The following is a 57,490-nucleotide window of genomic DNA, read 5'->3' on the forward strand; positions in this document are numbered from 1 at the left end:
TTGCAGGGCATCGAAGGCACACTGAAGGAAATCGACCGCGCCATAGACCAGCTAGGCCTGGCCGGCATCGACCTGGAACCCGGCTTCGGCGACCCGGCGCGGCACCCGGACGATGCGCTGTACTGGCCGATCTACGAGCACCTGCAGAAGCGTGGAATCCCGCTGTTTCTGATGAGCGGCCCGACCACCCCCGATCCGGCCTACAACGACCCAGGCCGCCTGGCGGCCGTGGCGCGCGCCTTCCCGGACCTGCAGATCGTCGCCTACCACGGCTACTGGCCCAACGTGCAGCAGGCCATCGGCGTGGCCTTCCGCTACGGGAACATCCACCTGGTGCCAGACATGTACCTGTTCCTGCCCGGTAGCGAAGGCTATGTGCAGGCGGCCAACGGTTATCTCGCCGATCAGTTGCTGTTCGGCTCCTCCTACACCTTCCGCCCGATCCGCCAGAGCATCGAGGATGCCCAGCGCCTGGGATTGAGGGACGAGGTGCTGGAGAAGTTCTTCAGCGGTAATGCCGAGCGCCTGTTCAAGCTTGGCTAGGCGTTTTACGACAAGCTCTTGATGAAATGAACTGGCCGAGGCATCCGCCTCGACCAGCCCTGCCCCATCAGCTTTCCTTGCTGCAATCACGAGGGGTGATGCCTTTCTCCTTGGCATACTTCTGCGACGAGGCCTCGATGATCGGCCGCAACAGCGCGCGATCCGCCTGCACCCAGTCACTGATCAGGTTCCATTTCTGCCCGTCCCACTGCTGGAAGCGTACCGCGCCACCACCTTCGTGATCAGAGCAGGACAGTTTCAGCGGCTGCACCAAGCCCTTGGCACCGAGTGCCTGCAGGCGTACGTCGTCCAGGTTCAGATTCTCGAAGCCCCAGCGCACCTGCTCACCGCTAAGCGGCTGTTTGCCAAACTTCTCCTGGGCCAGGCGTAGCGCCTCGACGTTGAGGATGCCATTGACCACCCCCAGGTTGTAGTAAACGGTGCCGAAGCGCTTCGGATCGGCCAGGTCACCCTGCCCCTTGTCCACCACGTCCTGCTTGATGCCTTGCAGCACCGGGAAGTCGGTGCCGGACGGGTGCGTGGTGATGGAGATGAAACCCTTGGCGGCGGCGCCGGCAGGTGCGGCGTCTTCTTCGGAGTTGCTCCAGATGTTGCCGATGATGTGGTCAGTCGGGAAGCCAACCTTCTGCGCGGTTTTCAGGGCCACCGGATTCATTACCCCCCAGCCACGCAGGATCACCCAGTCCGGTTTCAGCCGGCGAATGTTCAACCACTGCGACTGCTGTTCGTTGCCTGGGTGTGGTACTTCCAGCAGGGTCAGCTCGAAGCCGTATTTGTCGGCCAGGGTTTGCAGCACCTCGTTGGTTTCCTTGCCGTAGGGCGAGCCGTGGTAAAGCGTGACGATCTTCTTGCCCTTGAGGCCCTGCTCGCCGCCGGCCTGCTGGCCGATCCAGTTGACGATGGCCGAGACCTCGGAATACGGATTGAGCTGCAGCGGGAAGGCATAGGGAAACACGCTGCCGTCGGTGGAGTCGGTACGCCCGTGGTTGATGGTGATCAGCGGCAGCTTGTCGGCCGTGGAGCGATCCAGCGTGGCGTAGGCGATGCCCACCGACAGCGGATTGGTGGCCGCAGCCGGCGCACCGTTGAGCCCACCCTTGAGGCGCTCGTAGCACTCCACACCCTTCTCCACCACGTATTCGGTTTCGCACTCGCTCCAGGTCAGCTTGACCCCATTCACACCGCCGTTGGCATTAACGTACTTGAGATAGTCGATGAAACCGCCGAAGAATCCGGTGCCGCCAGCGGCATAAGGCCCGACGCGGTAGCTTTGCAGCGGGAAGTACTGTTCGTTGGCCGCCTGCACGTGGAGTGCGCCAGCGGCGAGGGTTACGGCCAACGCAAGGCGGCCGAGGACGGATCGGGTCGACATCGTGGTTATCCTTTGCAAATCAGAGGGCAGTATTTTTCGCGGACGGGCGTCCGCTTCGAGGGTTCGCTCAGTAGCGCAACGGCCACCGCCGCGCGCGCTCGCGAAAACGGTGCCAGAGGCGCGCCAGGCCCTCCGGCTCTTTGATCAGGAAGACGATGATCAGCGTGCCGAAGACGATCTTCTGCAGGTTCTCCACCTGCCCGGCATCGATCAGCCCGGCCGGCAGTTGGGAGGCCAGGTTCGACAGCAGCACCGGGAACAGCACGATGAAGGCAGCGCCCAGGAAGTTGCCGAGGATGCTGCCCAGGCCGCCGATAATGATGATGAACAGGATCTGGAACGAGCGGTTCAGGTCGAAGCCGTGGGGCTCCACGGTACCCAGATAGGTGAAGGCCCAAAGCGAGCCGGCAACGCCGAGGAAGAAGCCGCTGATGGCGAAGGCCAGCAGTTTGGTCTTGAGCAAGGGAATGCCGATGACCGCGGCGGCGGTATCCATGTCGCGCACCGCCATCCAGTTGCGTCCAAGTTCGCTGCGTACCAAATTGGTTCCCAGCCAGAACAGCGCACTGACCACCGCCAGGGTCAGCAGGTAGCGCCCCGCCGGTGAAGAAAAGTCATGCCCGGCCACCACCAACGGCGGTGTGCTGATCACGCCAGAAGCACTGTCATTGCTGAACCAACTGAAGCGGGTTAACGCCCATTGCACGAAAAATTGCGCTGCCAGAGTCGATACCAGCAGATAGAAACCCTTGATACGCAGGCTCGGCAGGCCGAAGACGATGGCCACCAGCGCCGCCACCAGGCCACCCAGCAATAGACTGACGATCAGCGGCAGCCCGGCAATACGCAGCTCGACGTTGTAGGCAGCGAAGGCGCCAACTGCCATGAACGCCGCCGAACCCAGCGACAATTGCCCGGCGTAACCGGTCAGCAGATTGAGCCCGAGACCGGCCAGCGACAGCACCAGGAATGGAATCAGGATGGCGCTGAACCAGTAGTCATTGCCCAGCAGCGGCACACCGATGAAGACGAATGACAGCAACGCGGCCAGGCCCAGGCGATCCTGGCGCAGACGGAAGAATCGGCGGTCGTTGGCGTAGCGCACGCTGAACTGGCCAGCTTCTTGGTACAGCATGATCGACTCTCCTCAGACCCGCTCGATGGCGCGTTCGCCGAACAGCCCCGCCGGACGCACCAGCAGAAACAGCAGGGCCAGCACATAGGGGAACCAGTTTTCGATGCCGCCGCCGATGATCGGCCCGAGGTAAACCTCGGCGACTTTTTCCGAGGCGCCGATGATCAGCCCGCCGACGATCGCCCCGCTGATCGAGGTGAAGCCGCCGATGATCAGCACCGGCAGAGCCTTGAGCACCACCAGCGAAAGCGAAAACTGCACCCCCAGGCGTGCGCCCCAGAGCAACCCGGCGACCAGCCCGACGAAACCGGCGACGGCCCAGACCACCGCCCATACCCTCGGCAGGCGGATACCGATAGCCAGCGCCGCGCGCGGATCGTCGGCTACCGCCCGCAATGACAGGCCGATGCGCGTGCGGTTGAAAAGCAGCGACAGCAACAGCACCAGCGCCGCGGCAGTACCGGCGGCGAACAGGTCGAACTGCGACAGCAACAGACCGCCCAACTCCAGTGGCTCGTCGCTGATGCCCAGTTCCAGGCCATGCACCTGGGCGCCCCACAGCGCCTGCGCGGCGCCTTCGATGATGTAGGCCAGGCCCAGAGTGGCCATGAATAGGGTAATCGGCGAACGCCCTACCAGCGGTCGCAGCACCGCCCGTTCGATGGCCAATGCCAAGGCCACCATCACCGCCAAGGTGACGATGAACGCCAACCAGAACGGTACGCCGCGTTCCAGCAAACTGACGAAGGTCAGGGCGGCGAACAGCACCATCGCCCCCTGGGCGAAGTTGAATACGCCGCTGGCCTTGTAGATCAGCACGAAGCCGATGGCCACCAGGGAATACATCACCCCCGCCAGCAGGCCGCCGATCAATACCTCAAGAAAGAATTCCATGCAGCACTCCTGGGCGCGGCGCTAGGCTGCCGCCGGGCGGACACCTAAATAGGCAGCGATAACATCGGGGTCATGGCGAACCTGATCGGGCGTGCCATCGCCGATCTTGCGGCCGTAATCGAGCACTACCACATGATGGGAAATACCCATGACCACGCCGATGTCGTGCTCGATCAACACCACCGTGGTGCCGAACTCACGGTTGATCTCGACGATGAAGCGGCTCATCTCGCGCTTCTCCTCGGCATTCATCCCGGCCATCGGCTCGTCGAGCAGCAGCAGACGGGGCTCGGCAGCCAACGCGCGGGCCAACTCAACACGCTTTTGCAGGCCATAGGGCAAGGTGCCGACGACTTCATCACGCCAGGGCTGGATGCGCAGGAACTCGATCACCCGCTCCGCCGCCGCGCGCTGACGGTCGTCCTCACCTGGCGCGCGGCCGATGCGCAGCGCCTGCTCCAGCCAGGAGCTGCGGCGTTTGAGGTTGCGCCCGGTGAGCACGTTGTCGAGCACGCTCATGCCCTTGAACAGCGCGATGTTCTGAAAGGTGCGCGCGATGCCACCTAGCGCCGCCGCATGCGGGCGCATCACGCGGCGCTCCTTGCCGGCAAAGCGAATGCGCCCCTGCTGCGCCCGGTAGACGCCGTTGATGATGTTCAACAGCGAGCTCTTGCCCGCCCCATTGGGGCCGATCAGCGCACAGATCTCGCCTTCGGCAACGCGAAAACCGATGTCACTGATGGCCTTGACGCCCTTGAAAGACAGGCTGATGCCTTCCAGTTCCAACAAGGGAGAATTCGACATGACGACGCCTCAGGCTGGCTGCTCATGGCCTTGCGGCCAGGCAGCGATGGATGGACGCAGAGTGCGCGTAGCCTGCCAACGCGGCGTTTCCGGCCAGGCACGTGGCGCAACGCCGAGGGCGGCAAAGAACGCCTGCGCCTCACTCGGCAGCGCTTCGCCGACCAGCAACGGCACACGGGTACGGCTCAGGCCCAGGACATCGCGCAACGGCCTGAGCAGCAACCAGTAGCCAAAGCTGTAGCGCAGCACGCCTTCACGCGCCGTGAGCGCCCAATCCAGCCAGCGCCGCAGCAAGCTGCCAGGCAGCGGTAGGCGCTGCTGCGCCAAGGCATACAGACGGCCGTAGCTCTCATGGGTACCGAGCACCAGGGTCGGCCCCAGCTCCCGGCGATCGTTGTCGCGGGTCGCCAGGCTCTCCGGGAAATTCAGCCGAAAACCGGCCAGCAGCCAGGGCGCCAGCAAGTAGCGAGCCTGGCCGCTGGCAGCGAAGGTACGTGCAGCCAGGGCCTCCTCGGCCGCGGTCAGGCGCTCCTGCTCGATCAGCCCGTGTGCCTCACCAAGCAGTTCGATATGGCTGAGGCATTGCTGCTGAGCCTGCCCTTCACCATCCAGCCGATGGAAACTGAACGCCGGGCGTTCGCCTTGCGCAAGAATCGACAACGCCGAATCAGGCTGCTGCGCCGCCAGCCGGGCATAACTCTGCACGCCGGCATCGGCCAGGCCACGGCCATCGGCATAGAACAGCAGTCGCGGCAACGAATCAGCCTGGCGAACTCGCTCGACCTCCTCCTGGCCTTCGGCGAGTACGAAGCCGGCTTCGAGTTCGCGCAGCAGCGTCAGTTGTTCTTCGGCCGGCGCCAGCGGATCGAGCAGCGCCGCAGTACCGCCCAGCCACTGCGCCGCCAGGCTCGCCAGCAACGCCTCGGGACGCGGTCGGCTGAGGATCACCAGGCTGTCGCCGACAACGAAACCGGCCTCGCGCATGCCGCTGGCCAGCCCCTGCACCTCAGCCAGCAATTGCTCCCAGGTGCGTTCCTGCCACAACCCCAGGCGCTTGTGCCGCAGCGCTACATCACCTCCGCGCTGACGCGCGCGAGCAAGCAGGCTGGCCGGCAGGTTGCTGGCAGATTCCTCGTGCATGACGGCGCCCCTCAGGCCACGGCCAGTGACGCGAGCTTCTCCTGCTCCAGTTCGCGCACCAGCGGAAGTACATGCTTGCCGAAGTACTCGACCTCTTCCTGGAAATGCAGGAAGCCGGAGAGGATCAGGTCGACGCCGACGGCCTTGAGCGCGACGATGCGCTCGGCGATCTGCCGTGGCGTGCCGATCAGGTTGGTCTTGAAGCCATCGTTGTACTGCACCAGGTCTTCGAAGGTGGACTTGGCCCAGTTGCCCTCGCCCTCCGGGCTGGCCGCGCCGGCGTTCTTCACTTCACTACCGAAGCCGTTGACGGCCTCCGGGTCGGCCTTGGCGATGATCTCGGCCAGCACCGCACGGGCTTCTTCCTCAGTATCGCGGGCAATGATGAAGGCGTTCACACCGACCTTCACCGAATGACCGTTGGCTGCCGCCTTGGCGCGGATATCGTCGACCTGGGCCTTGATACCCTCGACGCTGTTGCCATTGGTGAAGTACCAGTCGGAAACCCGTGAGGCCATGTCGCGCGCGGCTCGCGAGCTGCCGCCCTGAAAGATTTCCGGATGCGGTTGCTGCAGCGGCTTGGGCTTGAGGGTGTAATCGTTGAAACGGTAGAAATCGCCGTGAAAGCTGAAGTTGTCCTGCGTCCAGATGCCCTTCAGGGCGCGGATGAACTCCTCGGAGCGGCGATAGCGCTCATCATGATCCAGCCACGGCTCGCCGATGGCGCGGAACTCGCCCTTGAACCAACCGGACACCACGTTGATGGCGACGCGACCAGCGGTGAACTGGTCGATGGTCGCCAGTTGCTTGGCCGCCAACGCCGGTGTCCACGGCCCGGGCAGGATCGCGGCGATCACCTTGAGCGTCTCGGTGGCGGCCAGCAGGGCGTGGCTGATGGTCACTGACTCGTGCTGATTATCAGCGCCGTAGCCAGCCGTGAAGCGGATCTGCGACAACGCGTACTCGAAGCCGGAACGTTCGGCGATTTGCGCCAGTTTGCGGTTGTAGTCGATATCCCAACTGGTGCGTTGCTCGATCTTGCTGACGACGAGGCCGCCGCTGACGTTGGGTACCCAGTAGGCGAATTTGATCGGTTGGCTCATGACGGTGTCTCCTGTAGCTCGGAAAGTCAGGCCGCGCTGGCGACCGGGATTTGAAAGAACGCCGCAACGGTGTCGAGCACACGCTCGATACGTTCGAACTGCGCAACTTCAGCAAGGCGGTAGTCATCGAAGGCCTCGACGCTGGCGTACAACCCATACGGCAGCGTGTGGGCCTGGAAGAAGGCGAACAGTGGGCGTAACTGGTGATCGATCATCAGCGCATGGCGCTCGCTGCCACCGGTAGCCGCCAGCACCACGGGGACGCCCTTGAGCGAATGGTGGTCGACCAGATCGAACAGGTGCTTGAACAACCCCGTGTAGGAGGCGCGATAGACCGGGCTGCCGACCAGCAGCAAGTCAGCCTGTTCGATGGCCTGCAAGTGAGGCAGCAGATCGGCAGAGGCCGTGTCGCGCTCGAGCGAACCGGACAAGGTGCTGGACAGCTCGGCGATACGCACCCAATGCACGTGCAGATTCGGCAACCTTGCCTGCAGCCTTTGCACCAGGGCCTCCAGCAGCCCGTGAGTGCGCGACGGCACACGCAAACTCCCCGACACCACCACAACCTTGATAACGCTTGCGCTCATACTCACCCCTCCTGCCCATAGGGCATTGTTCGAGAGAGGTTGAGCAGCAACCGTGCCAACGAATAAATTCTATTTAATTCAATGAGTTGAAATTACTCACCAACAACTTCCACTGCTCCACCGCACGCAAGCTGTTAAAGCACTGACCGTAGACCAACAGCAGCACCAGAAAGCAGAACTGCCCGCCTTCCAACAGCCATTCAACAAGCTGTTGGTTCAGCTACAGCTCGGCTCTCCGGATCAATCACAACCCATTGATTTATAATCAATTTAATACAGGGCACGGAGTTTGCGAGGGATACGCCGTCAGCAATCGCAACAATCGAGGAGAACTGCGATGACCGCTCAAGCCCACGTGCCACACCTGTCTACCGGCACCGACTACGACCCCCTTGCCGCTCGCTTCCGGCCCATCTTCGCGCGCATCGCCGAAGGTAGCGTGGAGCGCGAGCGCAACCGCAGCCTGCCGTTCGAGCCCATCCGCTGGCTGAAGGAGGCCGGCTTCGGCGCCGTGCGCGTCCCCGTCGAACACGGCGGCGCTGGCGCATCCTTGCCGCAACTGTTCCAACTGCTGATCGAGCTGGCCGAGGCCGACTCCAACGTGCCGCAAGCGCTGCGCGGGCACTTCGCGTTCGTCGAGGATCGCCTCAATGCCCACGCCAGCACGCCACAGGACGTCTGGTTCAAGCGCTTCGTCGAGGGTGATCTGGTCGGCTGTGCCTGGACGGAAATCGGCGCGGTGAAGATTGGCGACGTCATCACCCGCGTTTCCCGCAAGGGCGAGCAATGGGTGGTCAATGGCACCAAGTACTACAGCACCGGCAGCATCTTCTCCGACTGGATCGACCTGTTCGCCCGTCGCGATGACACTGGCGCCGACGTGATTGCGGCGATCCGCACCCAGCAGCCTGGCATCACCCAGAGCGATGACTGGGACGGCTTCGGCCAGCGCACCACCGGCAGCGGCACCTCGGTGTTCGTGAATGCCGTAGTCGAGGAAGAGAACATCATCGACTTCGCCACCCGCTTCAAATACCAGACGGCCTTTTACCAACTGGTTCTGCTGGCCGTCATCGTCGGTTCCGGCCGCGCCGCCGTGCGCGACTTCAGCCAGGAAACCAGCAAGCGCACGCGGATATTCAGCCATGGCAACGCCCCTGCCGTGAGCCAGGATCCGCAGGTGCTGCAGGTGATCGGCAAAGCCAGCGGCCTGGTCTACGCCGCAGAAGCGGGCACCCTGCGCGCCGCCGAGGCGGCTCAACAGGCCTATCTGGCGCGCTTTGACAATGAAGAAACGGCCGAACAGCAGGCCAACAGCGCCGCCGAACTGGAGTCGGCCCAGGCCCAGGTGGCCGCCGTGGAACTGGTACTGCGTGCCACCAGCGACCTGTTCAACACGCTCGGTGCTTCCGGCGCCAGCACCGCCAAACAGCTCGATCGCCACTGGCGCAACGCCCGTACCGCCGCCTCGCACAACCCGGTGATCTACAAGGAACGCATCATCGGCGACTGGTATGTGAACGGTACCGAGCCACCCTATGTCTGGCAGATCGGCGGCGGTGCCAAGCAGCCCTGACGGCATGCATAGGCCTGGAGAGCACTCTCCAGACCTTGGAACCTGATCACGATCCTTTAGTTAGCACAGATCAACGAATAGGCCGGAGCAGCCGGTCGCACGACTCGTGGCAGGGGCTTTAGCCGTCAGCTCTTGACGCCCAAGCAGCGCCAATGGCGGCTAAAGCCCCTCCCACAAATCACCACGCTTTGGCTTGCACCAAGCCACCAGCCAGCGCCAGCATCAGCCCGGCGAACAACGCCGGGACCCGATTCATGCCTGCCCTCCCAATTCATCGGCCAGGGCGGCGCCGTTTAAGTAATGGTCACCGAGCAGCCGCCGTTGCGTCGGCAATTCCGGCTCGGCACTGTCCGGCTGCGGTCGTGGCAGGCTGCTGCCGACCAGTTCGAAATGCGTCTGCGCTGCCAAACGCGCCGCCTCGGCTGCGGCAAGACGGAAGACAATGGCTGCCGATTGCGAGGCGCCAGCGTGCTCCAGCAACGCGTCGGCAGCATCGATGCGAATGCGCAGTTCGCCGACTGCGGCAATCACTGGCGCTTCGTGACGGGCACTCTGCCCCCGCAGGTAATCGAGCAGCGACGCCTCGGCATAACGGGCATGAGCCAGGTCGCCCTGGCCTTGGGAATGGGGAGTGGACATGGCGTAACCTCAGTTCCAGGAATGACGTTGCGGCTTGATGCCGTTGAGCAGTTGATTGCCGACCAGGTGGTACTTCCAGCGCACCGGGTCATGCAGGGTGTGAGTGCGCGCGTTGCGCCAGAATCGATCCAGCCCCTGGCTGGCCGAGACGCTGCGGGTGCCGCCCAGCTCCAGCAGGCGGCTGGACGCCTCGAGGGAAATCTCGGTGGACAGCACCTTGGCCTGGCCGACCACCACCGATGCTTCGGCAACGTGCTCTTCGCTGGGCTCGGCGACGGCGCGGTCGACCGCCTGGCCAGCACGCTGCAAGATCGCTTCGGCCGCTTGCAGGCGCCAGGCCAGCTCGCCAATCAGCGCCTGGCCAAGCGGGTCCTGCCAGCCGTGCTGCAACCCGCTGTCGACCCACGGCCGTGCCTGGCGCGCCACGCGCAGGATTTCGGCGAATGCGCCACGGGCGATGCCGGTGTCCACGGCGGCCTGAATGATCTGCGAGATCGGGCCATCGGCGGTTGGCTGGTCGTAAGCCTTCCAGGCGGGTATCACATCGCTCGCTGGCACGCGTACACCTTCGATACGCACCTGGCCGCTGGCAGTGATGCGCTGGCCGAAGCCGTCCCAACTGTCTATCACTGTCAGGCCGGCGGCATCGCGCGGAACGAAGGCGATGTACGGGCGGCCTTGCTCGTCGACACCAGCGACCGGGACGATATGGGCGAACAGCGCACCGGTGCAGTAGGCCTTCTCGCCGTCGAGCACCGCCGTATCGCCGTCGAAGCGGATCTGCGTCTGGAAGGTGGTGACGTACTGGCTGCGCGCTTCGGAGAAGGCGTTACCGAAACGGTAGCCTTGCAGCACCTTGGCGTAGTAGCGGCGCTTCTGCTCCTCACTGCCGGTCAGGCCGAGGTTGCTGAGCACGCCGAAGTGGTTCTGTGGCAACTGGCCAAGCGACGAATCGGCGGCGGAGATGGTTGCGATCACCTCGCTGAGGGTGACGTACGAGACCCCGGCGCCTCCGTATGCCTTCGGTACGCTGATCGCCCACAGACCGCTTTCGGAGAAGCGTTCCAGCTCCTCCCAGGGTAAGCGTCGCTCGCGGTCACGCAAGGCCGCCTCGCGGGCGAAATCCTCGGCCAGGCGCTGCGCCACTTCGATGGCTTCTGCGTCGTTACGGATGATATAGGCCGCACGCTGCGGTGCCGGGCGAACCTGCGCAGGCAGGTCGGCTGACTGTGTCTGGGTCATGTGCTACTCCATGTGTGACGGATTCCCCAGGGCTACAGCACAGCCCATACCAACCTGGGAAATCCTTTTGATTCAGCGAGTTGGTGAACCTTCCCGGGCATCGGGAAAGCGCCTGGCGGGGCAAACTGCGGATTGGCTGTTGCCGAGCGAACAGTGATTTCAAAGACTGATATCCAGCGGGTACTCGACGATCAGGCGCAGCTCGTCGACGTTGGATTCGGCGACGTGATCGCCACCGACGCGATGAGTGGCCTGCATCAGGTTGAACGAGAGATTCTTGGCCGGCCCGCTCTGCAGCACGTACCGCAGCCACAGGTTGCGCTCCCAGTGGCGGCCGTCCTCGGTGGCATTGAAATAGCCGTAGGCGCCACCGGCGCGTGTGCCGTCGATGTCGGTACCGCGCACGTAGCGCGCCGTCAGGCTCAGACCGGGCACGCCGAGCGAGGCGAAGTTATAGTCGTAACGGGCTTCCCAGGCGCGCTCGTTGGGGTTGTTGAAGTCGGAAACCTGCGAGGCGGCATCCAGTTGCAGGTCATAGGTGTTCCACACGTAGTCGAACGGCGTGTCGCCATCGATGCGCGTGTAGGACAGCTTGAAGCCGTGAGCGCCAGCAGCCAGACCGGCATGCACGCTCCAGGAGTCGTTGTCGATCTTGCCGGCCAGGGCCTGGCCGCTGTCACGGGTGCGGTAATAGTTGAGGCCGGTCTTCAAGCTCAAGTCGTCGCTCAGCGGCTGTACGTAGTCGACGCTGAAGAACGACTGGTTCCAGACGTCGTCAAGACGACTGCTGTGCAGACGGAAATCAAGCTGCTCGTTGAAACGGTAATCGCCGCCCAGGTACACCACATCGTTGGCACCCTTGATGCGCCCGGCATAGACGGTGCCGAGGTCGCCACGATGGTTGCTGGCGTTGCGGTCACTGCTCGACTCCAGCTTGCCGCCCTGCAGACTCAGGCCATGCAGCGAGTTGTTGTTGAAAATGAAGCCACGCAGGGTCTGCGGCAACAGGCGGATATCGCTGGCATGCAGTACCGGGCTGGTCGGGCTGACATCGCCATAGCGCAGCTCGGTATCGAAAGCGCGCACCTTGAGCGCTGCGCCAACCTTGCCGTAACTGTCCTTCGGCTCGCCGTCGAAGTTGCTCCCCGAACGAGACACGATGCCGGGCACGCCGACACCATTGCCAACCGCTCCATTGCCGCCATCGAGCTTGAGGCCGACCAGCCCCTGCACGTCCACGCCGAATCCGACAGTGCCATGGGTGAAACCGGATTGCAGGTTGGCGATGATGCCGTGGCCCCATTCACGATGAAGGCTTTGTCGCTCGCCATCATTGGGGTTGATGGTGAAGTCGCCGTTGCGATAATCCTGGCTGAAGAAGAAGTTGCGGTTGATCACTTGGATCTGCGCGCCGTCGATGAAACCTTCACCATCATCGTTGCCGGCAAAGGCAGGGCTGGCCGACAGGATGGCCAGGGAAAGAGCAGTTCTGCAGTAGGTTGTAGAGCGCATGGCAGTGATCCTTGGAATGATGAGGTCGGCGCCTTTCCAGGCGCTGCAAGTCCAGTTATTCCAACAACCATGCCAAACCATAAAATCATTTCTATTCAACAACTTGAATCAAAAACCCAACAGCCTGGCGCTAGGTCATAGGAGCAGTCTGCGCAACCGCTGTTGCCGGCGCCACAGCAGTTTCGTCAGGACGAAAAAAACGCGGCCTAGGCCGCGTCAGGTAGAACGTTACACAGTGAGCAAACATTGGGTTAACGCAGGTTTCTCAAGGTATCGCCGCCTACCCGCCGGCCTTGCCGCCCAGGTAAAAATGCTGGATATCTTCCCGCGCTGCCAACTCGGCAGCACAACCCTCTCCCACCACCCGACCGTTCTCCAGGATATAGGCGTAACTGGCATGGCGCAGGGCGACGTTGATGTTCTGCTCGGCGACCAGAAAGCTCACGCCCTCCTGCGCATTGAGCTGGGCGACGATGGCGAAGATCTCCTCGACGATGATCGGTGCCAGGCCCATCGAGGGCTCATCGAGTAGCACAAGACGCGGTTTGGTCATCAGCGCACGGCCGATGGCGAGCATCTGTTGCTCGCCACCTGAGGTCAGCCCGGCCTGGGTCTTGCGCTTGGTCTTCAAGCGCGGGAACCAGGCGTAGATCCGCTCCAGATCCTGCTCCAGCTCACGCCGTGTCGGGTTGCGCAGAAAGCCACCACTGCGCAGGTTTTCCTCGATGGTCAGGTGGGCGAATACATGCCGTCCCTCCAGCACATGGACGATGCCCTGGCGCGCCAGCACATTGGCCGCGACACCAGCGGTGTTCTGCCCCTGGAAACGAATCTGGCCTCGGCTGACCTGTGCACGGTCGGCCTGAACCAACCCGGAAATGGCTTTTAGCGTGGTGCTCTTGCCAGCGCCGTTGGCGCCGAGCAGCGCGACGATATCGCCCTGCCCGACCCGCAGGGAAACCCCGGCCACGGCGAGGATCGCGCCGTCGTAGATCACTTCGATGTCGTTTACCGCAAGCAGCTCCTGGCTCGCGGCGCTCGATTGGGGCGCACTGCTCATGTCGTCATCCTCCGTTGGGCACCTTCGCGCCCGATTGTCTTTCGCACCACGAGGCCCTGCGAGGCTCCTGGCAACGCTCATGGTCGCAGCGCACACCTCGCACCCTGCTCACGGCAAGCGGCTACTGCACGCTGCAATCGCGAGGCATCACACCCTTCTCTTTCGCGTACTCGGCCGACTTGGCGTCGATCAACGGACGCAGGGTGACGCGGTCGGCCTGAACCCAGTCGGTGATCAGCTTCCACTGCTGCCCATCCCACTGCTGCACCTTGGCGGCCCCGCCACCCTCGTGGTCGCTGCACGAAAGCTTCAGTGGCTGCATCAGGCCAAGGAAACCGATCTCCTTGAGGCGCGCATCGTCGAGATCGAGGTGCTCGAGGCCCCAGCTACCTTCCTCGCCGTTGAGTGGCCGGTTGCCAAATTTCTTCTGCCCTGCGCGAATCGCTTCGACGGCGATGGCGGCGTTCACCAGGCCGGAGTTGTAGTACACGCTGCCGAAGCTTTTCGGATCCTTGAGGTCGCTCTTGCCCCTGTCGAGGATGTGTTCCTTGATCCGTTGGTGAATGTCGAAGTCGGCACCGCCCGGATAGGGCGTCAGCGCCAGGTAGCCTTTGCCCGCCTCGCCGGCCGGCAGCACGTCCTCATTGGAGCTGGCCCAGATGTCGCCGATGATGCGATCGACCGGGAAACCGAAACGTGCGGCGGTCTTGATCGCCACCGGAGTAGACACGCCCCAGGTACGCAGGAATATCCAGTCCGGCTGGAGCTGCCGTACCTGGCGCCATTGCGAAGCCTGTTCATTACCCGGATCGGCGATGGGGATTTGGATGTTCTCGAAACCGTACTTTTCTGCCAGCAGCTTCAACGGCCCCTGTGTTTCCCGACCGTAGGCCGAGTCGTGGTAGACGGTGGCGATCTTCTTGCCCTTGAGCTTGTCCAGCCCGCCTTCGCGCTCGGCCACGTAATTGATGAACGCCGAAGCCTCGCTGTAGAACGTCAGCATCACCGGGAAGTTGTAGGGGAACACGCTGCCGTCGGTGGCTTCGGTGCGGCCGTAGCCAAGGGTGATCAGCGGGATCTTGTCGGCCGCGGCCTTGTCCGCCAGGGCATAGGCAGCCGGCGCGCCATTGGGCTGGTAGACCGCCACCGGTGCGCCATTGAGACCATTCTTGAAGCGCTCGTAGCACTCGATGCCCTTCTCCGCCGTCCACTCGGTCTCGCACTCCTGCCAGACCAGCTTGACGCCATTGATGCCACCTTCCACCTCGTTGACGTAGCGCAGGTAGTCGATCATCCCGGCCCACACTGGAATGCCGCTGGAGGCATAGGCACCGACCCGGTAGGTGGCCAGCGGGAAGAACTGTTCATTGGCCGCCTGGACCGTCACCGGCAGCGCGGCGCAGGTTGCGAGCGCCAGGCCGAAGGCAGCGAAGCTACGTTTCAGGGTTGCATTCATGGTGTCTTCTCTACTCACGCGCCCGACCTGCACAACGGCGGCCAGGCGCTGGTTGTCGATAGGGTCTTATTGCTCGTTGGCGCAGTCGCGTGGGGTGATGCCTTTTTCCTTGGCGTAGGCAGCGGACTTGGTTTCGATCAGCGGACGCAGGGTGGCGCGGTCGGCCTGGATCCAGTCGGTCACCAGCACCCACTTATCGCCATCCCACTGCTGCACACGGGCAGCACCGCCGCCCTCGTGGTCAGAGCAGGACAGTTTCAGCGGTGGCAACAGCCCTTCGAAACCGCTGGCCTTGAGCCGCGCGGCGTCGATGTCCAGATGCTCGAAGCCCCAGCGTGCTTCCTCTCCGGTGAGCGGGCGGTTACCAAATTTGCCCTGGGCAGTGCGCAGTGCCTCGACGGCAATCGCGGCGTTGATCAGGCCGATGTTGTAGTACACCTTGCCGAAGTAGCGCTTGTCCTTGAGGTCGCTCTTGCCGGCATCGAGGATATGCTGGCGCAGGCGCTGGTGGATCTCGAAACCGTCACCCCCTGGGAATGGCGCCAGCGCCTGGTAACCCTTGGCCGCCCCGCCTGCCGGAATCACATCAGCCTCTGAACCGGCCCAGACGTCGCCGATGATCCGATCCACCGGGATGCCAAAGCGCGCGGCAGTCTTGATGCCCACGGGAGTGGACACACCCCACGTACGCAGGAACACCCAGTCCGGTTTGATCTGCCGCACCTGACGCCACTGCGCGGACTGCTCGTTACCCGGATCGGCCACCGGAATCTGGATGTTCTCGAAGCCGTATTTTTCCGCCAGCAGCTTCATCGGCGCCTGGGTTTCACGACCGTAGGCCGAGTCGTGGTAGACGGTGACGATCTTCTTGCCCTTGAGTTTTTCGAAACCGCCCTCGCGCTCGGCGATGTAGTTGATGCCCACCGAAGCCTGACCGTAGTAGTTCAGCAACAGCGGGAAGGCATAGGGAAAAACGCTGCCGTCGGTGGACTCGGTACGCCCGCCCGCGCCATCGATCAACGGGATGCGGTCGGCTGCGCCCTTCTCCATCAGCGCGTAGGAACCTGGCGTACTGTGGGTGAAGAAGAACGCCGCCGGCGCGCCGTCCTTGCCGCCCTTGTGACGCTCGTAGCACTCGACGATACGGTCGACGTTCCACTCGGTCTCGCACTCCTGCCAGACCAGCTTGACGCCATTGATACCGCCCTCCACCTCGTTGATGTAGCGGAAATAGTCGATTTCCCCGGCCCACCAGGGAATGCCACTGGAGGCATAGGCGCCAACCCGGTAGGTGGCCATGGGAATGAACTGCTGGTTATCGGCGGCCTGGGCGATGGCCGGTAACAAGACCTGAGCGCCGAGTGCGAAAAGGCTGGCGAGCAGGTTGCGATGCAAGGTTTTGCGCATGATGTGTACTTCTTGTGCAGTGCTGGAAACCTCCTTTCCCGGAGTCGGGTCAAGGTTCGTGGTAGCGTTCAAATCGTGGGGTTCAGAATCTCAGCGGCCACACCCTGATGCGTTCGCGCAGGTCGCCGAGCAGGCGTACCAGCCCCTCCGGCTCCTTGATCAGGAACCAGATGATCAGGCTGCCGAAGAGAATCTTCTGCAGGTTCTGCAATTGCCCGGCATCGACGTTGCCGTCGAACAGCCATTGCCCGGCGTGGCTGAGCAGAATCGGTGTAAGGCTGATGAAGGCCGCGCCGATGAAATTGCCGGCGATGCTGCCCATGCCACCGATGATGATGATGAAGAGGATCTGGAACGACCGGTTGATATCAAAACTCCCGGCGCTGGCGGTGCCCAGGTAGGCGAAAGCCCAGAGCGCCCCAGCGATTCCCAGGTAGAAGGAGCTGACGGCGAAGGCCAGGCGCTTGTAGCGATCCACCGGAATGCCGATCACTGCCGCAGCGGTATCCATGTCGCGGATCGCCATCCAGTTGCGGCCGACCTGGCTACGCACCAGGTTGACCGCCACCCAGGTCAGCAGCACCACGCAACTCAGGGTCAGCAGGTAACGGCCGACCGGCGTGGCCACGCTGTAGCCGAACAATTCCAGACGGGGCGCGCTGATGGTGCCGGACGAGGCGTAGTTGTAGAACCAGGGAAACTTGGCGAACACCCACTCCAGAAAGAACTGCGCAGCGAGCGTGGTGACCATCAGGTAAAACCCCTTGATCCGCGAACTCGGAATGCCGAACAGCAAGCCAACCAGACCTGCAATCAGCCCACCGCCGATCAGCGCCAGCGGCAAGGGCAGCCCAGGTATACGCAGCAGCAGGCCGTAGGTGGCGAAGGCTCCAACCGCCATGAAACCGGCAGCGCCGACTGAGGTCTGCCCGGTGTAGCCGGTCAACAGGTTTAGCCCCAGCCCGGCCAGCGACAACACCAGAAAGGGAATCAGGATCGCGTTGAGCCAGTAATCGTTGCCCAGCAGGGGTAGCCCGACGAAAGCCACCAGCAGCAACAGCGACAACCCCAGCGGCCAGCGGTGGCGTACCAGAATCAGAGGCGCTTCGTCGAAGCTGGTGCGCAGGCGCGAAACGGTAGCGGTCATGGCGTCATACCCGTTCGATGGCCCGGTCGCCAAACAGGCCAGCCGGACGGATGTAGAGGAAGATCAGGGCGAGGAAATAGGCGAACCAGGGCGTGATGCCGCCACCTATCAGCGGGCCGATGTAGGCCTCGGCAAGGTTCTCCGCTGCGCCGACGATCAGCCCGCCGACGATGGCCCCGCCAATCGAGGTGAAGCCACCGATGATCAGCACCGGCAGCGCCTTGAGCACCACCAGCGAGAGCGAGAACTGCACGCCCTGGCGCGCGCCCCAGAGCAGCCCGGCGACCAGTCCGACCACTCCGGCCACGGCCCAGACGATCTGCCAGATGCGGTTGAGGTTGATGCCCAGCGACAGCGCCGCACGGGTATCGTCGGCCACCGCACGCAGCGCCACGCCAATACGGGTCTGGTTGAACAGCAGCGCCAGCACCATCACCAGCAGTGCGGAAACGCTCGCGGCGACCAGGTCGAACTGGCTGATCATGATCTCGCCGACGAACAGCGGGATGTCTTCGATACCCAGATCCAGCGCACGCACCTGGGCACCCATCAGCCCTTGAGCCAGGCCCTCGATGACGAACGACAGGCCGAGGGTGGCCATGAACAGGGTGATCTGTGAGCGATTGACCAGTGGCCTTAGCACCAACCGCTCGATCAACAGCGCGCCGATGATCATCACCAGCACCGTCACGGCCAGCGCCAGGGCGAAAGACAGCCCCTGCTCGTGCAGGCTGACGAAGGTCAGCGCGGCAAACAGCAGCATCGCACCCTGGGCGAAATTGAACACACCGCTGGCTTTGTAGATCAGCACGAAGCCGATGGCCACCAGCGAATACATGGTGCCGGCGAGCAACCCGCCGATCAGGGTTTCCAGAAAGAAGATCATCCGTTTGGCGTCCCCAGATAAGCGGCGATCACATCGGGATTGACCTGAACCTCGGTCGGTGTGCCATCGCCGACCTTGCGCCCGTAGTCCAGCACCACCACGTGGCTGGACAGCCCCATGACCACCTGAATGTCGTGTTCGATGAGAATCACCGTGGTGCCGAGATCGCGGTTGATATCCGCAATGAAGCGGCTCATGTCCTGTTTCTCTTCGGCGTTCATCCCCGCCATCGGCTCATCGAGCAGCAGCAGGGTCGGTTGCGCGATCAGTGCGCGGCCCAGCTCCACGCGCTTCTGCAGGCCGTAAGCCAGGCTGCCCACGGCAACGTCGCGCCAAGGCTGCAGTTCGAGGAACTCGAGCACGCTCTCGGCGCGTTCAGCGAAAGCGCGCGCTTCACGCCGGGCACGTGGCAAGCCCAGCGCCTGCTCGAGAAAAAAGCTGCGCTGAAATCGCGACAGGCCAGTGAGCAGGTTGTCCAGCACGCTCATCTTCTTGAACAGCGCGTTGTTCTGGAAAGTGCGGCCAATCCCGAGCCGCGCAGCCTTCAGCGGGTGTGGCCGGCGCAACGGTTCGGCAGCGAAGTACAACTGCCCGGTATCGGCCTGGTAGACCCCGTTGAGGATATTCAGCAGCGAGCTCTTGCCAGCGCCATTCGGCCCGATCAGGGCGCAGATCTCGCCGCGCCTGACGCTGAACGACAGATCGGAAATCGCCTTCACGCCCTTGAACGACAGCGACACATTGCGTATCTCCAGCAAGGCGCTCATGCCACCCGCTCCAGATGGTCGTGCAGCCACGACAGGCGAGCCGGGCCTTGTAACGCCACACCGGCAGGCGCACTCGGCACCTCGATCCGGCGCAAGCGATGAAAGCCGAGCAAACGCCGCACCCGCTGCTTCAGCCTGCGACGCAAGCCCTGGTGCGAATTCTCCAGCGTCCAGTCGCACAGGCGCCGCCGCCAAGTGCCCGATGGCGCTAAACGCGCATCGATTTCACCAGCCAGCGCCTCGGCGCGCGCAACAGATAGCAGCAACCCGGTCGGGGCGATTTCGCGGCGGTCGCGAGCGGCAGATTCGCTGGTCTCAGGAAAGGCCAGGCCTTCGCCGTGCTCCAACCAGCGGCTCAGCAAATGCCCCAATCCTTCATGCCATTCGGTGCCTTCATCGATCCACAGCACGTCATCCTCAGACACCTGCGCCCAACCCTCACGCTGCGCTACCGGCGCCTCACCGACAAACAGCGCCGACAGTGGCTGCACCTGCCACAAGCCGTTGCTCACGGCATTGGCCTGGGCGGAAAACAGACGCAGTGGCCACTGCTCGACAAGGCCGCTGCCTAACCAGTGCGACACGTTTTCGCGGCGCTGGACGAACGCAAACGTAGGGCGCACCCGGTGCAGTTGCCGTTGCAGCTCATCGCCACGGCTATCGCGGCCAATCACCAGGCTCTGGCCACCAAGCTGGTGGGCAGCCAATGCCAGGATCAGCAAGCTCGGCTCATAGGCGCCGCACAAGGCCAGCCGCGCGCCAGGAGCAAAACCTTGCTGACGCAAGCCATCGGCAACCCGCTCGACCTCGCGCTGCACGTCGATCCAGCGCCAGGCCTTCCACGCGCCAAGGCGGCGATGACGCAGGGCGATTTGTGTCGGTCGTTCTCTGGCCCAGCGCTGCAACGCCGTCAGGGCGCTGCCGTCCACCACATCAGGCACCGGCGGATTGAGTTCATGAATGCTCATGCGATGACTCCTCTGCCGACTCAGGCGGGCTCGGCCAGGCTGGCACTGAGGGTTTTGCGCTGCTGGCTGAGGTCGCGATAACCGGCACCTGGATGGTTGGCGGGCAGTCGCGGGCCATCACCGAATAATTTCTCGCGCAGGGTTCCGGAGCGATAATGGGTCTTGTACACGCCGCGTGCCTGCAACTCGGGCACCAGCAGCTCGACCACATCACGGAAGGTTTCGTGGGCCAGGGCATATGCCAGGTTGAAGCCGTCCACGTCGGTCTCCTCGACCCAGGCCTGCAGCTCGTCGGCAACGGTCTGCGCACTGCCGACGATCAGCGGACCGAAGCCGCCAATGCCAACCCAGTCAGCCAGTTCCTGGACCGTCCACTGCTTGTCCGGGTCGGCGGTAGAGAAGGTTTCCACTGCCGATTGAATGGCGTTGGTGTGGATGTGCTTGAGCACCTGATCCGGCTGGTACTGGCCAAAGTCGATACCGGTCCAGCCGGAAATCAGCGCCAGCGCCCCCTCGTAGCTGCTATAGGATTTCAGCTCCTGCCACTTGGCCTGGGCTTTGGCGTCGGTCTCGTCGACGATCACCGTCTGCAGGTTGAAGATCAGCACCTTGCGTGGATCGCGCCCGGCTTCGGCAGCCCGACGGCGGATGTCTGCCACGGTTTTTTTCAGGATCGCCTTGGACGGTGCGGCGACGAACACGCACTCGGCGTGCCCGGCCGCGAAGTCCTTGCCGCGGCTCGATGCGCCAGCCTGGTAGAGAACCGGCGTGCGCTGCGGCGACGGTTCACAGAGGTGGATGCCAGGCACCTGGAAATGCTCTCCCTGGTGACGGATTTCATGAACCTTGCTCGGGTCGGTGAAGATCCCGCGTTCACGATCACGCACCACCGCCCCCTCCTCCCAGCTGCCTTCGAACAGCTTGTAGAGCACTTCAAGGTATTCATCGGCGTAGTCGTAGCGCGCATCGTGATCGCTCAGGGCCTTCTGCCCGAGGTTGCGCGCACCGCTGTCGAGGTAGGACGTGACGATGTTCCAGCCGATGCGCCCCTTGGTCAGATGATCCAGAGTCGACAGGCGCCGGGCGAAGGGATATGGGTGCTCGAAGGTCAGCGAGGCGGTGAGACCGAAGCCCAGGTGCTCGGTAACCAGCGCCATCGGGGTGATCAACGCCAGCGGATCGTTCACCGGAACCTGGGTCGCCTGGCGGATGGCCGCATCGCCATTGCCGCCCAGCACGTCGTAGATACCGATCACGTCGGCGATGAAGATGCCGTCGAACTTGCCACTCTCCAGCAACCTGGCCAGATCCGTCCAGTAATCCAGATCCTTGTATTGCCAGGCGCGATCCTTGGGGTGCCTCCAAAGGCCGGGCGACTGGTGGCCGACACAGTTCATCTCGAAGGCGTTCAAACGAATTTCACGTGGCATGGGGACTCCTGCTCGATAGGCTCGGCACCTGTCGCGGTGCTGCTTGTAGCTCTATCAACACGATTCATGCCAACTGATAACTCTTTTATTTACATAGAGTTAGATAAAACCAGAAACAAGAGAGATGCATAGACGACCACAGCAATGCTGATTGACTGTTCAGTGGTAAACAGTCAAACGCTTCTGGTCTATTCGATCAGGAACAGCGCTTTGCAGATCGACGGCTCGCACTTGCGCGGTGCCAACCAGCCGGAACACACCACCTGGAACGAAAACGCCACGACTCTAGCTCTTTGCACCAAGACCAATGGCGACATCATCAGCTTGCAGCTCAACTGTGTGCAGTCGCTGGAGCGTCGCGAGATGGTCGAAGCAGCTTTCCGGTGGCCAACTGCAGGTACCGCTGGAGCAGATTAGCGATCAGCAACTGCCGCGTGACATACAGGGCCCAATCGGACTGGCGCAGCGGGCCGCGAGCATCCGCTGTTCATCTGCGCACGGCAGCGAGACCAATCACGGGTATGCACGTCCACCTTGTTTGTACGACTGAGCAATAGCCTTTGGCACACCAGGTGCCAAAGGCTGAGCAGAGTTACGGCCTGACAGCCGCTCTATGACTCAAGCGCCCACGTGCACGTCTGTACGTTTTCTGGGCATGCACCCTTGTGCCGATCAACATCCCGGCACGCGAGTGCTGCCCTGCTTCTGAACTAGAACCCCACAGCCTGTCCGTCTCGCCGACTATCGCTGGCAGCCACATAGCCATGGGCAGGATCATCCGACAGCCGCCAGATGAACTGCCCGGAACCGAAGTCCATGTATGGGTCTTCCACGGATTTCAGACGGTTGCCCAATCCCTCCAGCCCGCGTACGGCATCGGCATTCATACTGGCCTCCAGGTCCACCGAGAAATCCCGGTTGACCTTCCAGCGTGGCGCATCGCAGGCCGCCTGGGGCTGCTGCTGGTAATCGAGCATGCGCACCAGGGTCTGTACATGGCCCTGGGGCTGCATGTCGCCGCCCATCACGCCGAAACTCATCTGCGCTACACCGTCACGGGTGAGAAATGCCGGGATGATGGTGTGGAACGGCCGCTTGCCGGGCGCCACCACGTTGGCCGAAGCCGGGTCACTGGAGAAGCCGGCACCGCGGTTCTGCAAGCTGACGCCATAACCCGGCACCACGATGCCGGAACCGAAGCCCATGTAGTTGGACTGGATGAACGAGACCATCATGCCGTCTTCATCGGCCACGCTCAGATACACCGTGCCGCCGGACTTGGGCAGGCCGAACCCGGGGTCGTTGGCCTTGCGCGGGTCGATGGCCCTGGCCCGTTGTGCGAGGTACGCCGGGTCGAGCATCTGCTCGGGCGTGACCTCCATGCTGCGCGGGTCGGCGACGTAGCGGTAAACGTCGGCGAAGGCCAGCTTCATTGCTTCGATCTGCAGGTGCTGAGACGCCGCCGAGTCGACCGGCAGAGCCGCCAGGTCGAAGTGCTCGAGAATGCCCAGCGCGATGAGTGCCGCAATGCCCTGGCCATTCGGCGGGATCTCGTGCACGTCGTAACCACGGTAACGCTGTGAAATCGGCGCGACCCACTCAGGGCGATAGCCCCGTAGATCCGCTGCAGTGAGGTTGCCACCCGTGGCCCGGGCATGGCCGATGATGGCCTCGGCGATCTCACCCTCGTAGAACGCCCGTGCGCCCTGCTCGCCCAGCAGTCGCAAGGTGCGCGCAGCGTCGGCGAAGACGAATTTCTCGCCAGTCTGCGGCGCCCGACCATGGGGCATGAAGGCCTCGGCGAAACCCGGCTGGCCCTGCAGCTCGGGAACCGCTGCCGCCCACTTGTGCGCCACGATCGGGGCGATGGTGATGCCGCGCTCGGCTACCTCCACCGCCGGCGCCAGCACCTCGGCGAAGGGACGTTTGCCGAAACGCTCGTGCAACGCGCCCCAACCGGCTACCGCACCGGGTAGGGTGATCGAATCCCAACCGCGTACCGGCCGTTTCGCATGGCCATGGCCGTCCTCGCCATAGCGCTGGCGGAAGTACTCTGGCGTCCAGGCGCCGGGCGCGGTACCGGATGCGTTGAGCCCGTGCAGCGAGTCGCCGTCCCACACCAAAGCGAAGGCATCACTGCCCAACCCGCAGGAAACCGGTTCGACCACGGTCAGGGTGGCAGCCGCGGCGATGGCCGCATCCACGGCGTTGCCGCCGGCCAGGAGCAGGCGCAGCCCGGCCTGGGCCGCAATGGGGTGGGAGGTCGACACCACATTGCGGGCGAACAACGGGATACGGGTCGTTGGGTAGGGGTTGCGCCAGTCGAACGACATGAAACTCTCCTTCAATGTTTACGGGCCCGGGCGGCGCCCGGCTCCCAGAAAATCACGCGGCGCTGAAGCCAGCGCACGCTCTGTGCCCCGCACAGGCCGATGAAGGCCAGCAGGATGACTCCAGCGAACATGGTCGCGAGGCTCATGCTGACCGAGCTTGAAGCGATCAGATAACCGAGCCCGCGTTGGGCCGACAGGAATTCACCGACCACCGCGCCGATCAGCGCCAGCGACACGCCGATCTGCAGGCCGGCGAATACCTCGCCGGCCGCGGCCGGGAACTTCACGTGGACCAGCAGGTAAAGTCGCGAGGCGGAAAAGGAACGGCAGGCGTCGAGCAGCTCCGGGTCGGTACGCCGAATGCCGTTTACCGTGTTGACGAACAGCGGGAAGAAGCAGACCAGCGCCACCAGCACGATCTTGGAAGTCATGCCGAAGCCGAACCACACCAGAATGATCGGCCCCAGGGCGACCTTGGGGGTTGCCTGCAGGCCGATCAGCAACGGGTAGACGAACCGCTCGAAGGTCTGCGATTCGGCCAGCAAGGCGCCCAAGGTGATCGCCAGCAGGCAACCAATGGCATAGCCGCTGAGCGTCTCGCCCAGGGTGACGCCGATGTGTGGCCACAGGCTGCCATCGGCGAAACCGCCAGCCAGCGCCTGGTAAACCGTCAACGGCGCGGGCAGCAGGTAATCGGGAATCTCCAGCAGGCGTACGGACAGGTCCCAGATCAGGATCAACACCGCCAGGCTGGTCAGGGGGTAAAGCAAGGGCAGCAGTCTACGCATGGGTGAAGTGCCTTCTCAGTTGCTGGCAGAATGCAGTGAAGGTTGGATCGACCAGGGTGTCCAGGCTACGGGGCCGGGGCAGCGTGATCGCCACATCGTCGATGATGCGGCCGGGGCGCGGCGACATGACCAGCACCCGATCGGCCAGGAACACCGCTTCCTGAATGCTGTGGGTGATGAACAGCACCGATTTACGCTGCTGGCTCCAGATGTGCTGCAGCTCCAGGGTCAGCGCCTCGCGGGACAGCGCATCGAGGGCCGCGAACGGCTCGTCCATCAGCAGCAGGCGCGGGTCGTGCAGCAGCATGCGGGCGATTCCGACCCGCTGCTGCATGCCACCCGACAGCTCGAACGGGTAATCGTTGGCGAACGGCGCGAGGCCCACAAGCTCGAGCAATGCCAGTGCCCGCTGACGCGCCTCGGTGATGGGCAGGCCGAGGGTGCGTGCCGGCAGCAGCACGTTGTTCAGCACGGTTTTCCAAGGCAGCAGATTGGGCTTCTGGAACACCACGCCAGTGTGCCGGCTCGGGCCGTCGATGCCCTGCCCGGCCACGCTGACCTGCCCGACGCTGGCCTCGAGCAGGCCCGCCGCGAGCTTGAGGATGGTGGACTTGCCGCAGCCAGACGGCCCGAGCACGGCCACGAACTCGCCGTCTTCGATGCACAGGTTCACCTCGGCCAGGGCCTGGATCTCGCCACGTCGGGTCTGGTAGGTCAGCCCTGTGTCCTGCAGGGTCAGGGCCGCGCTCATGACTGCGCCTCATGGGCGCGTAGCGCATCGGCAAGGAAGGCCAGCACGGCGTGCCAGCTTTCGCGGTTGGCCCGGGCATTGGCGACAGGAGTGCCGCCACCACTGATCAGTACCCCGGCGACCGGATGAATCCGCGCGATCTGAGTGGTCGGCACGAACGGAAAGCCGATGGCATGGCCCGCCCCTTCACCGCGCACATGGGTGACCGGCCAGGCATGGCCGGCCGCCTGCAGATCGGCCTGGATGCGCTCGCTGTAGGCGCTGGACGGCCAAAAGCCATCGTCGCTGCCCGAGATGAGCAACACCGGCCCCTTGATACGCTCAACCGGGATACGCGCCGCCTCGACACTGGCAGCATGTGCCTCCACCGCCACGAATGCCGGCGCCTGGCGAATCGCTGCGCCGGGCTCGGGCGGCTGGTCGAAGGCCCGCCAGTCGGCTGCCGGGTTGTCGCGCCAGACATTGCGCAGCGGCTGGCCTCGCCAGGTCCAGGCATCGGCGTCGCGGGCTTGCTCCGGGCGCCCGGCGCGCAAGGTGCCGTGGATCACCGCACTCGGCACGTAGCCGATCACCGCCGATACCCGCTCGGGAAAGGTGGAGCCCAGCAGCAACGCCAGCTCACCGCCGCGCGACAGCCCGGCGACGGCGATGAAACCGTGTCGCGGCTGCAGCGTGCGCGCCACCCAGTTCAGCGCCTGCTCGAAGTACTCCAGTGGCGTGTCACTGATGTGCTCAGGCAACCCCGGCGCCTTGAAATAGGCCAGCGCCAATGCCGCGTAACCTTGTGCGGCATACAGCGCTGCACGTTGTTCCGGCGTGCCGCCGCCCGAGCCGTTGAGCACAATGACCAAAGGATGAGGGCCTGCAGCCTCGGGGCTGAACAAGGTTGCGCTGAGTCCCTCTTCGCGAATTTCCCGGCGGCTTACGCCGGGGGCGAGAAAGCGCTGGGTGAGCGTGGCCGAAGCACTGGCCCCTGCTGCGTCGCGGACCTGCAAGCGAATCGACAACGGCTCCAGTCCTTCACTGGCTTGCGGCCTACGGGGCGGGCTCAGTTGCCGCAACGCCCATACGGGCGCCAGCGCTTCCAGCTCGCTCCAGTCGCCATCGAATGGCAGCTGGGCATCGATAGCCAGCGCACAGTCGGCCCCGATGTCGAAGCGGGCTTCGCTCTGCCAGAGGCTGCCATCGGGGTGCTCCAGGGTGGTGGTCAGGCAAGCCAGCCCTGGGTTCAGCCCCCCTACGCGAATGCGCCGTGGCTGGTCGATCAGGCCATCGGCAATGTCGATCTCGAACGCCGGACTCATTGCGCCGCCTCTGCGCGCTTACGCAGTGCATCACGGTCGAAGTCGTTGAACACCGGCACGAACTCGTTGGAGAACACCTGCGCCACCGGCACCTCGGCGCTGGGGAACTCGCCAGCTTCGGCCATGGCCTTGACCGCCGCGCGGATCGCCTGCAGGTCGTATTGTCCCGGCACACGCGGGCTGCCGTCCGGGAAATACAGGGTACGTTGCAGGCGCCGACTGAGCAGCGTCTTGGCATCTTCCAGGCCCTTGCCCTGGGCATCGGCAGGCTTGCTTTCCGGGTGCTGGCGCCAGAACGCCTGCACGCAGAACGCCGGATTCACCTCGCACACGAACTGCGCCTCGGTATAGGCACGACCAAAGCGGCGGATCAGGTCCGGGTTTTCGCTGAAGGTGTCCTGGTGCGCGATGAAGCCATTACCGGGGTTTTCCTGAAACACCTCGGGGTACTGGATGCGCCGGGTTTGCGTGCCGGAAAGCTCGAGCATGTCGCCCCAGCTGTTGTTGAAGTTGAGCGCATCCACCTGGCCGCTGCGCAATGCCTGAAAGCCCGCACCGAGCGCGCCGACGGCGACGAACTCGACGTTCTTGCCAGGCTCCAGCCCGGCAACGCGCAGGGCTGCGCGGCTGTTGGGCAGCGTGCCCCAGGTCAGGGCGCCGACGCCGATCTTCTTGCCCTTGAGATCGGCCAGGGTCTTGATCGGCGAATCGGCGAGCACCTGGTACTCCAGGGTCTGACTGGGAACACCGTTGTAGAAATAGCGCAGCGGCAAGGGGTTCTTGTTGAAGTGGCTGGAGAGCACCGGTTCAGCCACCGGAAAACCAAAGGTCACCCGCTTGCTGGCGACCTGCGGAAGCAAGGCGCCGGCGCCCTGGAACACCACGGTACTGACACTCAGCCCCTGCTCCTTGAACAGGCCCAGCTCCTGGGCTGCAGCGTAAGGCGCGCCGTCGTGGACGGCTGGTGGAATGGCCAGGGCGACGGTGACCTCGTCGAGGGCATGGGCTTGGCTGGCAACGGCCAGCGTCAGGGGCAGCAAGGAACGGATAGCGAAGCGCATGGTGGTAGGTCCTAGGCAGATTGCGATTCAGACGGTCCGGTGGTCCGGTCACTGTCCAGGAGGTTTCGCCGAGCCCTGTCGAGCAAGGCCTTGCGGTCGATCTTGTGGGTGGAGGCCAGCGGCAGGCTGTCGAGGAACCACACCCGACGCGGATGCTGGTAGGCCGGTGCATGGGCCAGGGCGAAATCCTTGATGGCCGCCTCCCCGACAGCACTGCCCTGGCGCCGGACGACGAAGGCCATGGGCTTGAACCCTTTGATCTCGTCCTCGACCGGCACCACGCAGGCCTGCTGCACCTCGGGGTGACGCTCGAGAAGCTTTTCCACCTCACCGGGGTAGATGTTCTCGCCGCCACTGACGAACATGTCGTCACGGCGGCCGACGAAGGTATGGAAGCCATCGGCATCACGGTGAAATACGTCGCCGGTAACATAGAAACCATCGACCGTGAACGGTACGGCCAGATCGGTTCGGTTGTGATAGCCGGACATCAAGCCCGGGCTTTTCAGCTCCAGCACGCCCTCGTCGGCCAGCGCGCCCGCCTCGTCACGCAGGCGCACCTGCACGTCCGGATGGGCATGCCCCACCGACAGCGCCGGGCTGGGCAGGCCCTGGGGGTGAGGCCCGAACACCACCGGCCCGCCTTCGGTGGTGCCGTAGGCGTTGATGACCCGCGCATTGGGCAGCAAGCGGTGGATCTGCGCCAGCAGGCTGGCACTCACCGGCGCCGAGCCCATACGCACCACCCGTACCGAGGACAGATCGGCATGCGCCAGCAGCGCCTGCTCGCGCAGCATCATGGCGATCATCGGCGGCACGGCGGTCAGCCAGGTGCAACGGTAGCGCTGGATCGCCTCGATGTAGGCCGCAGCGCCGAACTGCGGCAGCAGCACCGCGGTGGCCCCGCTGGCCAGCACCAGCAGCGCCAGGGCCAGGGCATTCATGTGATACAAGGGCGCGGCGATCAGCGTGCGCTCATCGGCCAGCGGCGTGGCCTGCAATCGGGTGCGCACGATCCACAAATGGGCGCGGTGGCTCAGCACCACACCCTTGGGTTTGCCGGTGGAACCCGAGGTGTAGAGCATCATCGCCGGCTCGTCGCCCTCGGGTTCGAAGGCGCTGAACGCCCCGGGCTCGGTGAACGCCTCGAGGCCCTCCGCCTCCAGCGACACCCAGGCCCTGCCCGCGGCAACCTGTTCATGGGGCGCATCGCAGAACAGCAGGCGCGCACCACTGTCGGCGATGACGAAGTCGATCAGCGCCTTGGGGAAGCGGTGGTTGACCGGCACCGCCACCAGCCCGGCACGCATGATGCCCAGCAGCGCAGCGATCGATGCCGGCGAATTGAAAGCCAGCAGCGCGACACGCTCTCCGGCCACCAGCCCACGGGCCAGCAGGCCATGGGCGATACCATCGGCCCGTGCATCCAGCTCGGCATAGGTGCAACGCGACTCGTTGAGCTGATTGTCCAAACCGATGAACGCCAGTCGCTCGCCAGTGGCCTGCGAGTCGATCACGCGGCCCAGGTTACGGGTCTGCGGATTCATGCCAGGCACTCCAGTACGGTGGCGAACGCCGGGATGGCAATCACCACCCGGTCTGCCGCCTGCCGATGGGGCAAACCAAGGCTCGCCGCACGCTGCGCCAGATCCGCCGGGTCACCACCGCGCAAGCCGATCGACACGAAACGCTCCGGCCGCGCTTGTGCGGCCTCGGGCGCCTGAATATCCCGGGTGCGCCAGGCCTGCTCGTCGATGACCTCGAGTGCGAAACGCCCATCGAAGCGCCCCAGGCGCCCGAAGAGTTCGCGCATGTGCACCGGCTGCTCGCTGACCACCGTCAAGCGCTCGATGCTGTGCACGCCATTGGCATGGCCCAGCCACTCGGGCCGCCATACCAGCTCGGGTGTTTCGTGGTGGCAGAAATACACGCGGCCTGCCTCGAACTGCCCAGGCAGCAGCCGGACGGTACCGAAGCGTGCTTCAACAGAGGCCCCATCGACCTCCACCGGCCTGGAGAAATGCTGCACCGGCTGCACCAGAAAACCGGCCTGCACCAGAGCCGCATGGGTGCGGCGCGGGTCTTCACTGGCCAGCACCAGGCCATCGATGCCGAGGGGGCTGTCGAGAATTTCCTGCCGCAGACGCTCGACCCCGACCGGCAAGCCGATCAGCTCCAGGTAGCCCTCGGCGAACATGATCAGGTTGTTGATCGAGCCGAGGGAATGATGCCCACGCGGCGTGAGGGTGAACCCCAACCCCGCGAAGACCTCTGCCGCCCCATCGAGATCGAAGCGCGCGTTGATGACCAGGTGATCCAGTACCGCACTCATGGAATCACGCCTTCGGTGCAGGCGTGGCATAGACCCCGCGGCCACTGGCGACCAGGTTGCCTTCGCCATCGAAGACCTGCGCCTCGGCCACCGAGAACTGCTTGCCGAACTTGATGACCGTGCCTTTGGCACGCAGATCGCCCTTGGCCGGGCGGTGGTAATCGACTCGCAGGTCGATGGTCGGCACGCCCTTGCCGGTCCTGGAAACCAGCGCCCAGTCCGCGGTCAGGTCGACCAGTGCGGCAAGTATGCCGCCATGGGTGTAACCACCCTCGACGTTGACCACCCACTCTTCGCGCCATGTCGCACTGAGTTCGATGCTGCCCTCGCCCACCGCTTGAACCTGCAGGCCCAGCCATTGGTGATAGGGGCCCTTGAGCAGTTTGGCCTGAATGTCGGCAGCGCTCGGAAGTGTCGTTTCGGTCATGAGATCAATCCTGTTGAGTGTTCAGAAGGTCGTGCAGTCGCCCGCAAACGGGCGACTGCACGGTGCTGATCGATGCAAGCCGATCAAGGGGTGACGACCACCTTGCCCAGCACTTCCCGGTCACGGATCAGCGCCAGGCCTTCAGCGGCCTGTTCGAGGGGCAGGACGCGGTCGATGATCGGGTCGATCTTGCCCTCGGCGATCAGGTCGAGCAGGCCGACCAGGTTGTCTTCGTAGAAGCTGTTCGAGCCTTTGATGTTGAGCTCGAAACTCCACACGTAGCGCAGGTCTTCCTTGGGGTCGTGGCCGGCAGTAGCGCCGCACACCAGCAGCGTGCCGCCACGCTTGATGCACTTGAGCGAAGGCAGCCAGGTGTCGCCGCCGGTGAAGTTGATCACCACGTCCACGCCACCCTCGTAGTTGCGGCGCTGCGGCTTGCCGTACTGGCCGATGGCCCACTTGGAGAAGTCGGTATCGCGGTAGTTGATGACGTGGTCGGCACCCAGCGCCTTGAGGCGCTTGCCCTTCTCGTCGCTGCCGGCACAGGCGATCACCTCGGCGCCCAGCAGTTTTGCGAGAATCACGCAGGCGGTACCCACACCGCCGCTGGCACCGAGGATCAGCACGCGGTCCCCGGCTTTCACGGTGTTGTGGGTGATCAGCATGCGGTGGGCGGTGCCGTAGGCCACCGGCAAGGCCGCTGCCTGTTCGAAACTCACCGCATCGGGAAGGCGGATCAATTGCCGTGCATCGACGCGAGCGTACTCGGCCATGCCGCCATCGACCATTTCGCCCATCAGGCCGACATCGGGTTTCAGCGGGTTGATCAGCACGCGGTCACCGACATTCCACCCCTCCACGCCTTCACCCAGTTCGCTGATGGTGCCGGCCAGGTCGAGGCCGATGACCACCGGCAGCGGCACCTTGATGCCGGGCATGCCCTTCACGGTGAAGACGTCGTGGTAATTGAAGGACGATGCGCCAACGCGAATTACCACGTGTCCGCTGCCCACTGCCGGTATCGGCCTGGTCACGACGCGCAACTGGTCGAGGTCGCCGTGTTCGTCGAGTACCAGGGCTTTCATGGTCTTGCTCACAGTCGTTGTCTCCGTGATTACTGGATGTGTTTGGCTTGGGTGTAGGGTTCGGTGGCGAACAGGTCGTCCTTGAGTTCACCCTTGATCAGGCCGCCTTCGACGAACACCTGATGCTGGCGTCGCAGGGTCTCGATGTCGGCCGGTTCGAAGGCGATACGATTCATGGCATCCCACTGGCCGACGTACACACGGGCATCCTTCTCGGGCAGGTTGGCGCTCTTGCGCAGGATGCGGACGACCTCATCCGGATTCGCCTTGCCCCAGGCGAGCGTGTCGCGCAGGCCGGCGATGACGCGGGCGACAACCTCCGGCTTGTCGTCAACCAGCTTGGCGGCGACCGTGCCGACGCCTATGTACGGCACCGCTTCGGAGTGCGTGAGGGTCTTCCATTCCTCGGCGAAGCTGCCCAGGCGCTTGACCTTCAATTCGTCTTCGAGCTGGGCGATGGTGACCGAACGCAGGGCCGCGCCATCGACCTGCTTTTGCGCCAGGAACTGCGCCAGGCGCGACTCGTTGCCGCCGACCAGGGAGAAATCGTTGGTCTTGATGCCATGGTTGCCGGCCAGCACCGCGCCAGCGATCACCGCCACCGACGAGCCAGCTGGCGACATGCCGATCTTCTTGCCCTTGAGCTCGGCCAGCGAGGTGATCGGCGAGTCGGCCGGCACCACGAACTGCACGTCGGCCGGTTGGGTCGCAGCGAAGATGCGGATCGGCACCCCTTCGGCGGCCGTTGAAAACACCCCGGCCAAGGGAGCGCCGAACGCCAAGTCGATGGAGCCGGCCGCCAGTGCGCGAATCGGCGCATTGACGTCGGGGAAGTGCACGAACTCGGCCTCGATGCCGCGCTTGGCGAGGAAATCCTTGGACTCGAGCACCGAGCCGTAGCCCAGGCTCACGCCGCTGGTCCAGTAACCGATGCGGACCTTGTCCGCCGAATGGGCAGCAAGAGGCAGCACCGCGCTCGCGGCGAGGGCCGCGACGGCAATCAACTTACGCATGTAGTGATCCTTGATAGAGGGAGGAACTAGGGGGTTTTCCAACGGAACAGCCGACGCTCAAGAGGCTTGAGAACACCCGCCTCGAGCGACAACATCAGGGCAACCAGCAGCACGGTCCAAGCGAATACCTGATCGCTCTGCACCAGATCCGCGGCTTGGCGCAGGCGATAACCGATGCCATCGGAGGCACCGAGCGTCTCGGCCACCAGCGATACCCGCCAGCCAAAGCCGAACGCCAGGCGTGCGCCGGAAAAGAAGTACGGCAGAATGCTCGGCAGAGAGATCTTCAGCAGGATCTGCAGCCGCGACAGGCGAAACGAGCGCGCCAGCTCCACGTATTGCCGTTCCACGGTTTTCGCGCCCTGCCAGACGTTGGTCAGGATCAGCGGCATGGCGGTCATGAACACCACGAACACCGTGGTGGCGTCGGAGATGCCGAACCAGATGATCGCGAAGATCGCCCAGATCGCCGACGAAACGGTGTTGAACACTGACAGCACCGGTTCGAAAAAACGCGCCAGTGCCGGGCTGCTGCCCAGCGCCAGCCCCAAGGGCGTGCCCACCAGCGTGGCCAGGGCGAAGCCACTGAACACGCGCCCGAGTGTGGCACTCAGGTCATGCCAGAAGGTGTCGCTGTGCAGCAGATTGCCGAGCGCGGCGAAGACCTTCTCCGGCCCCGGCAAAACGAACGATGGCAGGCGGCTCGCGGCGTACCACCAGAGCAGACCGACTATGGCGATCAGGGCAAAGCGCTGCAGGGCGAGGCTGGAAAATCGCTTGGCAGTTTCCATGTCAGACCTCCAGGCGCAGGCGGCGAACCTGCTCACTGACGGCGGGCTCGGTGGGCACGCGCGGGCGCGGCAAGGCCATCGAATGAATCGCGCGAATGCGACCGGGGCGCGGCTCCAGTACCACCACCCGGTCAGCCAGGACCACGGCCTCCTCCACCTCATGGGTGACGAACAGCACCGTCATCCCGGTGAGTGCCTGCAGGCGCAGCAGCTCATCGTGCATCTGACTGCGGGTCTGCGGATCGAGTTTTGAAAACGGCTCGTCCATCAGCAACACCTGGGGCTTGACCACCAGGCTGCGCGCCAGGGCCACGCGGCTGCGCATGCCGCCAGACAACTGATGCGGCCAGGCTTTCGCAAAGGCCTCCAGCCCCACCAGACGTAACACTTCGGCAACGCGCTGGTCACGTTCCGCCTTAGCGATGCCGATGCCCTCCAGCCCAAAGGCGACATTGGCCTGTACGGTGCGCCAGGGCAGCAGACGATCCTCCTGAAACAGATAGGCGATGCGTCGCCAGTCACTGAACGCCGCCACGCTTTCACCAAAGAGGCGAAGCTGCCCCTGATCCTCAGCCAACAGCCCGGAGACGATGTTGAGCAAGGTGCTCTTGCCGCACCCCGACGTGCCCAGCAGCGCGACTATTTCGCCCTGCCCGACGTCGAAGGAAATATCACGCAGCACCTCGAGTGCATCGAAGCGCTTGCCCACGCCCTGCAGGCTGATCGCCGCTGTCGAAAGGTGCTGCTGCAGCGCCGCGTTCATCGGGCCAATCTCGCGGCCAACAGTGGCAGCGACGCGCCGGCTTCGCTGAGGCTGGCATAGACCTTTTCCAGCGTCATGGCCTGAAAGGTCTCGATGTGCCGGCGGGCAATCAGCTCGGCGCGCTTGCCGTCGCCGTCTTCGAACGCGGCGATCATCGCGTTGTGATCATGCTTGATCTCGGGTTTGGTGCCCTGGACGTTGAAGCCCAGTGCTACCAGGCGAGTCATCTCGTCCATCAGGCCGGACAGTGTGCGCAACAGACGCTCATTACCCGCAGCTCTGGCGATCTCCAGGTGGAATGCCTTATTGGCGTCCATGAACACGTCGATCTGATCAGGCAGCGGCACCGGGTGGCGTACCCGGCAAGCTGCCTCCAACACGCGAAGGCGCTCGATGTCGACGCGGCCGACCGCCAGACGAGCCGCCAGCGGCTCAAGCTGCACGCGCAGGGTGAACACTTCCTCGACATCCTTCACCGTCACCGGCGCAACCTGATAGCCCTTACGTGGCAGCGACTGAATGAAGCCTTCGTGGGCCAGGCGAGTAAGGGCGATGCGGCAGCTGCTCTTGCCAATTCCATAGGCCTCCATCAACCCTGGCTCGGTCATCAACGCACCGGGCATCAGCCGGCAGGAGAGGATGTCGCGACGAATGCGAGCGTAAGCCGAATCACCCTGACTGGTGGTGTCGACTGGCTGGGAAGATGATGCAATGGATAACGACATTCGGCAGCCTATCAAGTGGCAGTGAGCAGCTCACAGGGCCGGCCTGTGGTGCCTACGGATAGCCGCTAACCTAGACTAGAAGAGGTCGATTTCGAACGAATTAATTCCGCTATATATATAAACGGGAGGTATAGACTGAGCTTCTCAAGAAAACTTTAGCGTATATAAAAACCGCTAGGAGCCTTATCGTGCGCGGCCTGAAGCTTTGGTTGAGCATGCCCTCACCACCCTCAGGGCCGCCTCCAGGCAGCGTCTGATAGCCATATTTTTTAGGTGTGCGCGGTCGGCGCAACCTGAGCGCCAGCAACCGATGCGCCTGACGGACACGACTGCGATACGTCTGCCAGGCGTTCTCGTGTGAAGACTTGGCGCGCCGCTGCCGTCACGACATGGCTGATGGGTACGGCGCTCGAACGGCACAAGAGCAGCGTGAAGCGCTGCTCAGCGCATCACTGCGGCAGGCACTGCCGAATCGCATCCGTGGCAACCTCGACATCCTCGAGCGTGGTGTAGCGCCCCAGGCTCAGACGGATGCTGCGATAAGCCTGGGTTGCATCCAGGCCCAGCGCGAGAAGCACGTGAGACGGCGCATTGCTGGCCGAATTGCACGCCGACGTGGACGAAAAAGCCAGGCTACGGCTCAGACTTTCGACATTGAACCAGGGGTTATCGATGCGCAGATTTAACGTGTGCGGCACACGTTGGGTACCACAGCCATTGAGCTGCACGCCGGGAAGGTTTAGTAAGCCTTCGCGCATTTGCACGCTGAGCTGCGCGATACGCCGGTTCTCCTCGTCCATTACCTCATTTGCTAATGCGAACGCGCTGCCCATGCCCACGATCTGGTGAGGGGCCAGGGTGCCGGAGCGCAGGCCCTGTTCATGGCCACCACCATGAATCTGTGCTTGTACCAGCGGGCGCGCACGCTCCCCCACGTAGAGTGCGCCAATGCCTTTGGGGCCATAGGTCTTGTGCGCCGAAAACGACATCAAATCCACCGCCAGATGGGACAGATCGATCTTCACCTTGCCGGTAGCCTGGGCGGCGTCCACGTGAAACAGCGCGCCACGCTGGCGAACCCGCTCGCCGATCGCTGCAATGTCGGTCAGGGTGCCGAGCTCGTTGTTGACGCGCATCAGCGACACCAGCAGGGTGTCGTCACGCAACGCTGCGGCGACCGCATCAGGCTGGATCAGTCCATCACCATCGGGCTGCAACCAGGTGACGTCGAAGCCCTCTAGCTCCAGCTGCCGGGCAGTATCGAGCACAGCCTTGTGTTCCAGGCTACTGGTCACGATATGCCGGCGTCCCTTTGTTGCGGCTGCCACGCCTTTGAGCGCCAGATTGTTGGATTCGGTAGCACCCGAGGTCCACACCAGGTTATCGGCAGTAGTGCCGACCAATTCGGCAACCTGCCGACGCGCCGTCTCTACTGCAACACGTGCCCGTTGCCCAAACGAATGCGAGGATGACGCCGGGTTGCCGAAAATCGTCTTGCGCCCCATGTGGGCCAGCATGTCCTGAATCACGACATCATCGATAGGAGTGGTGGCAGCGTAGTCGAAATAGCGCTCTGTCATGGGATACGGCCTTCTGGGTCGAAAAAACGCCACCTAAAGCGGCGGATCAGAGCGAATATGCTAGGGGAAAGGTACAAGAATAAATTTGATATTTAGCTGCTACCTTCAAGCAAAAAAGAAATTTAATTCCACTAAAAATCATTTCAACGGAATTTATTTCCAATAATATTTGATTAAGTGCTTTGGTTATTCCTCAATCATCTTAACGAGCTACACCATGGATAAGTTCGATCACGCCATCCTCAGTCTTCTGCAGCACGACTGCACCCTCGCGCTGGGCGAAATGGCCGAGCGCGTAGGCCTGAGCAACACCGCCTGCTGGCGACGCGTTCAAAAGCTGGAAGAGAGCAAGGTGATTCGCGCGCGGGTGGCGCTGCTGGAGCCGCGCCAGGTCGGTGTTCCGGTCACGGTTTTCGCCTTCGTGCGCACCAATCAGCACAATGCCGACTGGCTCAAGCAGTTTCATGACAAGGTGTCGGCCATTGACGAAGTGGTGGACTTCTACCGGCTGGCTGGCGTCACCGATTACCTGCTGCGTGTGGTCGTACCGGACATCGAAGGCTACGACGCGGTTTACAAGCGGCTGATTGAGATACCCGGCATCGCGGATATCAGCTCCAGTTTTGCCATGGAGCGTATCAAGTCCACTACCGCCCTGCCCCTGCCTGCCGGTATCTAGCCCGAAGTGAATAATTGCACCAGTCGGTTGTCACTTACCGAGCCTGAGATCCAGGCCCTGGTAGCCATGCAAAGCCCAGGGATCGCATCCGCTGCCACAAGGGGTATGCGCCATTGACCATTAACTGCGAACAGCCGTGCTCGCGATTCACTTAGCTCACCAGGTGCTGTGTCGTCGGCCCGTTGGGTACGCCGAGCAATACGCCCGCTGTTCACGGCGGGCGTCACAGCATAATTGCCCGCTTACCAGAAGGTTCCACGTAAGGTCAGTGTGAAGTTGCGTGGCTCACCGTAGTAATTGCCGTATTCGGAGGTACCGACACTGGCGTAATAGGTACGATCGAGAAGATTGCGACCATTGAGGGCCACGGTCCAATTCTCATCTATGTCGTACTCGACCATCGCATCGTAGAGCGCGTAGCCCGATTGACTGAAGTCGTAGTCATGGCTATCGACGGCATTACCAGCATTATCGAAACGATATGCCTTGCCCGATACGTAGGTAGGACTGGTTGCCGTTACACCACCGCCGACGCGCCAATCCGAGAGAGAACCTGGCAGGGTATAGACGCTCCACAGCTTGAGCATGTGCTTGGGCGTGATCGTGCTGTGCAACGTCGACTCAGTGTCATTGCGCACCTGGTTATAGGTGTAGCCGGCCAGCAATTGCCAACCTGGCGCAATTTCCCCACTGGCTTCCAGGTCGATGCCCTTGCTGGTGATCTTGTCCTGAGCGAGGAAGCAGCAGGATCCGCTATAGCCGAACGGTGGATTGGGATAGGCAGGGTCCGTCACTGCCTGATTCTCACGGGTGATGTAGAACAGCGCGGCGCTGACGTTCATCGCGCCCCCGAACAACTCGCCCTTCAGGCCAGTTTCGTAGGCCTTCCCTGTCATGGGCTCGATGGAGGTCGGTGCATCCTCGGGCGCCTGCATGCTCAGCGATTGCGGTTTGAACATTTGCGAATAGCTGGCATAGGCCGACCATTCGTCATTGAGGGCATAGATCACGCCTCCGTAAGGGATCAGCGTCGTCCCCACTCGATCGTGCACTGGGTCATCCGTCGTCCAGCCACCCGTGCCATCGGTATTGGCAGCCGTACTGTATGCATGCTCGAACTTGTAGCGCTGGGCTCGCGCGCCCAGCACTAGCTTGAGGGGATCGGTGAGTTGCAGACGCAGGGTCGAATACGCCCCATATTGCTCTCGGGTGTTGGGAGCGTAGTCACGCCAGAAACCACGGCTCGTTCCAGTGTCCGGCAGCGGAGTAGCGCTCGGATTCCACAGGTCAATCAACCCACCCTTGCCGTTCACGCCCAGCGCCGCGCGCCAGCGGCTGGTGACTTTCTGGTAATCGGCCCCCAACAGCAATTCATGCCGACGGCCGAAGGCCTCGAAACCCCCAGAGAGATTCACATCGAATACCGATTGCTTGCTCCAGCTGGACACGTAGCTGCCCCACCAGTAGGTGCCGGTATCCGTTGTTTCATCCACCGAACCGTAGGGGATGATGCCCTCGGTGCTGGCCGTATTGAAGGAGTGGGTGTAGGAAGTATTGAGTGTCCAATCCTCGTTGAAGTGGTGATCGAGCTTGGCGAACCACTCTCGAGATTCACTGTCGCTCCACGCACGGTTGTTGGTGAACCAACGGTGCCGCGGCAACTTCAGGTCACCGCCAGTGCTGTAACGCGGCAAGCCGTCACCCGTGCCATTTTCTTTTACCTTGTCGTAGCTGCCGCCGAGAGTCAGCAGGGTGTCGTCGGTCAGATCGGCTTCGACGATGCCATACAGGAAGGGCTTCTCGGTGCTGCGGTTGTCCATGAAATACTGGCGATCGGTGTAGGCTGCCACGGCACGACCACGCAAGCGGCCTTCGAATCCCAACGGGCCGGTCAGGTCGACCTCGCTGCGGTAGTTGTCCCAGGAGCCGGCGGAGGTATTGAACTTGAGTTGGTAACTGTCCAGCGGGCGCTTGCGTACCAGATTGACGATGGCGCCTGGATCGCCGCTACCGCCCAGCAGTGCACTGGCGCCTCGCAGCACCTCGACATGATCGTAGGCCGCCATGTCGTACTGCCGCTCACTGTAAAAGGTACCCACGCCAGTACCGATATCCATGGGCGCGGCGCCGTCGATCTGCAAGTTGTCGATGCCGAAGCCGCGGGAGTAGAACGCCAGGGTGTTGTAGTTGGCATTGCGTAGCGTGATGCCGGGTGTCCACTTCATCGCGTCGGCCAAGGCCGTCATGCGTTGGTCCTCGATCATCTGCTGGCTGATGATCGATACCGCCTGTGGCGTATCCTTGAGGCTGACCGGCGTCTTGGAACCCACGCTGACCAGGCCTGTGGTGTAGGAACCGCTATTCTCGGTGGCCTCCCCCATGCCCTGCCCCTGAATCAGCGTCGCGCCAAGATCCAGTGCATTGCTCGCTGAAACCGGTTCGGCCACCACAAAGCTGCCATCTGCCGTTTTCTCCACGCTCAGGACCGAGCCGCGTAGCAGCTGTTGCAAGGCCTGCTCGACGCTCAGCTCGCCACTCAACGCTGGAGCCCGCAGGCCTTCGGCGCTATCGGTGGCGAACAGTATGCGCGTGCCGGTCTGTTCGGCCAGGGCATTGAGCGCCTGGTCCAGCGGCTGGGCGGACAAATTGACGCTGTGCCTGGCCTCTTGGGCATGCAGGCTGGAAGCCAGCAGGATGCTGGCAGTCAACAGTGACAGCCGGCCAAACCTCGAGCGGCGCGATGGTGCGTTGTTGTTCATGGAGCTCCCCAATGACGCGATCAGAAATGACGTTCACGGGAGAAGGCGGATGAGCGTCGCGGGATGTTGAGGTCGGAATGTGAAAAATTCTCGTTTATTGTTGATAGCACTGTGGCGAGAGCGAACACGGGTCCGATTTATAGGAACGGGGCATGCCCGTGATTTAGCGCCCATTGCGCTCACACGGTAGTTCGCAGAACGCTTGTTTCTCTATCGCCCGCTCACCACAACGCTGCCATCGCCACCGCGGCTGAGCATCACCGGCAGGATGGCCGGCAACAGGTCGATCAGTGATTCCACCGCCGCACTGTCGAACTCGCCGGACACCCGCAGCTCGCCAAGACGCGGATCGGCCAGGCGAATCGGTGCCTGGCGGTAACGGCGGATATCGGCGAGCACGTCACGCAACGGTGTGCCATCGAAGCGCAGCTTGCCCTGCTGCCATGCGGTCGCGCGGAGCGGGTCGAGCGAGGTCACAGAGCCCAGCCGCTCGCCACTGGCCAGCAGTTGCTGGCCACCATTCAGGCGCTGCGGTGCAGCCTGAGCCGTCGATACGTCCACCGCGCCGTCAATGACGGCGACAGCCACCCCGCGGCTGTCGCTGCGCACGTTGAACACAGTGCTGATGTCGCGCACCGCCACGCCCTGGCTGCGCACGATGAAGGGCTTGTCGCCCGGCGCCACGGTGAAGGTCGCCTCGCCGTCCAGCAGCTCGAATTGCCGGCTGCGCAAGCGCTGTTCGATACGCAGATGGGTCGCGCTATTGAGGGCGATCCGGCTGCCGTCGGCCATCAGCAAATGGTCACGCTGGCCGTAGGCCGTACGAATCTCGTCGCTATGCCAGGCCGGATCGACGGCCCATAGCAACGCAGCCACTGCAACTAGCGAAAGGCTACCGCCGAGCAGTTGCTTACGCCGCCGCTGGCGGGCCGTCTGCGCCTTGGCCTCCGCCAGCAGCGCTTCGCGAGACGGCACTCGATTGCGCAGTGCCTGCTCGAATGGCGTCAGCGGGTCATTGCCATCAGGGCGGTGGGGTTCAGCCATGACTCAGCGACGTCCTGCCAGGGCTTGGCGCGCCGGTTCCCAGTTCTGGGCGATGCCGCGCATAGCTCGGGCGAAATGTTGAGTGACCATGTTTACCGAAATGCCCAGCTCGTCAGCGATATCACGCTGTGGCATATCGTGGATGCGGTGCAGCAGAAAGACTTGTCGCGCCCGGGCCGGCAGCGCATCGATGATGGCCAACAGCGCCTCGAGTTGCTGTTCGAAATCCAGCGCCGCCGCACCGTCGAGCCCATGCACATGCAAATCGGGTACGTCGGCAGTCGGCTCGAAATAGGCGTCACGGGTGATGTCCGCACGCCGACGGTCGATGGCGCGATTGAAGGATGTACGGCGCAAGAAAGCGAACGGCAGCTTGACCGCCTGCTGGGGTGGCTTCTCCAGTAGCTGCAGGCAAACGTCGTGTACTACATCTCGGGCGAATTGGCTGCCGTGAAAGCGCCGACGAATATAGGCGACCAAGTCATCGTAGTGCAGCGCCAGAGCGCTGATGAGTTCCGAACTGGGAGGAGACTTGGCCATGAGAAGAATGCGGCTAACTGAAAGTGAGTCGCATTATATATAAACACCCGCAGTTGCCTATCCTGGGCAGACCTTGATTTCGGCCTTTGCAAACATGCATGGTCCTACGGAAGTGAATTTCGTTTTTTCGCTCGCTTGATCAGATTTCAGAAGCATCGCCGCCCTGCTTTTGGGCAATCTAAGCGCCCGCGCGACGATGGTCCTCGGCCAGAAGATGACCGTCCATGTTCTGCGTGCGCTTGAGCATGGCGGCCACGACGTTTTCTGCGACAGGCCCCATCAAAGCCGATCAGCAGGAAACTAGGCAGTCGTCGATTCACCCGGCAACGCTTGCCGATCAGGAACGCATCATCTGCGCCGCCTGCTCGGTGGCTTCCGTCGTCCGGGTCGCTAGCTTTCGCACCTCATCGGCCACCACAGCGAAACCTCTTCCCGCCTCCCCGGCTCGGGCCGCCTCGATCGCCGCGTTCAACGCGAGTAAGTTGGTCTGGCTAGCAATGCTCTGGATGGTGCCGACAATCTGCGTGAGCTTCACGATGTTGGCTTCCAGACTGCGCTGGTGAGCTGCCTCGGTCTCGCGCATGGCGTTCTGCTGATGCTCGAGATCAACGTCCACCAAGGCACCGACCACACGCAGCGGCGCGCCTGCGGCGTCACGCTTGGTCTGCCCGCGAGCCCGGAACCAGCGGTACTCTCCGCTCTTCATCTTCAAGCGGTATTCGATGTCGAAAGGCGTCTTGCCTGAACGGTCGTTCAGGTGGGCCTGGAACGCTTCGAGGCTGTAGGCCTTGTCCTCTGGATGCAAGCGCGATGCCCAGCTGTCCAACACATCAGGGAACTCCTCAATCGTCTCGAAGCCCAGTAGGCGACGGAACTGCGGCGACCACCAGAACGGGTTCTTCGGGTTGACCGGGTCACCGGCGATCACCTCCATGTCCCAGAGGCCGTCCGAGAGCATTTCTCGGGCAAGCTCGAAGCGAGTGATGATTACATCGTGCTCCTCCTCACGCTGCAGCTCATCGTGGATATCCCGTAGCGCCCCGGCGACACGCAGCGGTACGCCACGGCTATCACGAAGGGTTTCGCCCTGGGCGAAGAACCAGCGGTAGGTGCCATCCTTCATGGCCAGGCGATTTCTGACCCGATAAGGGGTCATGCCGGACTTGTCGTTCAAGTGCCGAGCGAAGGCATCCAGCGTCGCCGCCTTGTCCTCGGGATGCAGGCGGTCGGCCCAGCTGGCCAGTACGTTGGGAAAGTCTCGCTCATCACGAAAACCCAGCATGGCCCTGAGCTGCGGCGACCACCAAAACTGGTTGCGCGGGTTCACTGGGTCCCCTGCTACCACCTCCATATCCCAGAGACCTTCGCTGGAAGCTCTGTTGACCAGATCGAAGCGCGTCTCTGAGGCGCGCGCGCCAGCATCTGCTTCAGCCAACATGCGCCGCGCGGCCGCCAGCTCGCGTTCAAGCTCGGCAATGCGTGCGTCATTCTGCACAGCTTTCTGTTCGCGTGAGGTCCATTCACGCTGCACTTCTACCCAGTTGGCGGCCCTACGGCTGGCCGCGCCTTTGGCGGAGATCGGGAGCGAAGCGCTCAGTTGCTTGAGAGCCTGGAGCTCACTGCGCGGACGAAAGAGATGGAGCATGGTTCGGTACTCGGAGGAAATGCTAGAAATGCCGAATCCATGGCGAACGGGGGTGCTTTTCAGCTGGCTGGCAACGCTGTGCCGGAGATAGATGAGCTGTCAGCGTCGGATAGGACTGACGCGGCAGCGGAAAGGTTGCGCCTTTTTTGCCATCATTATGATATCGAACTTCGCGGGCAGCGCGTGCGACATCGCTAACCGACTTTGCAGCTCAGCCTTGAAATGGCAAGCAGGCTCAGCGCCCGGATAGCAAGCGCTGAACTACCCCCTTCAGCTCCATCACGGAGAAGGGCTTGAGCAGCAATTCAGTCTGGCCGCACTTATTACAGCGATTCGAGCTAGCTGTAACTGATGCTGAGTGCGCCGCACCTGCGTGCATGCGCCCGAGGCGATGTCGAATGGCCAGCCGTCGCCCCTCGACCATCAAGGCATTGGCGAGCACAGCACTGTGGTTCGGTCGACTCGGCTGCTACTTTGAAGTCCGTACTAATAATCCGCGCAGCAGAAGATCCAGAGCGCTGATTCCTCGTTCCAATCGCTTGGAGCTCTCTCGCTCGGCAATCCAGAACGCCGCCTCGGACAAACTGCCATAAATCAGCGATGCCAAAGCCTCGGCATCCGCTTCAGCAACAACACCCTGCTCAATCAGACCTTCGATCAAGCGTTGCATGGACTCGATGCAATGCCGTTGCGCCTCGGGCGAAGCCCCGCCAAGGACAGATCTGGCATCTCGCAGAACCAAACGTTGGATTTCCGGTTCAAGCGCCATTTCCAAGTAGGCCTGGCAGCGTTCTCTGAAACCTTCCCAGGGATCAGCAGCATTGTTGGAGATGGCTCGCAGGCGAGCATCCATTTCCGCGTCGATCTGCTCAACCACCGCGGCCAGTAACCCCCTTTTGTCACCGAAGTGGTGGTATAGCGCGCCGCGGGTAAGACCTGCCTGGGCAGTCAGGTCATCCATTGAGGTATCAGCATAGCTGCACTCGCTGAATACCTTTCGTGCCGTGGCCAACAGCGTGGCCCGGGTCTGTTCCATCTCGGCGCGAGTTCGGCGAGCCATCAAAACTCCTTACATACGGAATGCACGACTGTTTACATACGCGACGTATGTATATACGATCTTATTCATACACCTCGTATGTATTTTCCATCCCACTGCGATGCTTTTGCAAGCTGGCTCCATGGAGGGCTTGATGGCTACCCCCTATCGCGAACTTTTCCAAGCACCCGGCACCAAGGCTTTCACGCTCGCGGGATTGATTGCTCGAGTACCCCTGCCTATGACGGGTATTGGCATTATCACAATGTTGTCCCAGCAATACGGCAGCTACGCACTGGCTGGAATGGTGTCAGCCACTTTCGTGCTCACTTACGCCCTGGTATCACCGCAGATCTCACGCTTGGTCGACCAGCATGGGCAGCGTCGTGTGCTTCGTGTAGCAACCTTCATCAGCGTCACTGGATTGCTGACGCTCATCAGTTGCTCGTTCTATGGAGCGCCCTATTGGAGCCTCTTCATCGGCGCGCTTTTGGCCGGTTTCATGCCGAGCATGTCGGCGATGTTGCGGGCTCGCTGGTCATGGCTGTATCGGGGCCAGCCCCGTCTGCAAGCTGCTTACTCGCTTGAGACGGTCTTCGATGAAGTGACCTTCATTGTTGGCCCGCCGTTGTCCGTGGGCTTATCGGTCATGGTTCAGCCGCAGGCAGCCTTGGTTGTCGCTGCACTGATTTTGCTGCTCGGTGCGTCCGCGCTCTCTGCACAGCGAGCCACGGAGCCACCAGCTCAGCCCCAGGAATCACATGAACATTCGCGATCTGTCATTCGAATGGCGAGCGTACGGCTCCTGACCTTATTGATGGTGGCCATGGGTGTAATCGTCGGGACAGTTGATGTAGTCAGTGTGGCCTTCGCGCAGGACCTCGACCGTCCTGCGGCGGCCAGCTTCGTGTTGTCAGCCTATGCCATCGGTTCCTGTGTATCAGGACTGGTTTTCGGCGCCCTTCAGCTAAAAGCCCCGCTTCACCGCCAACTGCTGTTGGGTACTCTGGCCACCACCGCTACCACAGCGCCACTGATGGCCGTAGAGAGCATCCCGAGCCTGGCCGTAGCAGTGCTTGTAGCGGGGCTGTTCTTTGCGCCCACCATGATCGTGGCGATGACTTCGATCGAGCGCTCGGTGCCCGAGCAAAACCTGACAGAGGGAATGACTTGGCTGTTGGCTGGACTGAATGTTGGTGTCGCGCTGGGGGCTGCCGTATCCGGCCAGCTTGTCGATGAGATCAGCGCTAGAGCCGGATTCTACCTTTCGCTAAGCGCAGGCGCCGCCGTGCTGGCCATCGGGCTGCTGGCATGGATGCGACTCCGCGCCGATGCACTGACCCCATCAAGACAGTGTGACTCCACCCTTTCTAGTTAGTCGATTTCAAGGATTCGAATCATGGCTATCTGCTCAGAAACATCCAGAACACCTGCTGCAGAGAACTCGTGGCCGGCGGTAATCGCAGTGGGCTTGGCGACCTTCGCTGTGGTGACTACAGAAATGCTTCCGGTCGGACTGTTAACCTCCATCGCGGCAGCATTGCAGACTACAAATGGAACGGCCGGCTTGATGATTTCGCTGCCAGCACTCTTGGCCGCGGCATTTGCAGCCTTGGTCGTAATCGCCTCTGGGAGCATAGACCGGCGAAAAATCCTATGTGGGTTATTGGTGCTGTTGTTGATCGCCAATATCGCGTCTGCTTTAGCACCCAACATGACGTGGATGCTGGCGGCACGTGCATTGGTAGGGTTCTGCATGGGGGGTATCTGGGCGATTGCTGGAGGACTCGCGGCCCGGCTCGTCCAAGCCAATGCGATCGGCCTGGCGACGTCCATCATATTTGGTGGCGTTTCTGCGGCCTCGGTACTGGGTGTGCCACTCGGCGCGATTGTTGGGGAGCATCTGGGATGGCGCTGGGCATTTGCGCTGATGGCCCTCCTGAGCGGATCGATCCTGGTGCTGCACCTTGTCGTTATCCCAGCGCTCCCCGTAATCGGCTCGACAACTGCGCGCCAATTCGTGGAGCAGTTTGGTAATCCCAGGCTGCAAACGGGGCTGCTACTGACCGTACTTCTGGTGGCCGGACACTTTCTTGCCTTTACATTCGTTCAGCCCCTCCTTCTCGACGTATCCGGCCTGGATGCACGTTGGATAGGTACATTACTTTTCGTTTATGGGGCGGCTGGGCTCGCCGGAAATTTTTTAGGTGGCACCAATGCCGCTAGCAATACGACCTTGACTTTGGTGGTGATCGCAGCCGGATTGGCACTGACATCAGTAATATTTCTCAGCCTTGGGCACAAGCCGTCTGCAGGAGTCATTGCACTGCTGTTATGGGGCCTGACTTACGGCGCAGTGTCGGTCTCGCTGATGACACTAATGATGAAAGCGGCGCCGCAGGCAATCGAGACGGCCTCCGCTCTATACGTGGGTACATTCAACATCGCCATCGCCTTGGGATCGTGGATGGGGGGACAGTTGATTGACACCACTGGGCTTACGGGAAACCTCTGGGTGTTTGGCGCATTGGCCACTGCCGCGCTTCTTTTGTCCTTGAGGCTCCACAGGACAGAGAATGCCCCCTAACGAACCTGAGACCTATTCGATCATCGCCAATGCGGTTATTGCTTGAATCAGTAAAGCGAGGGCGGCCCTTACCACTCACGAATTAATAGCAATGTATCCAGCTGCTCAGGGTCGGCTTCCATAGCGGGCGCTCAATTGGTGGGCGCCCAATACCAGGATCAGTTTTTCCCATGCGATACGCAGCACTTCATCCGCTCAATTTGCTCAACCGAATCAATCGCAACGCCTGCATCGCCCTAACCGCTGTAGCCAGTTTCACGATTTTAGCTGGCTGCGTAGCCAATGATGAAAGCGAGAGCGGCGCTATATCTACCAGCTCTCCGATGGTCTCAACCAGCACCAAACTGTCGCCCCTTAACGAAAGCGACATCACGGGAAATCCGGTTAAGGGAGAGCTTGTATGCACCTTCTCCGCCGGGCGCAGCACGTTCTTTTACGTTGCAGGAAACGTGGCAACCAAGGGTGCCTCAGAGGGGATTCTGAAGTTCGGCGACCAGGTGATGAAGGTCCACGCCCCGGGTGGGTTCGACTCCATGCAACATGGAAACCTGTTCAAAGGCGAGCGTGTGGTGGCCGAAGTGAAGCTGAAGGAAAAAGCCGATCAGCCTGAGAAAGCTGGAACTGACGGAGCGGCCTCCTTCCCTGCCGCGACCCTCACCTACATCCGAAATGACAGTTCGATGCGTGCCATTGAGGGCGACTGGGTGTGCGGTCCTTGAGCAGGCTCGAATTGGCTAGCGGCTCGTATGCTGGAACTGCAGCGTTCTAGCTCAACTGAGCTGCTGAAAGACACACAAAACAAGAAAGCCCGCATCAGCGGGCTTTCTTGTTCATTATGGCTCAAAGCGCGTACCGCACGCATGGCAAAGCCAAGTGCGGCGCCACTCTTGCAGCTTGTCATACTGGGAGACGTTGAAATTCCAGTGGCGGACAAAGCCGATCACGCCGACGGCCGCAAGCACCAATCCCATGAGGGATTTGCTCCAGTCAATTTGAGTCAGCTTCAGGCCATCGTACGCAATGATCGCACCGATAACCGTCATGATGACGGGCCCCAGCAGACGCTTGCCCGGGGGCGGGCCTACGCTCGCCGCCAGATCGGTCTGGTGACGAGCATTCGTTTCGACCCTGATAGGGCCGTAACCGGTGTGAGTTTGGTGAGTCGATTGAGTGCGAGCAGTACCCGCGGCATGAATAACTGACAGAAGCTGGACATTTTGTCCCTGACAGTGCGGACAGCAGATGGATTTCATCCCCCGCGCACCAGTTTGCTCGACTGTTAGGCAGCAGCAAAATGAGCCTGGCTGGCAACGCCAGGGTTGTTGGAAATGATCTGATGACGATGTTGACGTTCCTGAGCCCCTACAAGCCAAGCATCAGGCACTTGCGTGCCGAGCCTCTGACCAGGGCTATACCTGAGAGGCCTCAGCCCTGGGCCAGAAGACGCCTAACAGTCGTCTTCAGTTTTTTTACGGCAAACGGCTTCAACAGTAGTTCGGTCTGGCCACTTTTTAGGGCAATAGCCGGGACGGCATTCTCCACGAAACCAGAGATGAACAGCACTTTGAGTGTCGGGTGTCTGTCGAGCGCTGTCACAGCCAATTCGTCACCACTCATGCCACCGGGCAAGCCGATGTCCGTGATAAGTAACACTGCATCAGATTCCCCCGCCAACTCCAGTAGCGCTTGTGCAGCGGTTTCGACCTTTGTGACTCGATAACCCACCTCCTCCAACGCCTCGGCGATGAGGTCACGAATGGCAACCTCGTCGTCGACCACTAGCACTCTGGCGTTATCCACCGGGAAATCGTGCTCATCACTGGTGGGCAGCCCAACATCGAGAATGGCCGCCTGACTGTGATGCAACGGCAGGAAAAGGCTTACCGAAGTGCCCTTCCCCATTACCGACTCGATGCGGGCCTCACCGGATGATTGCTGGGCAAAGCCATACACCATCGAAAGCCCCAGGCCTGTGCCAGAGCCTAGAGGTTTGGTGGTAAAAAAGGGATCGAACGCACGCTCGAGCACGCTTTGTGGCATCCCCATTCCGGTATCCGTCACGCGCAAAAGTGCGTATTGCCCGGCCTTCAGGGTTGCAGTGGCCTGCGTGGCATCGATGCGGGTGCGGCTGATCTCGATCTGCAGCCGGCCGCCATGGGGCATGGCGTCACGCGCGTTGATGCACAGGTTCAGTATCGCGTTTTCCAGCTGGTGGGCGTCACAAAAGCACAGCAAGGCGTTTTCCGGTGCGAGTATCTCCAGTTCTATCCGCGGCGTGAGGGTTCTGCTGATCAGCTCTCTCATGTCCTGAGCCAGCATTGCAAGGTCTACGACTGAACTGGCCAAGGGCTGACGCCTTGCGTAGGCCAGCAGTCGGTGCGTCAGCGAGGCAGCGCGACCGGACGCAGTCCGGGCGAGTCCGAGGTAGCGAGGCAGCTCCTCCTGATTTCCCTGGTCGATACGCTGTTCCAGCATGTCCAGGCTGCCGGTGATCACAGTCAGCAGGTTATTGAAGTCGTGGGCCAGCCCGCCTGTTAGCTGGCCCACAGCTTCCATCTTTTGGCTTTGCTGCAATTGCGAGCTTACTTTCTCGAGTGCTTCCTGACGCTCCTTGTTCAAGGTGATGTCCCGTGCGACCGCGAAATACAGACCCTGTCGGCGCGCAATCCGCCAGTTCAGGTGCAGCGGTTTGCCATTGGCGCGAAAGCCCTGGGTATCGAGCTCAGCGATAGCCCCCTTGCCTAGGGTGCGCAGTGCAAACGACAGCTGTGAGGGGGAGATGAAGCTGAAAAATGCACCGTCCTTGAGTTCTTGGTCGGTATGCCCGGTTTCGGTCTGCCAGGCTGGATTCATCGCCACGATGTCCCCGTCCTCGGACACCGTACAGATCAGGTCGGGGGATACATTCCAGATGCCATCGCGCTCCAGAGTACGACGCTCGACCTCCTGTTCCAGACGGTCATTGACATCGGACAGCGCGTTCAGGGTTCTTCGGAACAAGGCGCAGACAACGGCCATACCGAACGTGACCAAAGCGAAACTCGCGCTGCTGAGCCAGGCGGTCGAACCATCGTTGAAGCCGATCTCGCCAATGAAGAAATAGTGGGCGGTCAGCACTGCCAGAACGCAGCCCAGGAGAGACGGGCCAATACCAAAGCAAAAACCGATGAACATCAGCCCAGGTATGAAAAACAGGTACGGTAGTGCCGTGAAAGGAAGCTGCAAGCGCACCGCGCCACACAGCGCGATCACCATGACAGTGCCCGCATAGCGAACCGGCGTGCTTGGCTGGAAGCGCGCCAGTCGGCGAACCAGCTCAAGGCTGCGAGAGAGAATACTGATCAAATGTGGCTCCGTTGGGGCCAGGTCGGAAAGCGCAGATGCGAATTGTCGACAGTCGATACGGCGGAGGCTTTCCACCGCAGCTAGTTATCGGCAATCGTCCCTGCAGCTTTAAAGGGTTCAGCATCCAGCCCCATAGTTTCTAACTAACAGCCTGATGGCCAACCATAATTGTGCGGATACAACGAGGTGGTAAGCTCAAGGCACTCAATGAACACCTAGCTTTAGTCTTTCAAGCCCCTTAGTACTCATAGTAGCCGACATGACCACGTGCAATTTATCGCCCGAAGAAGAACGCGCACGATTGGTCGATGTAGACCGTCTGACCTCGGATTTGGAGAGTGGCTCGGATCCCGTCCTTAACAGTATCGTGTTGATGGTCTCCAGCTATTTCAAGGTACCCACCTCGCTGGTCAGCATCATCGAGCGCGACTATCAAGTTTTCAAAGCTCGCGTGGGGATGGAGCCTGAACGTACGTCGCGGGAAATGTCGTTCTGCGTCCACGGTCTCGACGAAGGGGCGGTGTTGGAGATATGCGACCCTGTCGCTGATCCGCGCTTCTCAGATAATCCATTGGTAACAGGTGCTCCGTTCATACGCTATTACGCAGGTGCTCCGCTGACAATCAGCTCAGGGCGGAGCCTGGGCCGGCTTTGCGTTATTGACCATAAAACACACTCACCAATGAGCGAGCATGGGCGAACCCTGCTTCGTAACGCAGCTCAGGTGGTGGTGGCGCGATTGGAATCCATACATCGCTCGCACTACATCGACCCAATGACAGGCTTGCCCAACCGGCAGCGCTTTGACGCGGACATTCAGCAGGGGCTCAAGCAGGACGATCGCGTCGCCATCCTTATTGAGCCGCTCTCCGCAACGGGGATGGACCGCTTGGCAAAATCGCTCGGGAGCGAGTTTTTCACCCACTTCATGCTGGCGGTCAAAGAGCTGCTCCTGAAGTTGCTACCCGTTGGGACACGGTTGTACCGCTCCGGTACTCTGGGCTTTGTCGCGCTGCTCAGCCACCGAGCACTGTCGCTGTCAAGCCTGGTCGACAGCATGGTACATGCGTTCGAACGGCCGCTGTACTGTGCGGATATTCCGGTTTTCTCTGATGTGGGAATCAGCGTGCTGCAGCTAGAGAGCGAGGCTGGCGCGCCGACGGATATCCTGCGCTTGATGTCCAGCATCACCGATGCTGCGCGCCGAAGTGAGCGACGTTGGCTCAACTATGACCCCGCGATCGATTCGAGCCTGCGTCGCAGCACCGCACTGCTCAATGACATCGAAGCGGCACTTACCGACGCTGATCAGTTCAGGCTGGTCTACCAACCTCGTGTCGATCTGGCCAGCAACCGGTGCGTTGCCGTCGAGGCACTGCTACGGTGGTCGCACCCTACGCTGGGTGAGATAAGCCCCGCTGAATTCATCCCGCTGGCTGAAACTACCGCCTCGATTCGTCATATCACCAGTTGGGTGGTACGGCGCGTCTGCGAGCAGTTATCGGCCTGGCGGGCTCAAGGCTTGGAAATGATCGTATCCCTGAACGTCTCGGCACTGGATCTGACTGACGGGCACCTGTTCGAGCAGTTGGTCGAAGCTCTGCAAGCGTTCAAGGTGGAACCACGAGTCGTCGAGCTCGAATTCACCGAGAGTGTCCTGGTAACCGATTTTGAGACCGTGCGAGTTCAGCTGCAACGTTTTCGCGATCTGGGCGTGGGCATTGGGATCGACGACTTTGGCAGTGGTTACAGCAACTGGGCATACCTGCGCCAGATCCCGGCAACCAGCGTCAAGCTCGATCGCTCATTGCTGGCTGATCTCCAACCGGGTAACAGCGAATGGCACATCATCCGTGGCCTGATCAGCCTGGTGCGCGACCTTCGCCTGATCGTCGTGGCCGAAGGGGTTGAAACAGAGTTGCATTACCACCTGCTGCGAGGCTGGGGCTGTCAGCAAGGTCAGGGGTATTACTTCGCCAAGCCATTGTCACCCGTCGACCTTCTTGACTGGTTTAAAAAAGGTGGCGGGCTCTCAGAGCACCATTGCTGAGGTACTTAATTTTTCCCTAAAAGGCTGGAAGGGATTCACGCCGCGGCAAATAGCACCGGTTTGAGGTTGATCAATTTCTGGGAATTGAGGTCAGAAGCAATCTCTCTTCTTCCTGAGACAGCGTTGTCAGAGTTCTAAAGTAATCGAAACCTAAGGTACGGCGGATTGCTGCCCCTCTATAAAACAGCCAGCGGCCATCGTGCCAAAGGCTAGGTGGATTGCATTCAGATGATAATTTTGTCCATGGATCCGCACCTTCAACGACCTCTAACGATATTCCGAAAGAAGAATTCTCCACCCACCCTAAGCCGTTGCATTGAGGTCATCATGTTCGGTTCACAGCTTCGCAATGAGTTGCAAGCATACAAAAATCGCTTTGAAAACGTTGATCAGAAAATGGCGGCGATTCGCAGCAGCATGGCGATGATTGTGTTCACTCCGACGGGAGAGATCGTGGATGCGAATCAGGCATTTCTGAACGTAGTGGGTTATCACCTCGAAGAGGTGGTAGGCCAGCACCACCGAATGTTTTGCCCTGTAAGCTTGGCCAATGGCCCGGAGTATCGCCAATTCTGGAGCCGACTTTCCAAGGGTGAAAGTTTCAGCAGCCGCTTCATGCGGATTACCAAAGATGGCCGCGAAATCTGGCTGGAAGCGACCTATATGCCCGTTCATAACGGCGCGGGTCAGGTGGTGAGCGTTATTAAAATCGCAGCCGACATCACCAGGCAGATAGAGGCAGACAACAAGCAAACCAGCCTGCTTACCGCCATCGATCGCTCAATGGCTGTAATTGAATTCAATCTGAACGGTGAGGTACTCGAAGCAAACGAAAACTTCCTGACTACCATGGGTTACCGTTTGGACGAGATTCGTGGAAAGCACCACCGCCTGTTTTGCGAACCTGCGGAGATTAACAGCGATGGCTATCGCCGTTTTTGGCAGCGTTTGAATCAAGGCGACTACATACACGAAATTTTCAAGCGCGTTGCCAAAAATGGCCGTGTCGTATGGCTTAGAGCGACTTACAATCCTCTTTATGATGTTGCCGGAAAACTGTATGGAGTTGTTAAGTTCGCGAGCGATATCACCGCGCAGGTAGAACGCCGAAACGCTGAGTCGGAAGCCGCGCAATTGGCCTATGAGATAGCCCGGGAAACGGATGAGAGCTCGGTAAAGGGGGCTGCCACTGTAGATGAGACGATGCAGGTAGTTCGCGGAATTTCCGAAGAGCTCGATAAGGTATCTGAACAAATTAGCGCACTCAGTACACAATCGGAACGCATCAACAGTATTGTTCAGGTCATCAGGGGCATCGCCGATCAGACCAATTTACTCGCACTCAATGCAGCGATTGAGGCTGCCAGAGCGGGCGAACTTGGGCGGGGCTTCGCCGTGGTGGCAGATGAAGTTCGTAACCTGGCGTCTCGAACCAGCCAGGCTACCGTGGAAATCAACGAAGTTGTGCAGTTGAACCAAAACCTGACTCAGAGCGCCGTTGCGAGCATGTTGGGCAGCCAGGAGAAGGTGAGAAAAGGTGTTGGCCTTGCCGGCCAAGCCGGAGACGTCATGCTGGAAATCCGTACAGAGGCACAGCGAGTGGTGAGTGCAGTCGGTCAGCTTCGGCAGACCGTTCAAGACTAGGCCAGGAACAGCCGTCCAAGGCATAACTGGAGACGGGTTCAACCATTGGATCATCTGGCCGGAAACGGTCACCCACGAAGGTTCTCTGCTGACCAATCGGACGCATTCAAGTGCCCTGCTCTTTCCGTCGCCACCTACACGGGATAGAGCTACCGATGAAGCGGTGGCTCACGAGCAAATTTACAATGTCGCAATGGCCTCTATCTCGACCTGCATCCCTTCTAGTGCAAGGCAGGGTGCCGTAGTGAGCGTGCATGCCGGCTTCATCTGTCCCCCCCAGGCGCCGTCGACCTCCTCCACTCAAGCCCGCAGCCTCTCCTCGGAGTGATCGACGATCAGCAAGGTCAGCTTGAAAATATTGTTCAGGCTGGCGCCTCGGTGAGCCAGGGCTGACTTCACATTGGCAAGCGCCTGCTTTGCTTGCTCGGCGAACGATACCGATAACTCACCGCCTTGCCCGGCCACGAATATCAGCTGGGCACCGCCGTTCACCTGAGCGAGGTGGGGATATCCATTCGCCGTTGGGTCCACCGTCAGCCGTCTGTTTACAGGTGGCGTCGCGCGCAATGAGCAGCTTCGCACACTGGCTCGGCTGGAAGGCCGCATTTGGGTTGAGGGGAACGTTGCAAGGCTGTGACGCCGCTCAGCGCCTTTCTTGAACGAATGGCGCACGATGTGTCATAACGCTATCACCCCTAAGGAAAGGCCATCATGCAAAAGCCGGGATATAACTCACGTACTGCCGAGAAGTTCGTCATCCGCCTGCCAGACGGCATGCGCAAGGCCATCGAAGATCTGGCCGTCGCCAATCGCAGCAGCATGAACACCGAAATGGTCCTCGCTCTCGAAGCGCACCTCGAAAACCAGACTCGCCAGAAGCTACTGCTCGATGCCTTGCAGGCTCAGGTCAGCGACGCCAAACTGCCAGCGCGCGAACGGCCTCAGCAGCAGGCTGAAGTCGACTATATCGATGGCCTGAAAAGCGGCAACCTCTGAGCAATAGGCAAACCGTGGGCCCGGCCAGTTGAAGTCAGGCGCGTAGCTCTCGGTGCCTCGATTAAGCGCTGAGCTTGAAGCGGCCCAGCAGGCCATTGAGGCCCTGCGCGAGATGCGCCAACTCGCTACAGGGCGCAGCTGTCTGACTGACACTCGAGGCGCCCTGGACTTCAAAGACAGCTGCTAAGCCTGATCAGCAAGTCACGTCTTTTCGTGGCTTGGCTACAGGCACACAGCTGCGCCAGTTATTCACTTACACGACAAATCGCTGAGTCTGCTGGTGCAGACGGTTAGCCATCTGCGCCAAATCGCGACTGGCGGCCAGGCTTTGCTCGGCCCCGCTGACTACTTCCGCGATGCTGTCATTCAGTTGACTTACATTCTGGCTTATCTCATTGGCAACAGACGTTTGCTCCTCTGTTGCCGTCGATATCTGCTCATTACCTGAGGCGATGCTTTCAACTGCACTTATGATGGAAGCCAGTGCCTGCCCTGCATCTCCCGCGCGCTGAACACACTCCTGAACGTGCTCGCGCGATTGTTGCATCACTCCCACAGCTGCACGCGCCCCACCTTGCAAGGAGTCGATTAGCTCCCTGATGGACTCGGTTGCAGTCTGCGTATTACTGGCCAAGCCACGGACTTCATCGGCGACGACCGCAAACCCGCGCCCAGCCTCGCCGGCCCGCGCCGCTTCAATGGCAGCGTTCAGAGCCAGCAGATTAGTCTGGGCCGCGATGGCTTGAATAACCCCCAACACCTTACTGATCTCGTCACTTTGAGCATGCAGGCTGTTGATCACCTCACCCGCCTCTGCAACCGATAACGAAACACCTTCGACAGAGTCGACGCTTGCCTGCACTAACACACCGCCTTCCCGAGCTTGTCGATTGGCGTTTGCAGCGCTACTCGCGGCAGAGAGTGCGTTATTCGCCACCTCCTGAACCGCCATGCTCATCTCGTGCACGGCAGTCGCGACCATGTTCGTTTGGTCACCCTGCAGGGTTGCTGTTCTACTGACCTGGGCGCTCACCGCACTCATTTCCTCGGAGGCGCTAGACAGCTGTGTTGCCGTTGCGGACAACTCAAGAATCAAAGCCTGCTGATGTTCGATCAAGGCGTTGAACGCGAGAGCTGTTTGCGCAACCTCGTCTCGGCCGGCCACGCTGGCTCGTAGAGTAAGGTTCGAAGTCTTCTGAACCGCAGTGATGAGGCTACGCAGCCCTGACAAGGGTCGAATAATGGAGAGGCTAATTATCGTCGCAGCGAGCAAAAGGCCAACGAGCGCTGCGGCTCCGATGATCATAAATGTCTTCACGACAGCGCGATATTGTAAATCAGAGGCAGTAAAAAGCTTCTGCCCTTCGCTTAGCTGTAGATCGATCAGCTTGGAAAGCTGGTCTCCTAGCGGGTCGAAGGCTCCATACAAAGTGGCGTTGAAAAGCTTTGCATCCATGTCGCGTAATTTCCCGTCATCCACAGCTGCAAGGAACTGCCGGGAAGTCCCGCGCACGCCAACCAGTAACGCATCGACGTTGCTTACAATCATTCTTTCTTGGTCAGTCAGGCTGGTCGCCCGATATTCGTCCCAAGCCCTATCGCCCTCAAGCAACGCTGCATCGAACTGCTGGTGCAAGCCGGCCTGATCAATCAAACCAGATCGGTATTTATGCAACGCATCGACCATAGTGACCGCATAGCTATCCGACACAGCTTTTAATTGGCTGATCGGTTTCATCCGATCGAGAAACAGATGCTCCAAATTGCTATTGATGCGCTGCGCATTGATCGAGGCGATAAGGATGACAGCTGCGAGTACCAAAAGAGGAACGACAACGAGCAAAGCCAGGCGGCTGCGAATAGTGACGTTGGTAAGCATAGGACTTTCTCAAATAGAGCGATGTCTGGCTGGAGCATTCACTCCGACCTGAACTACCATGGCTCCAGGTTATAAGCTCAGCGTTCGCACGCCTTAGCCATTCGAAAGCTTCCCTGCACCGGATCGCGCACTTCCCGCTTCTCTCAGACGGCGTCTACCCCATGTCCTGAAAACATAGGGGATAGTCGATTGAAAAGGCGCTAGTTGCTATCGACACTTCGGAGAAAAACTTAAAACGAGTCCCCAAAAACTGTTGCGCCACAAGCTGCTGCTCAATGCCCCGCAGGCTCAGGTCTGCGACGCCAGCGCGCGAACAGCCTCAGCAGTAGGCTGAAGTCGACTACATTGACGGCCTGAAGAGCGGTAGCCACTGAACAAAAGGTAACCCGCCCCCCGCTTCAGGCCGCTGCGGTCTAATTGGTACCCGAGGCGCTCTGTTCAAGCAGCCAGTACGATCAATAGATTGCTGGGTGCTAGTCGCGGGATTTGCTCCCGTACCCCTTCAGGCGTATCAGATTTGAAGAAAACTTGGTAACCGCTGCCATCCTCGTAGGACTTGGCGTGGGTAACCCAGTCAACGACCAGCCTCATATCAAGCCCGGTGTCCCGTGAGATTTTCTGGGCAGTGATAGGTTGGTTGA

Annotated in this window: 50 protein-coding genes and 5 pseudogenes (2 of these 55 cut by a window edge); 12 read left to right on the forward strand and 43 right to left on the reverse strand. The window is 61.5% G+C overall.

Going from position 1 to position 57,490, the window contains the following annotated elements; translation table 11 throughout:
* Positions 1-543 carry the 3' portion of an amidohydrolase family protein gene (locus BVH06_RS03340; protein ID WP_075933183.1) on the forward strand. Its footprint begins 306 nt before the window's first position, so the window shows 543 of its 849 coding nt (coding positions 307-849); the start codon falls outside the window, past its left edge; its stop codon occupies positions 541-543.
* A 67-nt stretch (positions 544-610) separates the two neighbouring features.
* Here the strand turns inward: BVH06_RS03340 and BVH06_RS03345 are convergent, their stop codons facing one another.
* The 7 genes from BVH06_RS03345 to msuE form a co-directional block, all read right to left on the reverse strand.
* On the reverse strand, positions 611-1,936 hold the full coding sequence (locus BVH06_RS03345; protein WP_075930439.1) for an ABC transporter substrate-binding protein: 1,326 nt from the start codon (positions 1,934-1,936) through the stop codon (positions 611-613).
* 67 nt (positions 1,937-2,003) lie between these two features.
* Positions 2,004-3,071, reverse strand: coding sequence for a branched-chain amino acid ABC transporter permease (locus BVH06_RS03350; protein ID WP_075933184.1), 1,068 nt, complete (start codon positions 3,069-3,071; stop codon positions 2,004-2,006).
* Positions 3,072-3,083: 12 nt separating this feature from the next.
* Positions 3,084-3,965, reverse strand: coding sequence for a branched-chain amino acid ABC transporter permease (locus BVH06_RS03355; protein WP_075930441.1), 882 nt, complete (start codon positions 3,963-3,965; stop codon positions 3,084-3,086).
* A gap of 21 nt (positions 3,966-3,986) precedes the next feature.
* Positions 3,987-4,769, reverse strand: a complete 783-nt coding sequence (locus tag BVH06_RS03360; protein WP_075930442.1) for an ABC transporter ATP-binding protein — start codon at positions 4,767-4,769, stop codon at positions 3,987-3,989.
* 9 nt (positions 4,770-4,778) lie between these two features.
* The gene (locus BVH06_RS03365; RefSeq protein ID WP_075933185.1) at positions 4,779-5,909 is read right to left on the reverse strand and encodes an AMP-binding protein; all 1,131 of its coding nucleotides are present in this window, start codon (positions 5,907-5,909) and stop codon (positions 4,779-4,781) included.
* A gap of 11 nt (positions 5,910-5,920) precedes the next feature.
* On the reverse strand, positions 5,921-7,012 hold the full coding sequence (gene sfnG, locus BVH06_RS03370) for a dimethylsulfone monooxygenase SfnG (RefSeq protein WP_075930444.1): 1,092 nt from the start codon (positions 7,010-7,012) through the stop codon (positions 5,921-5,923).
* Positions 7,013-7,038: 26 nt separating this feature from the next.
* The gene (gene msuE, locus BVH06_RS03375) at positions 7,039-7,599 is read right to left on the reverse strand and encodes an FMN reductase (protein WP_075930445.1); all 561 of its coding nucleotides are present in this window, start codon (positions 7,597-7,599) and stop codon (positions 7,039-7,041) included.
* Between the two features lie 337 nt (positions 7,600-7,936).
* Between msuE and BVH06_RS03380 the strand changes: the two genes are divergently transcribed.
* A complete protein-coding gene (locus tag BVH06_RS03380; protein ID WP_075933186.1) occupies positions 7,937-9,175 on the forward strand; it encodes an acyl-CoA dehydrogenase family protein in 1,239 nt (412 codons plus the stop codon).
* 252 nt (positions 9,176-9,427) lie between these two features.
* On the opposite strand, the gene BVH06_RS03385 is transcribed toward BVH06_RS03380, so the two are convergent.
* The 11 genes from BVH06_RS03385 to BVH06_RS03435 form a co-directional block, all read right to left on the reverse strand.
* Complete coding sequence (locus BVH06_RS03385; protein WP_075933188.1) at positions 9,428-9,814, reverse strand: hypothetical protein; 387 nt, start codon at positions 9,812-9,814, stop codon at positions 9,428-9,430.
* 9 nt (positions 9,815-9,823) lie between these two features.
* The gene (locus BVH06_RS03390) at positions 9,824-11,056 is read right to left on the reverse strand and encodes an SfnB family sulfur acquisition oxidoreductase (RefSeq protein ID WP_075933189.1); all 1,233 of its coding nucleotides are present in this window, start codon (positions 11,054-11,056) and stop codon (positions 9,824-9,826) included.
* A gap of 159 nt (positions 11,057-11,215) precedes the next feature.
* On the reverse strand, positions 11,216-12,568 hold the full coding sequence (locus BVH06_RS03395) for an OprD family porin (RefSeq protein ID WP_075933190.1): 1,353 nt from the start codon (positions 12,566-12,568) through the stop codon (positions 11,216-11,218).
* A 280-nt stretch (positions 12,569-12,848) separates the two neighbouring features.
* Positions 12,849-13,628 carry an ABC transporter ATP-binding protein gene (locus BVH06_RS03400; RefSeq protein WP_075933191.1) on the reverse strand — a complete coding sequence of 260 codons (780 nt, stop codon included), beginning with the start codon at positions 13,626-13,628 and terminating at the stop codon, positions 12,849-12,851.
* A gap of 121 nt (positions 13,629-13,749) precedes the next feature.
* Positions 13,750-15,084, reverse strand: a complete 1,335-nt coding sequence (locus tag BVH06_RS03405; RefSeq protein WP_075933192.1) for an ABC transporter substrate-binding protein — start codon at positions 15,082-15,084, stop codon at positions 13,750-13,752.
* A 66-nt stretch (positions 15,085-15,150) separates the two neighbouring features.
* On the reverse strand, positions 15,151-16,491 hold the full coding sequence (locus BVH06_RS03410; RefSeq protein ID WP_075933193.1) for an ABC transporter substrate-binding protein: 1,341 nt from the start codon (positions 16,489-16,491) through the stop codon (positions 15,151-15,153).
* Between the two features lie 82 nt (positions 16,492-16,573).
* Positions 16,574-17,638 (reverse strand): branched-chain amino acid ABC transporter permease, encoded by a 1,065-nt coding sequence (locus tag BVH06_RS03415; protein ID WP_075933194.1) that lies wholly within the window; start codon positions 17,636-17,638, stop codon positions 16,574-16,576.
* Between the two features lie 4 nt (positions 17,639-17,642).
* Entirely contained in the window at positions 17,643-18,524 is an 882-nt protein-coding gene (locus BVH06_RS03420) for a branched-chain amino acid ABC transporter permease (RefSeq protein WP_075933195.1), read from the reverse strand.
* Complete coding sequence (locus BVH06_RS03425) at positions 18,521-19,291, reverse strand: ABC transporter ATP-binding protein (protein ID WP_075933196.1); 771 nt, start codon at positions 19,289-19,291, stop codon at positions 18,521-18,523. Before BVH06_RS03425 ends, BVH06_RS03420 begins: the two co-directional genes overlap by 4 nt.
* Entirely contained in the window at positions 19,288-20,259 is a 972-nt protein-coding gene (locus tag BVH06_RS03430; protein WP_075933197.1) for an AMP-binding protein, read from the reverse strand. The genes BVH06_RS03425 and BVH06_RS03430 overlap by 4 nt, the downstream gene beginning before the upstream one ends.
* A 20-nt stretch (positions 20,260-20,279) precedes the next feature.
* Entirely contained in the window at positions 20,280-21,689 is a 1,410-nt protein-coding gene (locus tag BVH06_RS03435; protein ID WP_075933198.1) for an LLM class flavin-dependent oxidoreductase, read from the reverse strand.
* Between the two features lie 144 nt (positions 21,690-21,833).
* On the opposite strand from BVH06_RS03435, the gene BVH06_RS03440 reads away from it, so the two are divergent.
* A complete protein-coding gene (locus tag BVH06_RS03440; RefSeq protein WP_139315559.1) occupies positions 21,834-22,106 on the forward strand; it encodes a hypothetical protein in 273 nt (90 codons plus the stop codon).
* Positions 22,107-22,399: 293 nt separating this feature from the next.
* Here BVH06_RS03440 and BVH06_RS03445 read toward each other — a convergent pair whose 3' ends face one another.
* The 14 genes from BVH06_RS03445 to BVH06_RS03510 all read right to left on the reverse strand — a co-directional run bounded on the left by BVH06_RS03445 (position 22,400) and on the right by BVH06_RS03510 (position 36,642).
* Positions 22,400-24,022 carry a gamma-glutamyltransferase family protein gene (locus BVH06_RS03445; RefSeq protein WP_075933200.1) on the reverse strand — a complete coding sequence of 541 codons (1,623 nt, stop codon included), beginning with the start codon at positions 24,020-24,022 and terminating at the stop codon, positions 22,400-22,402.
* An 11-nt stretch (positions 24,023-24,033) separates the two neighbouring features.
* Positions 24,034-24,810 (reverse strand): ABC transporter permease, encoded by a 777-nt coding sequence (locus tag BVH06_RS03450; RefSeq protein ID WP_075933201.1) that lies wholly within the window; start codon positions 24,808-24,810, stop codon positions 24,034-24,036.
* Positions 24,803-25,561 carry an ABC transporter ATP-binding protein gene (locus BVH06_RS03455; RefSeq protein ID WP_075933203.1) on the reverse strand — a complete coding sequence of 253 codons (759 nt, stop codon included), beginning with the start codon at positions 25,559-25,561 and terminating at the stop codon, positions 24,803-24,805. Before BVH06_RS03455 ends, BVH06_RS03450 begins: the two co-directional genes overlap by 8 nt.
* Positions 25,558-26,865: an acyl-CoA thioester hydrolase/BAAT C-terminal domain-containing protein gene (locus tag BVH06_RS03460; RefSeq protein ID WP_075933204.1), complete on the reverse strand. Its 1,308-nt coding sequence runs from the start codon at positions 26,863-26,865 to the stop codon at positions 25,558-25,560. The genes BVH06_RS03455 and BVH06_RS03460 overlap by 4 nt, the downstream gene beginning before the upstream one ends.
* Positions 26,862-27,926, reverse strand: a complete 1,065-nt coding sequence (locus BVH06_RS03465) for an ABC transporter substrate-binding protein (protein WP_075933206.1) — start codon at positions 27,924-27,926, stop codon at positions 26,862-26,864. The genes BVH06_RS03460 and BVH06_RS03465 overlap by 4 nt, the downstream gene beginning before the upstream one ends.
* 11 nt (positions 27,927-27,937) lie before the next feature.
* Complete coding sequence (locus tag BVH06_RS03470) at positions 27,938-29,473, reverse strand: class I adenylate-forming enzyme family protein (RefSeq protein WP_075933208.1); 1,536 nt, start codon at positions 29,471-29,473, stop codon at positions 27,938-27,940.
* Positions 29,470-30,258, reverse strand: coding sequence for a VOC family protein (locus BVH06_RS03475; protein WP_075933209.1), 789 nt, complete (start codon positions 30,256-30,258; stop codon positions 29,470-29,472). The genes BVH06_RS03470 and BVH06_RS03475 overlap by 4 nt, the downstream gene beginning before the upstream one ends.
* A gap of 4 nt (positions 30,259-30,262) precedes the next feature.
* Positions 30,263-30,685 carry a PaaI family thioesterase gene (locus BVH06_RS03480; RefSeq protein ID WP_075930466.1) on the reverse strand — a complete coding sequence of 141 codons (423 nt, stop codon included), beginning with the start codon at positions 30,683-30,685 and terminating at the stop codon, positions 30,263-30,265.
* A gap of 83 nt (positions 30,686-30,768) precedes the next feature.
* Positions 30,769-31,782, reverse strand: a complete 1,014-nt coding sequence (locus tag BVH06_RS03485; RefSeq protein WP_075933210.1) for a zinc-binding dehydrogenase — start codon at positions 31,780-31,782, stop codon at positions 30,769-30,771.
* 17 nt (positions 31,783-31,799) lie between these two features.
* Positions 31,800-32,783, reverse strand: coding sequence for an ABC transporter substrate-binding protein (locus BVH06_RS03490; protein WP_075930468.1), 984 nt, complete (start codon positions 32,781-32,783; stop codon positions 31,800-31,802).
* Positions 32,784-32,809: 26 nt separating this feature from the next.
* Positions 32,810-33,574: an ABC transporter permease gene (locus BVH06_RS03495; protein WP_075930469.1), complete on the reverse strand. Its 765-nt coding sequence runs from the start codon at positions 33,572-33,574 to the stop codon at positions 32,810-32,812.
* Position 33,575: 1 nt separating this feature from the next.
* The gene (locus BVH06_RS03500; protein WP_075933211.1) at positions 33,576-34,337 is read right to left on the reverse strand and encodes an ABC transporter ATP-binding protein; all 762 of its coding nucleotides are present in this window, start codon (positions 34,335-34,337) and stop codon (positions 33,576-33,578) included.
* On the reverse strand, positions 34,334-35,062 hold the full coding sequence (locus BVH06_RS03505) for a GntR family transcriptional regulator (RefSeq protein ID WP_075933212.1): 729 nt from the start codon (positions 35,060-35,062) through the stop codon (positions 34,334-34,336). Before BVH06_RS03505 ends, BVH06_RS03500 begins: the two co-directional genes overlap by 4 nt.
* A 449-nt stretch (positions 35,063-35,511) precedes the next feature.
* A complete protein-coding gene (locus tag BVH06_RS03510) occupies positions 35,512-36,642 on the reverse strand; it encodes a cysteine desulfurase family protein (RefSeq protein ID WP_075933213.1) in 1,131 nt (376 codons plus the stop codon).
* A 217-nt stretch (positions 36,643-36,859) separates the two neighbouring features.
* Here BVH06_RS03510 and BVH06_RS03515 point away from each other — a divergent pair, with 217 nt between their 5' ends.
* On the forward strand, positions 36,860-37,321 hold the full coding sequence (locus tag BVH06_RS03515; RefSeq protein ID WP_075933214.1) for an Lrp/AsnC family transcriptional regulator: 462 nt from the start codon (positions 36,860-36,862) through the stop codon (positions 37,319-37,321).
* Between the two features lie 242 nt (positions 37,322-37,563).
* Here the strand turns inward: BVH06_RS03515 and BVH06_RS03520 are convergent, their stop codons facing one another.
* The 6 genes and pseudogenes from BVH06_RS03520 to BVH06_RS03540 form a co-directional block, all read right to left on the reverse strand.
* Positions 37,564-40,080: a TonB-dependent siderophore receptor gene (locus BVH06_RS03520; protein ID WP_075933215.1), complete on the reverse strand. Its 2,517-nt coding sequence runs from the start codon at positions 40,078-40,080 to the stop codon at positions 37,564-37,566.
* 210 nt (positions 40,081-40,290) lie between these two features.
* Positions 40,291-41,124: a FecR family protein gene (locus tag BVH06_RS03525; protein WP_075933216.1), complete on the reverse strand. Its 834-nt coding sequence runs from the start codon at positions 41,122-41,124 to the stop codon at positions 40,291-40,293.
* A gap of 3 nt (positions 41,125-41,127) precedes the next feature.
* On the reverse strand, positions 41,128-41,664 hold the full coding sequence (locus BVH06_RS03530) for an RNA polymerase sigma factor (protein WP_075933217.1): 537 nt from the start codon (positions 41,662-41,664) through the stop codon (positions 41,128-41,130).
* A gap of 346 nt (positions 41,665-42,010) precedes the next feature.
* Positions 42,011-42,295 (reverse strand): annotated as a pseudogene (locus BVH06_RS26185) (methyl-accepting chemotaxis protein); the annotation flags it as partial.
* Positions 42,296-43,309 (reverse strand): annotated as a pseudogene (locus tag BVH06_RS26135) (PAS domain-containing protein); the annotation flags it as partial. It abuts the pseudogene before it with no gap.
* Between the two features lie 469 nt (positions 43,310-43,778).
* Positions 43,779-44,369, reverse strand: coding sequence for a TetR/AcrR family transcriptional regulator (locus tag BVH06_RS03540; protein ID WP_075930478.1), 591 nt, complete (start codon positions 44,367-44,369; stop codon positions 43,779-43,781).
* A gap of 133 nt (positions 44,370-44,502) precedes the next feature.
* On the opposite strand from BVH06_RS03540, the gene BVH06_RS03545 reads away from it, so the two are divergent.
* From BVH06_RS03545 to BVH06_RS25245, 4 genes are all read left to right on the forward strand, one after another.
* Entirely contained in the window at positions 44,503-45,726 is a 1,224-nt protein-coding gene (locus BVH06_RS03545; protein WP_075933218.1) for an MFS transporter, read from the forward strand.
* Between the two features lie 21 nt (positions 45,727-45,747).
* A complete protein-coding gene (locus tag BVH06_RS03550; RefSeq protein ID WP_075933219.1) occupies positions 45,748-46,935 on the forward strand; it encodes an MFS transporter in 1,188 nt (395 codons plus the stop codon).
* A gap of 170 nt (positions 46,936-47,105) precedes the next feature.
* Positions 47,106-47,654 (forward strand): hypothetical protein, encoded by a 549-nt coding sequence (locus BVH06_RS03555; protein WP_075933220.1) that lies wholly within the window; start codon positions 47,106-47,108, stop codon positions 47,652-47,654.
* A 27-nt stretch (positions 47,655-47,681) separates the two neighbouring features.
* Positions 47,682-48,137: a hypothetical protein gene (locus tag BVH06_RS25245; RefSeq protein WP_139315560.1), complete on the forward strand. Its 456-nt coding sequence runs from the start codon at positions 47,682-47,684 to the stop codon at positions 48,135-48,137.
* A gap of 223 nt (positions 48,138-48,360) precedes the next feature.
* On the opposite strand, the gene BVH06_RS03565 is transcribed toward BVH06_RS25245, so the two are convergent.
* Complete coding sequence (locus BVH06_RS03565) at positions 48,361-50,280, reverse strand: ATP-binding protein (RefSeq protein WP_075933222.1); 1,920 nt, start codon at positions 50,278-50,280, stop codon at positions 48,361-48,363.
* A 259-nt stretch (positions 50,281-50,539) separates the two neighbouring features.
* On the opposite strand from BVH06_RS03565, the gene BVH06_RS03570 reads away from it, so the two are divergent.
* The 3 genes and pseudogenes from BVH06_RS03570 (at position 50,540) to BVH06_RS26195 (ending at position 53,974) form a co-directional block, all read left to right on the forward strand.
* The gene (locus tag BVH06_RS03570) at positions 50,540-52,330 is read left to right on the forward strand and encodes a GGDEF and EAL domain-containing protein (RefSeq protein WP_075933223.1); all 1,791 of its coding nucleotides are present in this window, start codon (positions 50,540-50,542) and stop codon (positions 52,328-52,330) included.
* A 417-nt stretch (positions 52,331-52,747) separates the two neighbouring features.
* Positions 52,748-53,431 (forward strand): annotated as a pseudogene (locus tag BVH06_RS26190) (PAS domain-containing protein); the annotation flags it as partial.
* 102 nt (positions 53,432-53,533) lie between these two features.
* On the forward strand, positions 53,534-53,974 hold the full coding sequence (locus tag BVH06_RS26195) for a methyl-accepting chemotaxis protein (RefSeq protein ID WP_371915263.1): 441 nt from the start codon (positions 53,534-53,536) through the stop codon (positions 53,972-53,974).
* Between the two features lie 180 nt (positions 53,975-54,154).
* Here the strand turns inward: BVH06_RS26195 and BVH06_RS03580 are convergent.
* Positions 54,155-54,541, reverse strand: a pseudogene (locus BVH06_RS03580) (RidA family protein).
* Between the two features lie 144 nt (positions 54,542-54,685).
* On the opposite strand from BVH06_RS03580, the gene BVH06_RS03585 reads away from it, so the two are divergent.
* Positions 54,686-54,970 (forward strand): Arc family DNA-binding protein, encoded by a 285-nt coding sequence (locus BVH06_RS03585; RefSeq protein ID WP_075933225.1) that lies wholly within the window; start codon positions 54,686-54,688, stop codon positions 54,968-54,970.
* A 253-nt stretch (positions 54,971-55,223) separates the two neighbouring features.
* Here the strand turns inward: BVH06_RS03585 and BVH06_RS26200 are convergent, their stop codons facing one another.
* From BVH06_RS26200 to BVH06_RS03595, 3 genes and pseudogenes are all read right to left on the reverse strand, one after another.
* Positions 55,224-56,012, reverse strand: coding sequence for a methyl-accepting chemotaxis protein (locus tag BVH06_RS26200; protein WP_371915264.1), 789 nt, complete (start codon positions 56,010-56,012; stop codon positions 55,224-55,226).
* A gap of 75 nt (positions 56,013-56,087) precedes the next feature.
* Positions 56,088-56,849, reverse strand: a pseudogene (locus tag BVH06_RS26205) (MCP four helix bundle domain-containing protein); the annotation flags it as partial.
* 438 nt (positions 56,850-57,287) lie between these two features.
* Positions 57,288-57,490: the 3' portion of a hypothetical protein gene (locus tag BVH06_RS03595; RefSeq protein WP_075933227.1), read on the reverse strand. It continues 31 nt past the right edge of the window; only the last 203 of its 234 coding nucleotides appear in the window; the start codon falls outside the window, past its right edge; its stop codon occupies positions 57,288-57,290.

The organism is Pseudomonas sp. PA27(2017) (assembly GCF_001945445.1).
Lineage (GTDB): Bacteria > Pseudomonadota > Gammaproteobacteria > Pseudomonadales > Pseudomonadaceae > Aquipseudomonas.

Coding starts and splice junctions, on each gene's coding strand:
- BVH06_RS03430 (WP_075933197.1), bottom strand. CDS start 20,259: ATGAGCATTCATGAACTCAATCCGCCGGTGCCTGATGTGGTGGACGGC.
- BVH06_RS03395 (WP_075933190.1), bottom strand. CDS start 12,568: ATGCGCTCTACAACCTACTGCAGAACTGCTCTTTCCCTGGCCATCCTG.
- BVH06_RS03355 (WP_075930441.1), bottom strand. CDS start 3,965: ATGGAATTCTTTCTTGAGGTATTGATCGGCGGCCTGCTGGCGGGGGTG.
- BVH06_RS26200 (WP_371915264.1), bottom strand. CDS start 56,012: ATGAGTGCGGTGAGCGCCCAGGTCAGTAGAACAGCAACCCTGCAGGGT.
- BVH06_RS03550 (WP_075933219.1), top strand. CDS start 45,748: ATGGCTATCTGCTCAGAAACATCCAGAACACCTGCTGCAGAGAACTCG.
- BVH06_RS03490 (WP_075930468.1), bottom strand. CDS start 32,783: ATGCGTAAGTTGATTGCCGTCGCGGCCCTCGCCGCGAGCGCGGTGCTG.
- BVH06_RS03425 (WP_075933196.1), bottom strand. CDS start 19,291: ATGAGCGCCTTGCTGGAGATACGCAATGTGTCGCTGTCGTTCAAGGGC.
- BVH06_RS03435 (WP_075933198.1), bottom strand. CDS start 21,689: ATGCCACGTGAAATTCGTTTGAACGCCTTCGAGATGAACTGTGTCGGC.
- msuE (WP_075930445.1), bottom strand. CDS start 7,599: ATGAGCGCAAGCGTTATCAAGGTTGTGGTGGTGTCGGGGAGTTTGCGT.
- BVH06_RS03420 (WP_075933195.1), bottom strand. CDS start 18,524: ATGATCTTCTTTCTGGAAACCCTGATCGGCGGGTTGCTCGCCGGCACC.
- BVH06_RS03405 (WP_075933192.1), bottom strand. CDS start 15,084: ATGAATGCAACCCTGAAACGTAGCTTCGCTGCCTTCGGCCTGGCGCTC.
- BVH06_RS03345 (WP_075930439.1), bottom strand. CDS start 1,936: ATGTCGACCCGATCCGTCCTCGGCCGCCTTGCGTTGGCCGTAACCCTC.
- BVH06_RS03475 (WP_075933209.1), bottom strand. CDS start 30,258: ATGAGTGCGGTACTGGATCACCTGGTCATCAACGCGCGCTTCGATCTC.
- BVH06_RS03460 (WP_075933204.1), bottom strand. CDS start 26,865: ATGAGTCCGGCGTTCGAGATCGACATTGCCGATGGCCTGATCGACCAG.
- BVH06_RS03390 (WP_075933189.1), bottom strand. CDS start 11,056: ATGACCCAGACACAGTCAGCCGACCTGCCTGCGCAGGTTCGCCCGGCA.
- BVH06_RS03545 (WP_075933218.1), top strand. CDS start 44,503: ATGGCTACCCCCTATCGCGAACTTTTCCAAGCACCCGGCACCAAGGCT.
- BVH06_RS26195 (WP_371915263.1), top strand. CDS start 53,534: ATGCAGGTAGTTCGCGGAATTTCCGAAGAGCTCGATAAGGTATCTGAA.
- BVH06_RS03465 (WP_075933206.1), bottom strand. CDS start 27,926: ATGCGCTTCGCTATCCGTTCCTTGCTGCCCCTGACGCTGGCCGTTGCC.
- BVH06_RS03380 (WP_075933186.1), top strand. CDS start 7,937: ATGACCGCTCAAGCCCACGTGCCACACCTGTCTACCGGCACCGACTAC.
- BVH06_RS03450 (WP_075933201.1), bottom strand. CDS start 24,810: ATGCGTAGACTGCTGCCCTTGCTTTACCCCCTGACCAGCCTGGCGGTG.
- BVH06_RS03520 (WP_075933215.1), bottom strand. CDS start 40,080: ATGAACAACAACGCACCATCGCGCCGCTCGAGGTTTGGCCGGCTGTCA.
- BVH06_RS25245 (WP_139315560.1), top strand. CDS start 47,682: ATGCTGGAACTGCAGCGTTCTAGCTCAACTGAGCTGCTGAAAGACACA.
- BVH06_RS03440 (WP_139315559.1), top strand. CDS start 21,834: ATGCTGATTGACTGTTCAGTGGTAAACAGTCAAACGCTTCTGGTCTAT.
- BVH06_RS03445 (WP_075933200.1), bottom strand. CDS start 24,022: ATGTCGTTCGACTGGCGCAACCCCTACCCAACGACCCGTATCCCGTTG.
- BVH06_RS03415 (WP_075933194.1), bottom strand. CDS start 17,638: ATGACCGCTACCGTTTCGCGCCTGCGCACCAGCTTCGACGAAGCGCCT.
- BVH06_RS03515 (WP_075933214.1), top strand. CDS start 36,860: ATGGATAAGTTCGATCACGCCATCCTCAGTCTTCTGCAGCACGACTGC.
- BVH06_RS03530 (WP_075933217.1), bottom strand. CDS start 41,664: ATGGCCAAGTCTCCTCCCAGTTCGGAACTCATCAGCGCTCTGGCGCTG.
- BVH06_RS03480 (WP_075930466.1), bottom strand. CDS start 30,685: ATGACCGAAACGACACTTCCGAGCGCTGCCGACATTCAGGCCAAACTG.
- BVH06_RS03410 (WP_075933193.1), bottom strand. CDS start 16,491: ATGCGCAAAACCTTGCATCGCAACCTGCTCGCCAGCCTTTTCGCACTC.
- BVH06_RS03365 (WP_075933185.1), bottom strand. CDS start 5,909: ATGCACGAGGAATCTGCCAGCAACCTGCCGGCCAGCCTGCTTGCTCGC.
- BVH06_RS03510 (WP_075933213.1), bottom strand. CDS start 36,642: ATGACAGAGCGCTATTTCGACTACGCTGCCACCACTCCTATCGATGAT.
- BVH06_RS03455 (WP_075933203.1), bottom strand. CDS start 25,561: ATGAGCGCGGCCCTGACCCTGCAGGACACAGGGCTGACCTACCAGACC.
- BVH06_RS03555 (WP_075933220.1), top strand. CDS start 47,106: ATGCGATACGCAGCACTTCATCCGCTCAATTTGCTCAACCGAATCAAT.
- BVH06_RS03350 (WP_075933184.1), bottom strand. CDS start 3,071: ATGCTGTACCAAGAAGCTGGCCAGTTCAGCGTGCGCTACGCCAACGAC.
- BVH06_RS03385 (WP_075933188.1), bottom strand. CDS start 9,814: ATGTCCACTCCCCATTCCCAAGGCCAGGGCGACCTGGCTCATGCCCGT.
- BVH06_RS03495 (WP_075930469.1), bottom strand. CDS start 33,574: ATGGAAACTGCCAAGCGATTTTCCAGCCTCGCCCTGCAGCGCTTTGCC.
- BVH06_RS03505 (WP_075933212.1), bottom strand. CDS start 35,062: ATGTCGTTATCCATTGCATCATCTTCCCAGCCAGTCGACACCACCAGT.
- BVH06_RS03500 (WP_075933211.1), bottom strand. CDS start 34,337: ATGAACGCGGCGCTGCAGCAGCACCTTTCGACAGCGGCGATCAGCCTG.
- sfnG (WP_075930444.1), bottom strand. CDS start 7,012: ATGAGCCAACCGATCAAATTCGCCTACTGGGTACCCAACGTCAGCGGC.
- BVH06_RS03570 (WP_075933223.1), top strand. CDS start 50,540: ATGACCACGTGCAATTTATCGCCCGAAGAAGAACGCGCACGATTGGTC.
- BVH06_RS03470 (WP_075933208.1), bottom strand. CDS start 29,473: ATGAATCCGCAGACCCGTAACCTGGGCCGCGTGATCGACTCGCAGGCC.
- BVH06_RS03400 (WP_075933191.1), bottom strand. CDS start 13,628: ATGAGCAGTGCGCCCCAATCGAGCGCCGCGAGCCAGGAGCTGCTTGCG.
- BVH06_RS03540 (WP_075930478.1), bottom strand. CDS start 44,369: ATGGCTCGCCGAACTCGCGCCGAGATGGAACAGACCCGGGCCACGCTG.
- BVH06_RS03525 (WP_075933216.1), bottom strand. CDS start 41,124: ATGGCTGAACCCCACCGCCCTGATGGCAATGACCCGCTGACGCCATTC.
- BVH06_RS03585 (WP_075933225.1), top strand. CDS start 54,686: ATGCAAAAGCCGGGATATAACTCACGTACTGCCGAGAAGTTCGTCATC.
- BVH06_RS03360 (WP_075930442.1), bottom strand. CDS start 4,769: ATGTCGAATTCTCCCTTGTTGGAACTGGAAGGCATCAGCCTGTCTTTC.